The organism is Pseudomonas sp. CBZ-4 (genome assembly GCF_000346755.1).
In the GTDB taxonomy this organism is placed as follows: domain Bacteria; phylum Pseudomonadota; class Gammaproteobacteria; order Pseudomonadales; family Pseudomonadaceae; genus Aquipseudomonas.
This window is the reverse complement of record NZ_ANNV01000106.1, coordinates 57,672-106,645: the sequence shown is the minus strand read 5'-3', so window position 1 is coordinate 106,645 and position 48,974 is coordinate 57,672. Positions and strand designations below refer to the sequence as shown.

General features: G+C 60.5%; 46 protein-coding genes and 1 tRNA gene (1 of these 47 only partly in view). 38 read left to right on the top strand and 9 right to left on the bottom strand.

The genetic code is table 11. From position 1 onward, the window contains the following. Positions 1–421: 421 nt before the first annotated feature. Positions 422–506: transfer RNA gene (locus tag B348_RS0114700), tRNA-Leu, on the bottom strand. Between the two features lie 108 nt (positions 507–614). On the opposite strand from B348_RS0114700, the gene queA reads away from it, so the two are divergent. The 6 genes from queA to B348_RS0114670 all read left to right on the top strand — a co-directional run bounded on the left by queA (position 615) and on the right by B348_RS0114670 (position 6,688). Beyond that, a complete protein-coding gene (gene queA, locus B348_RS0114695; protein ID WP_017736834.1) occupies positions 615–1,664 on the top strand; it encodes a tRNA preQ1(34) S-adenosylmethionine ribosyltransferase-isomerase QueA in 1,050 nt (349 codons plus the stop codon). 5 nt (positions 1,665–1,669) lie between these two features. Beyond that, complete coding sequence (gene tgt / locus B348_RS0114690; protein WP_032858353.1) at positions 1,670–2,785, top strand: tRNA guanosine(34) transglycosylase Tgt; 1,116 nt, start codon at positions 1,670–1,672, stop codon at positions 2,783–2,785. 43 nt (positions 2,786–2,828) lie between these two features. Next, positions 2,829–3,167: a preprotein translocase subunit YajC gene (gene yajC / locus B348_RS0114685; protein WP_003175975.1), complete on the top strand. Its 339-nt coding sequence runs from the start codon at positions 2,829–2,831 to the stop codon at positions 3,165–3,167. A gap of 62 nt (positions 3,168–3,229) precedes the next feature. Next, entirely contained in the window at positions 3,230–5,098 is a 1,869-nt protein-coding gene (secD, locus tag B348_RS0114680) for a protein translocase subunit SecD (protein ID WP_017736832.1), read from the top strand. A gap of 9 nt (positions 5,099–5,107) precedes the next feature. Continuing rightward, the gene (gene secF / locus B348_RS0114675) at positions 5,108–6,022 is read left to right on the top strand and encodes a protein translocase subunit SecF (RefSeq protein ID WP_026136797.1); all 915 of its coding nucleotides are present in this window, start codon (positions 5,108–5,110) and stop codon (positions 6,020–6,022) included. A 123-nt stretch (positions 6,023–6,145) separates the two neighbouring features. Beyond that, entirely contained in the window at positions 6,146–6,688 is a 543-nt protein-coding gene (locus tag B348_RS0114670; RefSeq protein WP_017736830.1) for a glycine zipper 2TM domain-containing protein, read from the top strand. A gap of 189 nt (positions 6,689–6,877) precedes the next feature. Here B348_RS0114670 and suhB read toward each other — a convergent pair whose 3' ends face one another. Next, on the bottom strand, positions 6,878–7,693 hold the full coding sequence (gene suhB / locus B348_RS0114665) for an inositol-phosphate phosphatase (RefSeq protein WP_003175971.1): 816 nt from the start codon (positions 7,691–7,693) through the stop codon (positions 6,878–6,880). A gap of 145 nt (positions 7,694–7,838) precedes the next feature. Between suhB and trmJ the strand changes: the two genes are divergently transcribed. The 21 genes from trmJ to B348_RS0114560 all read left to right on the top strand — a co-directional run bounded on the left by trmJ (position 7,839) and on the right by B348_RS0114560 (position 26,676). Continuing rightward, positions 7,839–8,609: a tRNA (cytosine(32)/uridine(32)-2'-O)-methyltransferase TrmJ gene (trmJ, locus tag B348_RS0114660; RefSeq protein ID WP_026136796.1), complete on the top strand. Its 771-nt coding sequence runs from the start codon at positions 7,839–7,841 to the stop codon at positions 8,607–8,609. Positions 8,610–8,611: 2 nt separating this feature from the next. Continuing rightward, positions 8,612–9,394: a serine O-acetyltransferase gene (cysE, locus tag B348_RS0114655; protein WP_017736828.1), complete on the top strand. Its 783-nt coding sequence runs from the start codon at positions 8,612–8,614 to the stop codon at positions 9,392–9,394. Positions 9,395–9,693: 299 nt separating this feature from the next. Next, positions 9,694–10,185: a Fe-S cluster assembly transcriptional regulator IscR gene (gene iscR, locus B348_RS0114650; protein WP_003194020.1), complete on the top strand. Its 492-nt coding sequence runs from the start codon at positions 9,694–9,696 to the stop codon at positions 10,183–10,185. A 50-nt stretch (positions 10,186–10,235) separates the two neighbouring features. Beyond that, positions 10,236–11,450, top strand: coding sequence for an IscS subfamily cysteine desulfurase (locus B348_RS0114645; protein WP_017736827.1), 1,215 nt, complete (start codon positions 10,236–10,238; stop codon positions 11,448–11,450). Positions 11,451–11,549: 99 nt separating this feature from the next. Beyond that, complete coding sequence (gene iscU / locus B348_RS0114640) at positions 11,550–11,936, top strand: Fe-S cluster assembly scaffold IscU (protein ID WP_010565229.1); 387 nt, start codon at positions 11,550–11,552, stop codon at positions 11,934–11,936. A 28-nt stretch (positions 11,937–11,964) separates the two neighbouring features. After that, positions 11,965–12,288, top strand: a complete 324-nt coding sequence (gene iscA / locus B348_RS0114635; RefSeq protein ID WP_003175963.1) for an iron-sulfur cluster assembly protein IscA — start codon at positions 11,965–11,967, stop codon at positions 12,286–12,288. A gap of 8 nt (positions 12,289–12,296) precedes the next feature. Continuing rightward, a complete protein-coding gene (hscB, locus tag B348_RS0114630; protein ID WP_026136795.1) occupies positions 12,297–12,818 on the top strand; it encodes a co-chaperone HscB in 522 nt (173 codons plus the stop codon). A 53-nt stretch (positions 12,819–12,871) separates the two neighbouring features. Further along, complete coding sequence (hscA, locus tag B348_RS0114625) at positions 12,872–14,734, top strand: Fe-S protein assembly chaperone HscA (RefSeq protein WP_017736824.1); 1,863 nt, start codon at positions 12,872–12,874, stop codon at positions 14,732–14,734. Positions 14,735–14,737: 3 nt separating this feature from the next. Further along, positions 14,738–15,079, top strand: coding sequence for an ISC system 2Fe-2S type ferredoxin (gene fdx, locus B348_RS0114620; protein ID WP_017736823.1), 342 nt, complete (start codon positions 14,738–14,740; stop codon positions 15,077–15,079). Positions 15,080–15,093: 14 nt separating this feature from the next. Then, the gene (iscX, locus tag B348_RS0114615; protein WP_017736822.1) at positions 15,094–15,294 is read left to right on the top strand and encodes a Fe-S cluster assembly protein IscX; all 201 of its coding nucleotides are present in this window, start codon (positions 15,094–15,096) and stop codon (positions 15,292–15,294) included. 88 nt (positions 15,295–15,382) lie between these two features. Further along, complete coding sequence (gene ndk / locus B348_RS0114610) at positions 15,383–15,808, top strand: nucleoside-diphosphate kinase (RefSeq protein WP_003175956.1); 426 nt, start codon at positions 15,383–15,385, stop codon at positions 15,806–15,808. Between the two features lie 29 nt (positions 15,809–15,837). Next, positions 15,838–16,986, top strand: a complete 1,149-nt coding sequence (gene rlmN / locus B348_RS0114605) for a 23S rRNA (adenine(2503)-C(2))-methyltransferase RlmN (RefSeq protein ID WP_017736821.1) — start codon at positions 15,838–15,840, stop codon at positions 16,984–16,986. A gap of 12 nt (positions 16,987–16,998) precedes the next feature. After that, complete coding sequence (pilW, locus tag B348_RS0114600) at positions 16,999–17,757, top strand: type IV pilus biogenesis/stability protein PilW (protein ID WP_017736820.1); 759 nt, start codon at positions 16,999–17,001, stop codon at positions 17,755–17,757. Beyond that, complete coding sequence (locus tag B348_RS0114595; protein ID WP_017736819.1) at positions 17,757–18,755, top strand: RodZ family helix-turn-helix domain-containing protein; 999 nt, start codon at positions 17,757–17,759, stop codon at positions 18,753–18,755. The genes pilW and B348_RS0114595 overlap by 1 nt, the downstream gene beginning before the upstream one ends. 2 nt (positions 18,756–18,757) lie before the next feature. After that, positions 18,758–19,867 carry a flavodoxin-dependent (E)-4-hydroxy-3-methylbut-2-enyl-diphosphate synthase gene (gene ispG / locus B348_RS0114590; protein WP_017736818.1) on the top strand — a complete coding sequence of 370 codons (1,110 nt, stop codon included), beginning with the start codon at positions 18,758–18,760 and terminating at the stop codon, positions 19,865–19,867. Between the two features lie 23 nt (positions 19,868–19,890). Continuing rightward, positions 19,891–21,180: a histidine--tRNA ligase gene (gene hisS, locus B348_RS0114585; RefSeq protein WP_017736817.1), complete on the top strand. Its 1,290-nt coding sequence runs from the start codon at positions 19,891–19,893 to the stop codon at positions 21,178–21,180. Positions 21,181–21,221: 41 nt separating this feature from the next. Beyond that, the gene (locus tag B348_RS0114580) at positions 21,222–21,863 is read left to right on the top strand and encodes a tetratricopeptide repeat protein (RefSeq protein WP_017736816.1); all 642 of its coding nucleotides are present in this window, start codon (positions 21,222–21,224) and stop codon (positions 21,861–21,863) included. Continuing rightward, positions 21,856–23,007 (top strand): outer membrane protein assembly factor BamB, encoded by a 1,152-nt coding sequence (gene bamB / locus B348_RS0114575; protein ID WP_017736815.1) that lies wholly within the window; start codon positions 21,856–21,858, stop codon positions 23,005–23,007. Before B348_RS0114580 ends, bamB begins: the two co-directional genes overlap by 8 nt. A gap of 134 nt (positions 23,008–23,141) precedes the next feature. After that, the gene (gene der / locus B348_RS0114570; RefSeq protein ID WP_003194008.1) at positions 23,142–24,611 is read left to right on the top strand and encodes a ribosome biogenesis GTPase Der; all 1,470 of its coding nucleotides are present in this window, start codon (positions 23,142–23,144) and stop codon (positions 24,609–24,611) included. Positions 24,612–24,748: 137 nt separating this feature from the next. Continuing rightward, entirely contained in the window at positions 24,749–25,897 is a 1,149-nt protein-coding gene (locus B348_RS0114565; protein WP_017736814.1) for a pyridoxal phosphate-dependent aminotransferase, read from the top strand. Further along, positions 25,885–26,676 (top strand): amidohydrolase, encoded by a 792-nt coding sequence (locus B348_RS0114560; RefSeq protein ID WP_017736813.1) that lies wholly within the window; start codon positions 25,885–25,887, stop codon positions 26,674–26,676. Before B348_RS0114565 ends, B348_RS0114560 begins: the two co-directional genes overlap by 13 nt. A gap of 151 nt (positions 26,677–26,827) precedes the next feature. On the opposite strand, the gene leuA is transcribed toward B348_RS0114560, so the two are convergent. The 4 genes from leuA to B348_RS0114540 all read right to left on the bottom strand — a co-directional run bounded on the left by leuA (position 26,828) and on the right by B348_RS0114540 (position 31,955). Beyond that, positions 26,828–28,507: a 2-isopropylmalate synthase gene (gene leuA, locus B348_RS0114555; RefSeq protein ID WP_017736812.1), complete on the bottom strand. Its 1,680-nt coding sequence runs from the start codon at positions 28,505–28,507 to the stop codon at positions 26,828–26,830. Positions 28,508–28,829: 322 nt separating this feature from the next. Continuing rightward, a complete protein-coding gene (locus B348_RS0114550; protein WP_017736811.1) occupies positions 28,830–29,651 on the bottom strand; it encodes a M23 family metallopeptidase in 822 nt (273 codons plus the stop codon). Between the two features lie 3 nt (positions 29,652–29,654). Further along, positions 29,655–31,034 (bottom strand): exodeoxyribonuclease VII large subunit, encoded by a 1,380-nt coding sequence (xseA, locus tag B348_RS0114545; protein ID WP_017736810.1) that lies wholly within the window; start codon positions 31,032–31,034, stop codon positions 29,655–29,657. Between the two features lie 30 nt (positions 31,035–31,064). Then, positions 31,065–31,955: a LysR family transcriptional regulator gene (locus B348_RS0114540; RefSeq protein ID WP_017736809.1), complete on the bottom strand. Its 891-nt coding sequence runs from the start codon at positions 31,953–31,955 to the stop codon at positions 31,065–31,067. A gap of 99 nt (positions 31,956–32,054) precedes the next feature. On the opposite strand from B348_RS0114540, the gene B348_RS0114535 reads away from it, so the two are divergent. From B348_RS0114535 to guaA, 4 genes are all read left to right on the top strand, one after another. Beyond that, positions 32,055–32,822, top strand: coding sequence for a sulfite exporter TauE/SafE family protein (locus B348_RS0114535; RefSeq protein WP_017736808.1), 768 nt, complete (start codon positions 32,055–32,057; stop codon positions 32,820–32,822). A gap of 135 nt (positions 32,823–32,957) precedes the next feature. Further along, complete coding sequence (locus tag B348_RS0114530) at positions 32,958–33,506, top strand: hypothetical protein (protein ID WP_017736807.1); 549 nt, start codon at positions 32,958–32,960, stop codon at positions 33,504–33,506. A gap of 182 nt (positions 33,507–33,688) precedes the next feature. Further along, positions 33,689–35,158, top strand: a complete 1,470-nt coding sequence (gene guaB, locus B348_RS0114525) for an IMP dehydrogenase (protein WP_017478674.1) — start codon at positions 33,689–33,691, stop codon at positions 35,156–35,158. Between the two features lie 79 nt (positions 35,159–35,237). Further along, positions 35,238–36,815: a glutamine-hydrolyzing GMP synthase gene (guaA, locus tag B348_RS0114520; RefSeq protein ID WP_017736806.1), complete on the top strand. Its 1,578-nt coding sequence runs from the start codon at positions 35,238–35,240 to the stop codon at positions 36,813–36,815. A 68-nt stretch (positions 36,816–36,883) separates the two neighbouring features. Here the strand turns inward: guaA and B348_RS0114515 are convergent, their stop codons facing one another. Beyond that, a complete protein-coding gene (locus tag B348_RS0114515) occupies positions 36,884–37,654 on the bottom strand; it encodes an APH(3')-II family aminoglycoside O-phosphotransferase (protein WP_017736805.1) in 771 nt (256 codons plus the stop codon). A gap of 159 nt (positions 37,655–37,813) precedes the next feature. Between B348_RS0114515 and B348_RS0114510 the strand changes: the two genes are divergently transcribed. Together B348_RS0114510 and B348_RS0114505 are read left to right on the top strand one after the other, a co-directional pair. Next, positions 37,814–38,068 (top strand): helix-turn-helix transcriptional regulator, encoded by a 255-nt coding sequence (locus tag B348_RS0114510; RefSeq protein WP_017736804.1) that lies wholly within the window; start codon positions 37,814–37,816, stop codon positions 38,066–38,068. Beyond that, entirely contained in the window at positions 38,052–39,287 is a 1,236-nt protein-coding gene (locus B348_RS0114505; protein WP_017736803.1) for a type II toxin-antitoxin system HipA family toxin, read from the top strand. Before B348_RS0114510 ends, B348_RS0114505 begins: the two co-directional genes overlap by 17 nt. Before the next feature lie 16 nt (positions 39,288–39,303). Here the strand turns inward: B348_RS0114505 and treR are convergent, their stop codons facing one another. Beyond that, positions 39,304–40,008 carry a trehalose operon repressor gene (treR, locus tag B348_RS0114500; RefSeq protein WP_017736802.1) on the bottom strand — a complete coding sequence of 235 codons (705 nt, stop codon included), beginning with the start codon at positions 40,006–40,008 and terminating at the stop codon, positions 39,304–39,306. Positions 40,009–40,224: 216 nt separating this feature from the next. Between treR and treP the strand changes: the two genes are divergently transcribed. The 5 genes from treP to B348_RS0114475 all read left to right on the top strand — a co-directional run bounded on the left by treP (position 40,225) and on the right by B348_RS0114475 (position 47,706). Beyond that, complete coding sequence (treP, locus tag B348_RS0114495) at positions 40,225–41,667, top strand: PTS system trehalose-specific EIIBC component (protein WP_017736801.1); 1,443 nt, start codon at positions 40,225–40,227, stop codon at positions 41,665–41,667. Positions 41,668–41,792: 125 nt separating this feature from the next. Beyond that, complete coding sequence (gene treC, locus B348_RS0114490; RefSeq protein ID WP_017736800.1) at positions 41,793–43,439, top strand: alpha,alpha-phosphotrehalase; 1,647 nt, start codon at positions 41,793–41,795, stop codon at positions 43,437–43,439. 69 nt (positions 43,440–43,508) lie between these two features. After that, on the top strand, positions 43,509–44,729 hold the full coding sequence (locus B348_RS0114485) for a carbohydrate porin (protein WP_017736799.1): 1,221 nt from the start codon (positions 43,509–43,511) through the stop codon (positions 44,727–44,729). Positions 44,730–44,914: 185 nt separating this feature from the next. Beyond that, positions 44,915–47,431, top strand: coding sequence for a phosphoenolpyruvate--protein phosphotransferase (ptsP, locus tag B348_RS0114480; RefSeq protein WP_017736798.1), 2,517 nt, complete (start codon positions 44,915–44,917; stop codon positions 47,429–47,431). Positions 47,432–47,433: 2 nt separating this feature from the next. Then, a complete protein-coding gene (locus B348_RS0114475) occupies positions 47,434–47,706 on the top strand; it encodes a PTS transporter subunit EIIB (RefSeq protein WP_017736797.1) in 273 nt (90 codons plus the stop codon). Between the two features lie 125 nt (positions 47,707–47,831). Here the strand turns inward: B348_RS0114475 and mltF are convergent, their stop codons facing one another. Further along, positions 47,832–48,974, bottom strand: partial view of a membrane-bound lytic murein transglycosylase MltF gene (gene mltF, locus B348_RS0114470; RefSeq protein ID WP_026136794.1) — the 3' portion only. Its footprint extends 318 nt past the window's final position; 1,143 of the gene's 1,461 nt are visible here — the last part of the coding sequence; its start codon lies off the right edge, out of view; the stop codon is at positions 47,832–47,834.

The following is a 48,974-nucleotide window of genomic DNA, read 5'->3' as shown; positions in this document are numbered from 1 at the left end:
GAAACCCCATTTGCGAAAGCAGATGGGGTTTTGTTTTGGGCGCGAGAAAAGTGCTTGCTGCTTCGTTCGCGGCGGCTTTACGTGTTGCTTCGAGTGATCGCAGTATCAGCTGCGTGCGAGTGCAGGCCTTATGGTCACGGCCGGTCTGTGACTTCTCGTGTGGCTGTGTCGTTTCCCGCGTTACCGTTTCTTATCAAAACACCCGAGTGCTTCTGAGTGCTGGACGCGCTTCAGCGGTCGCTGGAGGCTTGTGAGCTTGCGATGAATGGTAGCGAGCGCCTTGCGCCAGTTGGGCGCGTAGAGCGACCCTGGAGGAGGGAGGGGCGCGCGTGGTGTAGCCCATGAATGATGGATTTAGCCGCTGGTGTACTTTTCTACAGGCGAAAAAAAAGACCTTGAATTTCAAGGTCTTTTTTTAAGATGGTGCCCCGAGGGAGACTCGAACTCCCACTCCTTTCGAAAACGGATTTTGAATCCGCCGCGTCTACCAATTCCGCCATCAGGGCTCAATGGCGGCGAAGTATAGAGATGAGATTACCGTTGGTCAATCACCTTTCATGGTCAATTTTCACTATTTCCGCTAGACTTCCCGGCCCTGCTAGACGAACTCCATCATGCGCGTTGCTGACTTTACTTTTGAGCTTCCTGATTCGCTGATCGCTCGCCACCCTTTGGCCGAGCGTCGCGCCAGTCGACTGCTGACCCTGGACGGGCCCAGCGGTGCCCTCGCACACCGTCAATTCACTGATTTGCTTGAGCATTTGCGCCCAGGCGATCTGATGGTGTTCAACAATACCCGGGTGATTCCGGCGCGCCTGTTTGGCCAGAAAGCTTCCGGCGGCAAGCTGGAAGTTCTGGTGGAGCGCGTACTGGACAGCCACCGCGTGCTGGCCCATGTGCGCTCCAGCAAATCGCCAAAACCGGGATCGAAGATCCTCATCGACGGTGGCGGTGAGGCTGAGATGGTTGCGCGTCATGACGCGTTGTTCGAGCTCAAGTTCGCCGAAGAGGTGCTGCCGCTGCTGGAGCGTGTCGGCCATATGCCGCTGCCGCCCTACATCGACCGTCCCGACGAAGACTCGGACCGCGAACGCTATCAGACGGTTTACTCCCAGCGCCTCGGTGCAGTCGCTGCACCGACGGCCGGCCTGCATTTCGACCAGCCGCTGCTGGATGCAATCGCCGCCAAGGGCGTCGAGACCGCCTATGTAACCCTGCACGTGGGGGCCGGCACGTTTCAGCCGGTGCGTGTGGATAACATCGAAGACCACCACATGCACAGCGAGTGGCTGGAAGTCAGCCAGGAAGTGGTTGACGCTGTGGCTGCGTGCAAGGCGCGTGGCGGGCGTGTAGTGGCCGTCGGGACCACCAGCGTGCGCTCCCTGGAAAGCGCAGCGCGTGATGGTGTGCTCAAGCCTTTCAGTGGCGACACCGATATCTTTATCTTCCCAGGCCGACCGTTCCATGTGGTCGATTGCCTGGTGACCAATTTCCATTTGCCCGAATCCACGCTATTGATGCTGGTCTCGGCATTTGCCGGCTACCCGGAAACCATGGCGGCTTACCAAGCGGCCATCGATAACGCGTACCGTTTTTTCAGCTACGGTGATGCGATGTTCATCACCCGTAACCCGGCGCCACGCGGCCCAGAGGAACAACTATGAGTCGTATGTCGTTTGAATTGCTCGCCACCGACGGCAAGGCCCGTCGCGGTCGCCTGACCTTCCCGCGCGGCACTGTGGAGACCCCTGCGTTCATGCCGGTTGGCACCTACGGCACCGTCAAGGGCATGCTGCCACGGGATATCGTCGCCACCGGCGCCGAAATCATCCTCGGCAACACCTTCCACCTGTGGCTGCGCCCGGGCACGGAAGTGATCAAGAAGCATGGCGACCTGCATGACTTCATGAAATGGCAAGGCCCGATCCTCACCGACTCCGGCGGTTTCCAGGTGTTCAGCCTGGGCGCCATGCGCAAGATCAAGGAAGAGGGCGTGACCTTCGCCTCGCCGGTGGATGGCTCCAAAGTGTTCATGGGCCCGGAAGAGTCGATGCAGGTGCAGCGTGACCTGGGTTCCGACATCGTGATGATTTTCGACGAGTGCACGCCGTACCCGGCCGATGAAGACGTGGCGCGGATCTCCATGGAGCTGTCCCTGCGTTGGGCCCAGCGCTCGAAGAACGCCCACGGCGACAACACCGCTGCGCTGTTCGGCATCGTCCAGGGCGGCATGCACGAAAGCCTGCGCAAACGCTCGCTGGAAGGCCTCGACAAAATCGGTTTTGACGGCCTGGCCATCGGCGGTCTGTCGGTGGGTGAGCCCAAGCACGAGATGATCAAGGTGCTGGATTATCTGCCGGGCCTGATGCCGTCTGACAAACCTCGTTACCTTATGGGCGTTGGCAAACCGGAGGATCTCGTAGAGGGTGTGCGCCGCGGTGTGGACATGTTCGATTGCGTGATGCCAACCCGTAATGCCCGCAATGGGCATCTGTTCATCGATACAGGCGTGCTGAAGATCCGTAACGCGTTCCATCGCCATGATGATTCGCCGCTGGATCCCACCTGTGATTGCTACACCTGCCAGAACTTCTCCCGTGCTTATCTGCACCATCTGGACAAGTGTGGGGAAATGCTGGGTAGCATGTTGAATACCATCCACAATTTGCGTCACTACCAAGTCCTGATGGCTGGTTTGCGCGAGGCTATTCAACAGGGTACATTGGCCGCCTTCGTCGATGCCTTCTATGCCAAGCGCGGGCTCCCTGTGCCGCCCTTGGACTGAGTTTTCCGACCCTAAGATTCACTATTTGCAACTGGAGTGCTAAATGAGCTTTTTTATCTCTAACGCCATGGCTGACGCCGCTGCGCCTGCTGCTGCCGGCCCTATGGGCGGTGGTTTCGAGTGGATTTTCCTGGTCGGCTTCCTGGTCATCTTCTACCTGATGATCTGGCGTCCACAGGCCAAGCGCGCCAAAGAGCAGAAAAACCTGCTGGGCAGCCTGCAGAAAGGTGACGAAGTCGTGACCACTGGCGGCATCGCCGGCAAGATCACCAAGGTTTCCGACGCTTTCGTGGTACTGGAAGTCTCCGACACCGTAGAAATGAAGTTCCAGAAGGGCGCCATCGCCGCCACGCTGCCAAAAGGCACGCTGAAAGCGATCTGAGTAACAACCTTTACCAATCGACGGGGCGCGCAAGGCGCCCCGCGTCATAAGCGGGCGGCGTGATGCTGAACAAATACCCTCTGTGGAAATACGTACTGATCCTGGCGGTGCTGGCGATCGGTTTTATTTATTCCGCTCCCAATCTCTATCCTGATGACCCGGCGATCCAGATCACTGGCGCCAGCACTTCGCTGCAGGTCAATCAGGCTGATCTGGAACGCGCGAGCAAAGCGCTCACCGACGCGGGTATCCAGGTCAAGGCAGCAACGTTGGCGGCTGATGCGAAGGGCGGCTTGTTGCGCCTGACCAAGCAAGAAGACCAATTGCCGGCCAAGGATGTCGTGCGCAAGGCCATGGGTGACGACTACGTTGTCGCGCTCAACCTGGCACAGACCACCCCAAAATGGCTGCGCAGCATTGGCGCGCACCCGATGAAGCTGGGTCTGGACTTGTCCGGTGGTGTGCACTTCCTGCTGGAAGTCGACATGGACAAAGCCCTCGACGCACGCCTGAAAGTCTACGAAGGCGACGTGAAGAGCCTGCTGCGCAAAGAGAAATTGCGTTATCGCAGCCTGCCGCAGCTCAACGGTGCCATTCAGCTGGGCTTCTCTGATGAAGCTTCCCGTGAACAGGCTCGTGCGCTGATCCGCAAGAACTTCACCGATTTCGACATCGTACCGGCCGACCTCAACGGTCAACCTGTACTGCGTCTGGCGATGACCCCGGCCAAGCTGGCGGAAATCCGCGAATACTCGATCAAGCAGAACTTGACCACGGTACGTAACCGCGTCAACGAGCTGGGTGTGGCCGAGCCGATCGTTCAGCGCCAGGGTGCCAACCGCATCGTGGTCGAACTGCCGGGTGTGCAGGACACTGCTGAAGCCAAGCGTATCCTGGGCAAGACCGCCAACCTCGAGTTCCGTCTGGCTGCTGAGCCGGGTGCTTCCAAAGCCACTTCGGAAGAGTTCGAGTTCCGCGAAGGCAACCGCCCACCTGCATTGATCGAGCGCAGCTTGATCATCACCGGTGACCAGGTGACCGATGCCAAGGCCGGTTTCGGCGAGCACGGTACCCCTGAAGTGAACATCCGCCTGGATGGCCATGGTGGCGAACTGATGAGCCGCGCCACGCGCAGCAACGTCGGTCGCAGCATGGCGGTGATCTTCATCGAGCAACGCCCGGTGACCACCTACGCCAAGCAGATCGTCAACGGCGTCGAGAAAGACGTGCCGGTGCAGTCCTTCAAGGAAGAGAAGAAGATCATCAGCCTGGCGACCATCCAGTCGCCGCTGGGTGCTCAATTCCGCATCACTGGCCTGAACGGCCAGGGCGAGTCGTCCGAGTTGGCACTGCTGCTGCGTGCCGGTGGCCTGGCGGCTCCGATGTACTTCGCTGAAGAACGCACCATCGGCCCGAGCCTGGGTGCCGACAACATCACCAAAGGTATCGACGCCGCCTTGTGGGGCATGCTGTTCGTGTCCCTGTTCATCATCGCCATCTACCGCTTCTTCGGTATCATCGCCACCGTGGCCCTCGCGGGCAACATGGTGATGCTGCTGGCCCTGATGTCGCTGCTGGGCGCTACGCTGACCTTGCCAGGTATCGCCGGTATCGTACTCACCATGGGTATGGCCGTAGACGCCAACGTACTGATCTTCTCGCGGATCCGCGAAGAGATCGCCAACGGCATGACCGTACAGCGTGCAATCAACGAAGGCTTCGGCCGGGCATTTACCGCGATTCTCGACTCCAACCTGACCACCTTGCTGGTCGGCGGGATTCTCTTCGCCATGGGTACCGGCCCGGTCAAGGGTTTTGCGGTAACCATGTCCCTCGGTATCTTTACCTCGATGTTCACGGCCATCATGGTGACCCGCGCAATGGTCAACCTGATTTATGGCGGGCGTGACTTCAAGAAGTTGTGGATTTAAGGGGCTGCCATGTTACGTACAATCAACTTCATGGGCGTTCGCAACGTTGCGTTCGGCGTCACTGTGCTCCTTACCGTTCTGGCGTTGTTCAGCTGGTTCCATAAGGGCCTGAACTACGGTCTGGACTTCACCGGCGGTACGCTCATCGAGCTGACCTACGAGAAGCCTGCCGACGTCACCCTGGTGCGCAACGAGCTGGTCAAGGCCGGCTATCACGAAGCCATCGTGCAGAGCTTCGGTGCAACCACCGACCTGCTGGTGCGTATGCCGGGCGAAGACCCGCAACTGGGTCACCAGGTGGCCGAGGCCTTGCAGAAGGTCGGCGGCGACAACCCGGCGTCGGTCAAGCGCGTCGAGTTCGTCGGCCCGCAAGTGGGTGAAGAACTGCGCGACCAGGGCGGCCTCGGCATGCTGATGGCGCTGGTCGGCATCATGATCTACCTGGCGTTCCGCTTTCAGTGGAAGTTCGGCGTCGGCGCGATTGTCTCGCTGATCCACGACGTGATCGTCACCGTGGGGATCCTGGCGTACTTCCAGATCACCTTCGACCTGACCGTACTGGCGGCCGTGCTGGCGATCATTGGTTACTCCCTCAACGACACCATCGTGGTATTCGACCGGGTTCGTGAGAACTTCCGTGTACTGCGCAAGGCGTCGTTGATCGAGAGCATCAACATCTCCACCACCCAGACCCTGCTGCGGACCATGGCAACGTCGATCTCCACCTTGCTGGCGATTGCTGCGCTGATGATCTTCGGTGGCGACAACCTGTGGGGCTTCTCCCTGGCGCTGTTCATCGGCGTTCTGGCGGGTACCTACTCGTCGATCTACATCGCCAACGTGGTACTGATCTGGCTGAACCTCAACAGCGAAGACCTGATCCCTCCTGCTGCTACCGGCAAGGAGGTCGACGACCGCCCTTGATGGGCAGTTGTTGATCCGCTGTTACAAGAAAGGCACGAGTATTGAACTCGTGCCTTTTTTTTTGCTCCAAGGCTGGGTATAGCGCGGACGTTTCCGTCCGTTTGTGATGGTCAGGAGGTTCATGTGAACAAGTCGTTGCTGGTGGGTGCGGTATTGGGTGCTGTCGGTGTGACTGCCGGGGGTGCTTTTGCCACCTATAGCCTGGTAAAAAGCGGCCCTGAGTATGCGCAAGTGCTGGCAGTACAGCCGGTGAAAACCCAGATCAAGACGCCACGGGAAGTCTGCAAGGACGTCGCCGTGACCCGGCAGAAGCCGGTGCAGGATCAACATCAAATCGTCGGCACCGTGGTCGGTGCGCTGGCCGGTGGCCTGCTCGGCAACCAGGTCGGTGGCGGTAATGGCAAGAAGCTGGCTACGGTAGCCGGTGCGGTGGGTGGCGGTTACGCCGGTAACAAGGTTCAGGAAGGCATGCAGAACCGTGATACCTACACCACCACGCAAACCCGTTGTAACACTGTGAACGACATCAGCGACAAAGTGGTCGGTTATGACGTGCGTTACAACCTGGATGGCAAGGAAGGCTCCGTGCGTATGGAGCGCGACCCTGGTAGCCAGATTCCGGTGGACAAAGAGGGTCGTCTGATTCTCGGTCAGAATCAGCAGTAATCCTTAAGCCTGATGCCGTTCAAAATGTGGGAGCGGGCTTGCCCGCGAAAGCGCAGTGTCAGTCGCCGGATGTATTGACTGGCCCACCGCATTCGCGGGCAAGCCCGCTCCCACAGTTGATGTGTGTCGTTGCCGAATCCCAGGCATAAAAAAAGCACCCCGAAGGGTGCTTTTTTTGTGCTCGCTCGCTTAGCGCTTCAGCGAAGCCGGCAGGTGCGGCTGGATCGCCGTCAGTACTGCCTTGAAGCATTTGGTGTTACCAGCAACTACGTGGCCTTTCTCAAGGAAGTCATGACCACCGGTGAAATCGCTCACCAAGCCGCCTGCTTCCTGGATCAGCAGGGCGCCTGCAGCCATGTCCCACTCGGACAGGCCCGATTCCCAGAACGCATCAAACCGACCGGCGGCCACATAAGCCAGGTCCAGGCTTGCTGCGCCAGCGCGACGGATGCCAGCGGTCTGGCCAACCAGGGCGCGGAACATGCCCAGGTAGTTTTCCAGGTTGTCCATCTGGTCGTCACGGAACGGGAAGCCGGTACCCAGCAGGGCGCCGTCCAGGCTGGTGCGGCCGCTGACACGCAGGCGACGACCATTCAGCTGGGCGCCACGGCCACGGCTGGCGGTAAATTCTTCCTGGCGAACCGGGTCGAGTACGACAGCGTGTTCCAGGCGGCCACGGTATTTGCACGCGATGCTCACGGCAAAGTGCGGGATGCCGCGCAGGAAGTTGGTGGTGCCATCCAGTGGGTCGATGATCCACAGGTAGTCTTCGCCTTCGCCGCTGCCTTTGTGCAGGCCGGTTTCCTCGCCGAGGATGCCGTGGGTCGGGTAGGCCTTGCGCAGCGCGTCGATGATTTTCTGTTCGGCGGCGCGGTCCACCTCGGATACATAATCCTTGGCGTCTTTTTCGTCGACCTTGATGGTATCCAGGCGCTCGATGGAGCGGAAGATCAATTCACTGGCGCTGCGGGCGGCGCGCAGCGCGATATTCAGCATGGGCTGCATGGATGTGTCACCTAAGGTTGTTAAAGAAAGCCGAGCATTCTAGCAGAAACTTTCTTCAGGTGAAGGACGACGTTAGCTTTCATGGCATAACCTTAGGCGGTTCTGTAAGATTTGCTCCCCTTTCCCGTGTCCGAGAGCGCCTCCCTTGCTGCAAAACATTCGTGTCGTCTTGGTCAATACCAGTCATCCCGGCAATATCGGTGGGGTGGCGCGAGCCATGAAAAACATGGGGCTGACGCGCCTGGTGCTGGTCGAACCGCGTGTGTTCCCGCATCACGAGGCCGATGCCCGCGCGTCCGGCGCTAATGACATCCTGGAAAAAGCCCAGGTTGTCGCCACCCTGGAAGATGCGTTGGTCGGTTGCAACCTGGTGCTGGGCACCAGTGCGCGCGACCGTCGTATCCCTTGGCCGCTGCTGGACCCGCGTGAGTGCGGCACCAAAGTGGTGGAGGAAGCCGCCGGCGGCGCTGAAATCGCCTTGGTATTCGGCCGTGAAGACTCCGGCCTCACCAACGACGAGCTGCAGCGATGTCATTACCACGTGCACATTCCATCAGACCCTGAATTCAGCTCGCTGAACCTCGGGGCAGCGGTGCAGGTGTTGACGTACGAAGTGCGCATGGCCTGGCTGGCCGCCGAAGGTCAGCCAAGCAAAGTGGAAAAGGACGAGGTGGCTTCGACCAAAAGTGGCGAGTTGGCCACCATGGATGAGCTGGAGCGGTTCTATGAGCACCTGGAACAAACCCTGGTGGCCATCGAATTCCTCGATCCGGAAAAACCACGGCACTTGATGGCGCGCCTGCGTCGTTTGTACGGGCGTAGCTCGGTCAGTCGAGCGGAAATGAATATATTGCGTGGCATCCTCACGGAAACCCAGAAAGCGGCCCGTGGCGAGCTTCTAAAGCGGAAGGATTAAAAATGTTCGAGCGTCTGCGAGAAGATATCCAGAGTGTTTTCCATCGTGACCCGGCGGCGCGCAACGCCTTTGAAGTGCTGACCTGCTATCCGGGCATGCACGCCATCTGGATTCATCGCTTGTCCGGCGCCCTGTGGGGCATGGGCTGGAAATGGCTGGCGCGGCTGGTGTCGAACTTTGGTCGCTGGATGACCGGGATCGAGATCCACCCAGGTGCCAAAGTGGGTCGCCGCTTCTTTATCGACCATGGCATGGGCATCGTGATCGGCGAGACCGCCGAAATTGGCGACGATGTGACGCTCTATCAGGGCGTAACCCTTGGCGGCACCAGCTGGAACAAAGGCAAGCGCCACCCGACACTGGGTGATGGCGTGGTGGTAGGGGCGGGCGCCAAGGTGCTCGGTCCATTCACGGTCGGTGCGGGCGCCAAGGTGGGTTCCAATGCCGTGGTGACCAAGGCCGTGCCACCTGGCGCAACGGTTGTCGGCATTCCTGGGCGGATTATCGTCAAGCCGGAAGTCGGCGACGAGCAGGAAGCCAAGCGCAAGGCCATGGCCGAGAAGATCGGTTTCGATGCCTATGGCGTCAGCGAAGACATGCCCGACCCTGTGGCGCGCGCCATTGGCCAGTTGCTCGATCATCTGCAAGCGGTCGACGGCAAGTTGGATGGCATGTGCGGCGCCCTGAAGGATCTGGGCAGTCCCTATTGCGCCAAGGATTTGCCTGAGTTGCGCGAAGAAGACTTCGCCGAAATCAAGGACGAAGCTGCCACCAAGGCTGGCTAGTTCCAAAAGCCAATACATAACCCTGTGGGAGCTGGCTTGCCTGCGATAGCGGTGGGTCAGTAACCCAAGAGGTGGCTGGCATACCGCTATCGCAGGCAAGCCAGCTCCCACATTTGATCTCCATTGGTCTTACGGTTCCCGCCCGGGCCTGATGCTGCTGGTCCTCCCCACCCCATCCTGCTATGATTCGCGCGCCCTTTTTACGGGTAATCCTGACTAAAGTACTAGGTCTTATAGTTGACTTAAATACTCGGGAATCGCATACTCGCTCCCATTCTGAAACACCTTGGTACTTGTCCATGAGACTGACTACAAAAGGCCGATACGCGGTGACTGCCATGCTCGACTTGGCTTTGCACGCGCAAACTGGGCCGGTGTCCCTGGCCGATATCTCCGAGCGTCAAGGCATTTCCCTGTCCTACCTTGAGCAACTGTTCGCCAAGCTGCGCCGCAGCAATCTGGTTTCCAGCGTGCGTGGGCCAGGGGGTGGCTATCAGCTTTCCCGCGATATGCAGGGCATCCAGGTCGCCCAGGTGATCGACGCGGTCAACGAATCCGTCGATGCCACCAAGTGCCAGGGCCTGGGTGATTGCCACGCCGGCGACACCTGCCTGACTCACCACCTGTGGTGTGACTTGAGCCTGCAGATCCATGAGTTTTTGAGTGGTATCAGCTTGGCTGATCTTGTGACTCGCCGTGAGGTGCAAGAAGTAGCCCAGCGTCAGGACCAGCGCCGTTGCAACACCAAGGCGCCGCGTCTGGACAAGATTGAAGCGTCCGCCGTCGAGTGACAGCCGAAGAGCTAACGGCACGCCAGCCAGCCTGATTTAGGAGAAAGTCCATGAAATTGCCGATTTACCTTGATTACTCTGCGACCACCCCGGTTGATCCGCGTGTCGCGCAAAAGATGAGCGAGTGCCTGCTGGTTGACGGAAACTTCGGCAACCCGGCCTCCCGTTCCCACGTGTTCGGCTGGAAAGCCGAGGAAGCGGTCGAGAACGCTCGTCGCCAGGTCGCTGACCTGGTCAACGCCGATCCGCGCGAAATCGTCTGGACCTCCGGTGCTACGGAATCCGACAACCTGGCAATCAAGGGCGCGGCGCATTTCTATGCGACCAAAGGCAAACACCTGATCACCACCAAGATTGAGCACAAGGCTGTCCTCGACACCATGCGCCAACTGGAGCGTGAAGGTTTCGAGGTCACCTACCTCGAGCCGACCACCGACGGTATCGTCACCCCGGCCATGATCGAAGCCGCGCTGCGTGAAGACACCATCCTGGTTTCCGTGATCCACGTGAACAACGAAATCGGCACCATCAACGACATCGCGGCCATCGGCGAGCTGACCCGTTCCAAGGGCATCCTGCTGCACGTCGACGCTGCTCAGTCCACCGGCAAGGTCGATATCGACCTGTCGAAGCTGAAAGTCGACCTGATGTCGTTCTCTGCCCACAAGACCTACGGCCCTAAAGGCATCGGCGCGCTGTACGTGAGCCGCAAGCCTCGCGTGCGCATCGAAGCCACCATGCACGGCGGCGGTCACGAGCGCGGCATGCGTTCGGGCACCCTGGCGACCCACCAGATCGTGGGCATGGGCGAAGCCTTCCGCGTAGCCAAGGAAGACATGGCTGCCGAAAACATTCGTATCAAGGCCCTCAGCGACCGCTTCTACAAGCAGGTCGAGAACCTTGAAGAGCTGTACATCAACGGCAGCATGACCGCCCGTGTACCGCACAACCTGAATTTGAGCTTCAACTACGTCGAAGGCGAGTCGCTGATCATGGCGCTCAAGGACCTGGCGGTTTCGTCCGGTTCGGCCTGCACCTCGGCGTCCCTTGAGCCGTCCTACGTGCTGCGCGCCCTGGGCCGCAACGACGAACTGGCACACAGCTCGATCCGCTTTACGTTCGGCCGTTTCACCACCGAAGAGCAAGTTGACTACGCCGCGCAGAAAGTCTGCGAAGCCGTGAACAAGCTGCGCGTCCTGTCGCCACTGTGGGACATGTACAAAGACGGTGTCGATATTTCCAAGATCGAGTGGGCGGCACACTAAATATAGAAGCCGCCACCCCAGCTCTGTAGGCACGTGGCGGAAAACGCAGGCGTGTCTACAGGGTCCCAGAGCGGCCCTGATGAGTGAGGATTCAGTACCATGGCTTACAGCGAAAAGGTCATCGACCACTACGAAAACCCGCGTAACGTCGGCAAGATGGACGCGGAAGACCCAGATGTCGGCACTGGCATGGTCGGCGCTCCGGCGTGCGGCGATGTGATGCGCCTGCAGATCAAGGTCAACGAAGCGGGCGTTATCGAAGACGCCAAGTTCAAGACCTACGGCTGCGGTTCGGCCATCGCCTCCAGCTCCCTGGCGACCGAATGGATGAAAGGCAAGACCCTGGATGAGGCTGTCACCATCAGCAACACCCAGCTGGCCGAAGAACTGGCCCTGCCGCCAGTGAAAATCCACTGCTCCGTACTCGCTGAAGACGCCATCAAGGCGGCCGTTCGCGACTACAAGCAGAAGAAAGGCTTGATCTAAGCATTTGGCGACGAGTAAGGAGTCAACGATGGCTATCAGCATGACAGAAGCGGCTGCGCAGCACATTCGCCGCTCCCTGAACGGGCGCGGTAAAGGTGAGGGGATTCGTCTGGGTGTACGCACCACGGGCTGTTCCGGCCTTGCCTATGTGCTGGAGTTCGTCGACGAGGTGGTTGCGGAAGACCAGGTGTTCGAAAGTCACGGCGAGAAAGTGATCATCGACCCTAAAAGCCTGACCTACCTGGACGGCACCGAGCTCGATTTCGTCAAGGAAGGGTTGAACGAAGGCTTCAAGTTCAACAACCCCAACGTGCGCGGTGAATGTGGCTGCGGCGAAAGCTTCAACATCTGAGGCTATTCGTGGGTACTCCTTGTCATTTCGCTTTATTCGAGCTGCAGCCGAGCTTTCGGCTGGACCTTGAGCAGCTTGCCACGCGCTACCGAGAGTTGGCGCGTGGGGTGCATCCAGACCGCTTTGCCGACGCCTCCGAGCGTGAGCAACGCGTTGCTCTGGAGAAGTCGGCCAGCCTCAACGAGGCTTATCAGACCCTGAAGAATCCCCCCAAGCGCGCGCGTTATCTGCTCGCGATGAATGGTGGAGAGTTGCCCCTGGAAGTCACGGTTCACGATCCCGACTTCCTGATGCAACAGATGCAGTGGCGCGAAGAACTCGAAGACTTGCAGGACGAAGCCGATCTGGCCGGTGTCGCAGTCTTCAAGCGTCGTCTGAAAACGGCCCAGGATGTGCTCAACGAAAGCTTCGCAGCCTGTTGGGATGATGCAGCGCAACGTGAGCAGGCCGAACGCCTGATGCGGCGCATGCAGTTCCTCGACAAGCTCACCTACGAAGTGCGCCAGCTAGAAGAGCGCCTCGACGATTAACCCCGTGTGCTGCCCGTGATGCACGCCTGATAGACAGATAAGACCTGATTACCATGGCCCTACTGCAAATCGCCGAACCCGGCCAAAGCCCACAACCGCACCAGCGTCGCCTGGCGGTCGGGATTGACCTGGGCACCACCAATTCCCTGGTTGCTGCCTTGCGCAGCGGCCTGTCCGAGCCGCTGCCCGACGCCGATGGCCAGGTGATCCTGCCGTCCGCCGTGCGTTATCACGCGGATCGCACCGAAGTCGGCGAGTCGGCCAAATTGGCCGCGTCTACCGATCCCTTGAATACCGTGCTGTCGGTCAAGCGCTTGATGGGTCGTGGGTTGTCCGACGTCAAGCAATTGGGTGAGCAGCTGCCGTACCGCTTTGTCGGCGGCGAATCCCACATGCCGTTCATTGACACCGTGCAGGGCCCGAAAAGCCCGGTGGAAGTGTCGGCCGATATCCTCAAGGTGCTGCGCCAGCGTGCGGAATCCACCTTGGGCGGCGAACTGGTGGGGGCGGTGATCACCGTTCCGGCGTATTTCGATGACGCCCAGCGCCAAGCCACCAAGGATGCGGCAAAACTCGCCGGCCTGAACGTGCTGCGCCTGCTCAACGAGCCGACGGCTGCTGCGGTGGCTTACGGCCTCGACCAGCATGCTGAAGGCCTGGTCGCGATCTACGATTTGGGCGGCGGTACCTTTGATATTTCGATCCTGCGCCTGACCGGCGGTGTGTTTGAAGTGCTGGCCACCGGCGGCGACAGCGCCCTGGGTGGCGACGATTTCGACCACGCCATTGCCGGCTGGATCATCAGCAGCGCCGGTCTGTCCGCCGACCTGGACCCGGGCGCGCAGCGCAACCTGCTGCAAACCGCCTGCGCCGCCAAAGAAGCGCTGACTGATGCTGCTTCCGTTGAAGTTTCCTACGGCAACTGGTCGGCCCAGCTGACCCGCGAAGCCTTCGATGCGTTGATCGAGCCGATGGTCGCCCGCAGCCTGAAAGCCTGCCGCCGCGCCGTGCGTGACTCCGGTATCGAGCTGGAAGATGTCGGCGCCGTGGTCATGGTTGGCGGTTCCACCCGCGTGCCGCGTGTTCGTGACGCTGTCGCCGAGGCCTTTGGCCGCCAGCCGTTGACTGAAATCGACCCGGATCAAGTGGTCGCCATCGGCGCCGCGATCCAGGCCGACACCCTGGCCGGCAACAAACGCGACGGTGGCGAACTGCTGTTGCTCGACGTGATTCCGTTGTCCCTGGGCCTGGAAACCATGGGCGGCCTGATGGAGAAGGTGATTCCACGCAACACCACCATCCCCGTCGCCCGCGCCCAGGACTTCACCACTTACAAAGATGGCCAGACGGCCATGATGATTCATGTGCTGCAGGGCGAGCGCGAGCTGATCAGCGACTGCCGCTCCCTGGCGCGCTTCGAATTGCGCGGCATCCCGGCGATGGTGGCCGGTGCGGCAAAGATTCGCGTGACCTTCCAGGTCGACGCCGATGGCCTGCTCAGCGTTGCGGCGCGTGAGCTGGGCTCGGGCGTTGAAGCCAGCATCCAGGTCAAGCCGTCCTACGGCCTCACCGACGGCGAAATCGCCAAGATGCTCAAGGATTCGTTCCAGTACGCCGGTGACGACAAGGTCGCCCGCGTATTGCGCGAGCAGCAAGTGGATGCCCAGCGCCTGCTCGAAGCCGTGCAGGGTGCCCTGGACGTCGATGGCGAGCGCCTGCTGGACGCGGAAGAACGCATGGTCATCGACCTGCAGATGCAGGAACTGGCCGAATTGATGAAAGGCACCGATGGTTATGCCATCGAGCAACAGACCAAGCGTCTGTCGCAAGTGACCGATGCCTTCGCTGCCCGCCGCATGGACCAGACGGTGAAAGCCGCCCTGGCGGGACGCAACCTGAATGAAATCGAGGAATAATTAATGCCGCAGGTCATTTTTCTGCCACACGCCGAGCATTGCCCGGACGGTATGGTCGTGGAGGCTGAGACCGGCAAGTCCATCCTCGAAGTCGCCCATGACAACCACATCGAGATCGAAAGTGCCTGCGGCGGCGTCTGCGCCTGCACCACCTGTCACTGCATCATCCGTGAGGGCTTCAACACCCTGGAAGAGGCTGACGAACTGGAAGAGGACTTTCTTGATCGCGCATGGGGCTTGGAAGCGCATTCGCGCCTGAGCTGTCAGGCCAAGGTCGGGACCGAAGACATCACTGTCGAAATTCCGAAATATTCGCTCAACCATGCGGCCGAAGCGCCGCACTGATTGGTAGAACTGTCATGAATTATGGTTGGAATGATGTACAGCGCATTGCTGAAGAGCTCGCTGAAGCCAAGCCGGATGTGAGCCCGCTGACGGTCAACTTCGTTGATCTGCAGCGCTGGATCATGGAGCTGCCTGATTTCGACAATACTTCTGGCCGTTGTGGCGAGAAGGTCTTGGAAGCGGTCCAGCAGCTCTGGATCGAAGAAATCGACTGATCGTCCCCGCAGGTTAGGCAATACCCAATAACCCGCGTATAATTCGCGGGTTTAATTTTTCGTAAATTACCGTTTCTGGAGTTACACCATGGCTGTTCAACGTACTTTCTCCATCATCAAGCCTGACGCTGTTGCAAAAAACGTCATCGGCGAGATCACCACTCGTTTCGAAAAAGCCGGCCTGAAGGTTGTAGCTTCGAAACTCAAGCAACTGTCCAAAGCCGAAGCTGAAGGCTTCTACGCTGAGCACAGCGCTCGTGGCTTCTTCGGCGACCTGGTTGCCTTCATGATCTCCGGTCCTGTTGTTGTTCAGGTTCTGGAAGGCGAAAACGCTATCGCTCTGAACCGTGAGCTGATGGGCGCTACCAACCCTAAAGAAGCAGCTGCCGGCACCATCCGTGCTGACTTCGCTGAATCCATCGACGCCAACGCTGTACACGGTTCGGACTCCGAAGCCGCCGCTGCTCGCGAAATCTCGTACTTTTTCGCTGCTACTGAAGTAACCGCTCGCTAAGCATTGGCTTAAAGAGTGAGGGTGAATCCATGACTACATCGACTGTTAAAACCAACCTGCTGGGTCTGACCCAGCCGGAAATGGAGAAATTCTTCGACTCAATCGGGGAGAAGCGTTTCCGTGCCGGTCAGGTAATGAAATGGATTCACCACTTTGGCGTCGACGATTTCGATGCCATGACGAACGTCAGCAAGGCCTTGCGCGACAAGCTCAAGGCCATTGCTGAGGTCCGTGGCCCCGAAGTGGTCAGCGAGGACATCTCCAGCGACGGCACCCGTAAATGGGTGGTGCGCGTGGCGTCCGGCAGCTGCGTCGAGACCGTGTACATTCCCCAGGGCAAACGCGGCACCTTGTGCGTTTCGTCCCAGGCAGGCTGTGCCCTGGATTGCAGTTTCTGCTCCACTGGCAAGCAAGGCTTCAATAGCAACCTCACCGCCGCCGAAGTCATCGGCCAGGTGTGGATTGCCAACAAATCCTTTGGCAGCGTCCCGGCAACCGTCGACCGTGCCATCACCAACGTGGTGATGATGGGCATGGGTGAGCCGCTGCTGAACTTCGACAACGTCATCGCGGCCATGCACCTGATGATGGACGACCTGGGCTACGGCATCTCCAAGCGCCGCGTGACCCTGTCGACCTCCGGCGTGGTACCGATGATCGATGAGCTGGCCAAGCACATCGACGTCTCCCTGGCGTTGTCGCTGCACGCACCCAATGACGCATTGCGTAACCAATTGGTGCCGATCAACAAGAAGTATCCGCTTAAGATGCTGCTCGAATCCTGCCAGCGTTACATGGCGACCTTGGGCGAGAAACGCGTGTTGACCATTGAGTACACCATGCTCAAGGACATCAACGACAAGGTCGAGCACGCTGTCGAGATGATCGAGTTGCTCAAGAACACCCCGTGCAAGATCAACCTGATCCCGTTCAACCCGTTTCCCCATTCTGGCTACGAGCGGCCGAGCAACAACGCCATCCGCCGTTTCCAGGATCAACTGCACCAGGCCGGCTACAACGTCACCGTGCGCACCACCCGTGGTGAAGACATCGACGCCGCCTGTGGCCAATTGGTCGGGCAGGTGATGGACCGCACCCGCCGCAGTGAGCGTTACATCGCCGGGCGTGAAGCGAATGCCGCCGACGATTTGCCGCTGATTGCTGTGAATCGAATCTGAGAGAGGATCTCTATGCCCTTGCGCCTTGCGCTGCTCTTGCTTGTTACCGGCCTCGCGGCCGGTTGTGTTTCATCGGGCCATGACAGCCCTTTGCAAACCGGTAAAGGCCGTGATGAGGCGCGAGTTGCCTATGTGCAACTGGGCTTGGGGTACCTGCAACAAGGCATGAGCGAGCAGGCCAAGGTGCCGCTGAAGAAGGCCCTTGAGCTGGACAGCGACGATGCCGACGCCAATGCGGCGCTTGCCCTGGTGTTCCAGGCCCAGGCCGAGCCTGACCTGGCCCACCACTATTTCCGCAAGGCGCTGGCCTCCCGACCTGCCGACCCGCGGCTGCTGAACAACTACGGCAGCTTCCTGTTCGAGCAGAAACGTTTTGACCAGGCCGCCCTTTATTTCCAGCAAGCCAGCGCCGATACCCTTTATCCTGAGCGTTCCCGTGTCTTCGAGAACCTCGGGGTGACCTCGATGCGCCTCGGCCAGCGCGACAGCGCTCGCCAGCAGTTGGCAAAAGCCCTGCATTTGAATGGTCGTCAGCCGCGGGCACTGCTCGAAATGGCTGAGTTATCCTTTGATGACAGGCATTATGTGCCGGCTCGTGACTATTACGAGCGTTTTAGCCTGCTCAGCGGGCAAAATGCACGTAGTCTATTGCTCGGCGTGCGCCTGGCGACGGTTCATGAAGAACACGACACGGCCGCACGTTTTGGCCAGCAACTCGAACGACTCTATCCCGGTACGCCGGAATATCAGCAATACCTGTCGGAGCAATGATGAAAGCGGCGCACCCGGAAGTTGTAGCAGCTAATCGCGTAAACCCAGGCGACACCTTGCGTCAGGCCCGCGAAAGCAATGGTTGGTCGCTGGCAGAAGTGGCCCTCAAGCTCAATTTGACCACTACGTCCCTGGGCAACCTGGAAGCCGGCGCGTTCGACAAGTTGCCTGGGCATACCTTCGCCCGTGGCTACATCCGCGCCTATGCCAAGTTGCTGGGCATCGACCAGGCGGTACTGGTCCAGGAGTTCGACCAGTTCACCGGCACCGACTCCCAGGGCAGCAATGTCCACGGCCTGGGCCGTATTGAAGAGCCTGTCCGGGTTTCCCACACGATTTTGCGCATTGTCAGCCTGTTGCTGCTGATCGCCGTGATTGGCGGCGGTTTTGTCTGGTGGCAAGACCAGACCTCCCAGCGCACCAAGGACCTGACCAGCAACGCCATGGAGCACGTCGAAGTCGAAAGCGCCGACGGCACCACGCAGATTCATCCGTTGGACGAGCCGGAAGACCAGGCGGTCGCCGAAGGCCAGGCTGCACCTGAAGCGCCGGTCACTGCCGAGCAACCGGCACCGGAAGTGGCACCTGCCGCAACCGCTGCCGTGCCAGCGCCAGTCACGCCGGCCGCAGCCGCTCACACCCCGGCTGCCCCCGTTGCCCAGGCCCACACGCCAGCCGCACCGGTACAAGCGCCTGCTCCAGCTACCCCGGCCGCTCCAGCCATTTCCCCGCCGACCACCCCAGCGCTGATCGCCGGCGATGGTCGCGTGCAGATTACCTTCGTCGCTGACTGCTGGACGCAAGTCACCGATGGCAATGGCAAAGTGCTGTTTAGCGGTCTGAAGCGTAAGGGAGATACGCTCGACCAAGGCGGCAAGCCTCCTTTGACGCTGCGTCTGGGCTTTGCCCGTGGCGCGCAAGTGGCCTACAACGGCCAGCCTGTGGACGTGGCGCCGTTCACCACTGGCGAGACCGCTCGCCTGAAGTTGGGACAATAGTCATGCACGGCGAATCTCCAATCAAACGTCGCGTATCGCGCAAAATCTGGGTCGGCTCCGTGCCGGTGGGTGGCGATGCTCCCATCGCCGTGCAGAGCATGACCAACAGCGACACCAATGACGTGGCCGCCACCGTTGCCCAGATCAACCGTCTGGAAGCGGCCGGCGTCGACATCGTGCGCGTCTCCGTGCCGGACATGGACGCCGCCGAAGCCTTCGGCCGCATCAAGCAGCTGGTCAAGGTGCCGTTGGTTGCCGACATCCACTTCGACTACAAGATCGCCTTGCGTGTAGCCGAGTTGGGCGTGGACTGCCTGCGGATCAACCCGGGCAACATCGGTCGCGAAGACCGTGTGCGCGCCGTGGTCGACGCTGCCCGTGATCGTGGCATTCCAATCCGCATCGGCGTCAACGCCGGTTCCCTGGAAAAAGACCTGCAAAAGAAATACGGCGAGCCTACCCCGGCGGCGCTGGTTGAATCCGCGCTGCGCCACGTTGAACACCTCGAACGCCTGAATTTCCAGGACTTCAAGGTCAGCGTAAAGGCCTCCGACGTGTTCATGGCGGTGGAGGCCTACCGCCTGCTGGCCAAGGAAATCGTGCAACCGCTGCACCTGGGTATCACCGAAGCCGGCGGTTTACGCTCAGGCACAGTGAAATCTGCGGTGGGTCTCGGTATGCTGCTCGCCGAAGGGATTGGCGATACTATCCGCATCTCGCTGGCAGCTGACCCGGTAGAGGAAGTGAAAGTCGGTTACGACATTCTCAAATCCCTGCGTTTGCGTTCCCGTGGTATCAATTTCATTGCCTGCCCGAGCTGCTCGCGGCAGAACTTCGACGTGGTGAAAACCATGAACGACCTGGAATTGCGCCTCGAAGACCTGCTGGTGCCACTGGATGTTGCGGTGATCGGTTGTGTGGTCAACGGGCCGGGTGAAGCCAAGGAAGCCCATGTGGGCTTGACCGGCGGTACACCGAACCTGATCTACATCGACGGCAAGCCGGCGCAGAAGTTAACGAATGACAATCTGGTGGATGAGCTCGAAAGACTGATCCGCCAGAAAGCGGCCGAAAAGGTCGCGGCTGACGCAGCGCTGATCGCGCGCGGCTGATTGAACGAATTTAAGGATTTGATGTGAGCAAGTCTCTGCAAGCCATTCGCGGCATGAACGACATCCTGCCGGAGCAGACGCCGCTGTGGCGCTACTTCGAAAGCACCGTCGCGCGCCTGCTGGATAACTACGGTTACAAGCAGATCCGCATGCCGATCGTCGAGTTCACCGAGCTGTTCAAACGCTCCATCGGTGAAGTGACCGACATCGTCGAAAAAGAAATGTACACCTTTGAAGATCGCAACGGCGACTCCCTGACCCTGCGTCCGGAAGGTACTGCCGCATGCGTGCGCGCCGTGCTTGAGCATGGTCTCACCGGTGCCGGCCAGCCGCAGAAGTTGTGGTACATCGGCCCGATGTTCCGCCACGAGCGTCCACAGAAAGGCCGTTATCGCCAGTTCCACCAGATCGGCCTGGAAGTGTTCAACATCGACGGTCCGGACATCGACGCCGAACTGATCGTGCTGACCTGGCGCCTGTGGGGCCTGCTGGGCATACGCGACGCCGTCAAGCTTGAACTCAACAGCCTGGGCACCAGCGAATCCCGCGGCCGCTACAAAGTGGCCCTGGTCGAGTACCTGTCGGCCCACCTGGACAAGTTGGACGAAGACAGCCAGCGCCGTCTGAAAACCAACCCGCTGCGTGTCCTCGATACCAAGAACGCCGATACCCAAGCCGTGCTGGTCGACGCGCCAAAAATGGCCGACTACCTGGACGACGAGTCGCGCATTCACTTCGAGGGTCTCAAGGCTCGCCTGGATGCGGCCGGTATTCCGTTCGTGATCAACACCAAGCTGGTGCGTGGCCTCGATTACTACAGCAAGACCGTGTTCGAGTGGGTCACCGACAAACTCGGCGCCCAGGGCACCGTGTGTGCCGGTGGTCGCTACGACGGCCTGGTCGAGCAGATGGGCGGCAAGCCGACCACTGGCGTTGGCTTTGCCATGGGCATCGAGCGGCTGATCCTGCTGCTGGAAACCCTGGAAAAAGTCCCGGAAGAAATCTCCCGTCAGGTGGATGTGTACCTCTGTGCCTTTGGCGAGGCCGCCGAGCTGGCTGCCCTGGCCTTGAGCGAAAAGGTCCGCGACCAACTGCCGAACCTGCGCCTGCAAGTCAATGCCGGCGCCGGCAGCTTCAAGAGCCAGTTCAAGAAGGCCGACAAGAGCGGTGCGCTGTATGCACTGATCCTCGGCGATGACGAACTGGCCCAGCAAGTGATAGGTTTCAAACCCCTGCGTGGCCAGGGCGAGCAACAGAACATTGCCTTTGATGCGCTCGCTGCGCACTTGGCCACCTGCGTCGTGCAGGGTTGAAGCTGTCGAACAGCCGAATTTAGCGATTAAGGAGTATTGGGGTGTCGAGTTCTGATGATGATCAACTGGCCGAGTTCAAGGACTGGTGGCAGCGTAACGGCAAGCCCCTGGTTACTGGCGGTCTGCTGGCTTTAGTGGTGGTGTTCGGCTGGCAAGCCTGGCACAAGTATCAGGCCAACCAATCCCAGGGCGCCTCGATCCTCTATCAGCAATTGCTGGAAACCACCCTGACGCCGGACGGCAAGCCCGACCCTGCGCAGGTTGCAGACCTGGCCGGCAAGCTGAAAAACGAATTTGGCGGTAGCACCTACGCCCAATACGGCAGCCTCTTCGTCGCGAAAGTCGCGGTCGATACCGGCAAGCTGGATGACGCCGCCTCCGAGCTGAAGGCCATCGCCGACAAGCCGAAGAACCCGACCCTGGGTGAAATCGCACGTCAGCGCCTGGCTCAGGTACTGGCGGCACAGAACAAGGCCGACGAAGCACTCAAACTGCTCGAAGGCGATGCTGACAAGGCATTTGTAGCCACTCGCGAAGAGCTCAAGGGCGACCTGTTGGTCCAATTGGGTCGTACCGACGAAGCTAATGCTGCGTACCAAAAAGCCAAGGCGGCGCTGTCTGATGAAGCGGCGGTCGGTGGCTTACAAATCAAGCTGGACGACTTGGCCAAAGGGGATGCGTGACGTGATCCGTTGGAAACATGCAGCATTGCTGGCTCTGGCCGTTCTGGCCGCGGGTTGCAGCAGCAACAGTAAAAAAGAACTGCCGCCTGCGGAGCTGACCAGCTTCAAGGAAGAAGTGGTCCTGCAGAAGCAGTGGAGCCGCTCCATCGGTGACGGCCAGGGTGACACCTACAACATGTTGGTACCGGCAATCGACGGTGACAACATTGTGGCCGCTGACGTGACCGGCGTTGTGATCTCGATGGATCGCATGAACGGTGACGTGAAGTGGAAGAAAGACCTTGAGTTGCCTGTATCCGGCGCCGTCGGCGTGGGTTACGGCATGGTCATGCTCGGCACGCTGAAAGGCGAAGTCGTGGCCCTGGATTCCAGCACCGGTGAAGAGAAATGGCGCGCTCGCGTGACCAGTGAAGTCCTCGCACCGCCTGCCACCAACGGCGATATCGTCGTGGTGCAAACCCAGGACGACCGTGTGATCGGCCTCGACGCCAGCACCGGCGAGCAGCGCTGGTTGTACGACAGCACCCCTGCGGTGCTGACCCTGCGCGGTACCAGTGGTCCGGTTGTGACCAACAATCTGGCCGTTGCAGGCTTGTCCACCGGTAAAGTAGTCGCCCTTGATACCCAGAACGGCGTGCCGGCCTGGGAAACCCGTGTGGCTATCCCGCAAGGTCGTTCCGAACTGGATCGCGTAGTGGACATTGACGGTGGCTTGCTGCTGTCGGGTGAAACCCTCTACGTCGCCACTTACCAGGGCCGTGTCGCGGCGCTGGACCTGCAGAGCGGTCGTGTGAACTGGCAGCGTGATGCTTCCAGCTACGCCGGTGTCGCCCAAGGGTTTGGCAGCGTCTACGTAAGCCTGGCGTCCGGCACCGTTGAAAGTGTCGACGAGCGTTCCACCACTGCACTGTGGAGCAACGACTCCCTGGCCCGCCGTCAACTGTCGGCACCGGAAGTCTTCTCCAGCTACGTCGCGGTTGGCGACTTCGAAGGCTACCTGCACCTGCTGAGCCAGGTGGACGGTCGCTTTGTCGGTCGCGAGCGTATCGACAGCGACGGCCTGCGTGCTCGTCCGCTGGTCGTGGGTAACATGCTTTATGTGTTTGGCAACAGCGGCAAGCTGGAAGCCCTGACCATCAAGTAAGAACTATGCTTGGGGTAACACCCAGGCGGCCCCGCTTCGGCGGGGCATGCGGCATCTGACGATGCTGCCCCGAGCACCAGCCGCTGCCTTGCAGCGGCTTTTGTATTTTCTGAAATAACGAAGTGGAGAGCCGCATGGTTCCCGTAATCGCCCTGGTGGGCCGACCTAACGTCGGCAAGTCCACCTTGTTCAACCGCCTGACCAGGACTCGTGACGCCATCGTTGGCGACTTGTCCGGTCTGACCCGTGATCGCCAATACGGTGAGGCAAAGTGGCAAGGGCGCTCCTACATTATTGTCGACACCGGTGGTATCTCCGGTGACGAACATGGCATGGACGAAAAAATGGCCGAGCAGTCGCTGCTCGCCATTGAAGAAGCCGATGTCGTGTTGTTCCTGGTGGACGCCCGTGCGGGCTACACCGCTGCTGACCAAATGATTGGCGAGCACCTGCGCAAGCGCAACAAGCGTTCCTACCTGGTCGCGAACAAGATCGACAACATCGATCCTGAAGCGGCCCGTGCCGAATTCAGCCCGATGGGCCTGGGCGATGCGATTCCGGTCGCCGGTGCCCACGGTCGTGGTATCACCCAGATGCTGGAAATCGCCCTGCGCGATTTCCCCAAGGATGATGTCGAGGAAGAAGAGGGTGAAGAAGAGATCGTCGCCGAAGGCGAGGAAGCCAAGCGCATTCCTGGTCCGAGCGAAAAAGACGGTATCAAGATCGCCATCATCGGCCGCCCTAACGTGGGCAAGTCGACCCTGGTCAACCGCATGCTCGGTGAAGACCGGGTAATCGTTTATGACCAACCCGGCACCACCCGCGACAGCATCTACATCCCGTTCGAACGCAACGAGGAAAAGTACACGCTGATCGACACCGCCGGTGTGCGCAAGCGCGGCAAGATCCACGAGGAAGTTGAAAAGTTCTCGGTGGTGAAAACCCTGCAAGCGATCAAAGACGCCAACGTGGTGATCTTTGTGATGGACGCCCGCGAAGGCGTGGTGGACCACGACCTGAACCTGCTGGGCTTTGCCCTGGAAGCCGGTCGCGCCCTGGTGATCGCGATCAACAAGTGGGACGGCATGACGCCGAGCGAGCGCGATTTCGTGAAGATCGAGCTGCAACGTCGCCTGTTCTTCGTCGAGTTCGCCGATATCCACTTTATCTCGGCACTGCACGGTACTGGCGTGGGCAACCTCTACGCATCCGTACAGAACTCGTTCAAGTCCGCGGTCACCCGCTGGCCGACCAACCGCCTCACCCAGATCCTGGAAGACGCGGTAGGCGAGCACGCGCCGCCGATGGTCAACAACCGCCGGATCAAACTGCGTTACGCCCACTTGGGTGGTGCCAACCCGCCGATTATCGTGATCCACGGTAACCAGATCGAGAAGGTGCCGAAGTCCTACGTGCGTTACCTGGAAAACACCTACCGTCGTGTCTTGAAACTGGTCGGTACGCCGATCCGTATCGAGTTCAAGGGTGGTGATAACCCGTACGAAGGCAACAAGAACACCTTGACCGACCGTCAGGTGAACAAGAAGCGTCGTTTGATGACTCACCACAAGAAGGCCGACAAGAAGCGCCGGGATAAGAAGTAACGGCAGCTTCAGGTTGTAAGCTACAAGCTGCAAGAGAGGGCTCCTTTGGAGCCCTTTTTTGTGCCTGATGGTTTGTCGCTTGACCTGCTTGCAGCTTGCAGCTTAAAACTTGCAGCCTCACCCGAAGGGGGGCTCCCATGATCACCAGCAAGCTGCCGAATGTCGGCACGACCATTTTCACCACCATGTCGCAACTCGCTGCCGAGACGGGCGCGCTCAACCTGTCCCAGGGCTTCCCCGACTTCAACGGCCCCCAAGGCTTGCTCGATGCAGTGGGCAAGCACGTTGCCAGCGGGCACAACCAATATTCGCCGATGACCGGCCTGCCGGCCCTGCGCCAGCAAGTGGCAGCCAAGATCGCCCGCAGCTATGGCGCCACCGTGAATGCCGACAGCGAAGTGACCATCACACCCGGCGCCACCGCCGCGATCTTCTGCGCCATCCAGGCGGTGATCCGCAGTGGTGATGAAGTCATCGTCTTCGACCCTTGCTACGACAGCTATGAGCCCTCGGTCGAGCTGGCCGGTGGTCGTTGTGTGCATGTGCAGTTGAGCCTGCAAGGCTTTGCGCTGGATTTTGAGCGGATCAAGGCGGCGCTGTCGCCGCGTACACGCATGATCATCCTCAACACCCCACACAACCCCACAGGCGCCCTGATCAGCCGCGCCGAGCTGGACCAGTTGGCCGAATTGATCCGCGACCGCGATATCTACCTGGTCAGCGATGAGGTCTACGAACACCTGGTGTTCGACGGTGTGCCTCACGTCAGCGTGCTGGCCCACGAAGAGTTGTACGCGCGCGCCTTCGTGGTCAGCTCCTTCGGCAAGACCTACCACGTCACCGGCTGGAAAACCGGCTACGTGGTTGCGCCACCGGCCCTTACGGCCGAACTGCGCAAGGTGCACCAGTACGTCAACTTTTGCGGCGTGACGCCGTTGCAGTTCGCCCTGGCTGACTTCATGGTCGAGCACCCGGAACATGTCGAGGAACTGCCGGCGTTCTACCAGGCCAAGCGTGACCTGTTCTGCGACTTGCTGGCGCCGTCGCGTTTCAGCTTTAGTCGCGTGGCCGGCACCTACTTCCAACTGGTGGATTACTCACAGATCCGCCCGGACCTGGATGACGTCGCCATGTCCCTGTGGATGACCCGCGAACACGGCGTGGCGACGATCCCGGTCTCGGTGTTCTACCAGAACCCACCGCAAGGCCAGCGCCTGGTGCGCCTGTGCTTTGCCAAACGCGAGGAGACGCTGCGCCAAGCAGCTGAAAAGCTATGCGTGATCTAAGTGCACTGCCGGACCTGAACATCGCCCTGATCCAGACCACCCTGGCCTGGCATGACCGCCAGGCCAACCTGGAACACTTCGAGCTGTTGCTGGAACAGGCCAGGGGCGCCGACCTGATCGTCTTGCCGGAGATGTTCACCACCGGTTTCTCCATGGAGTCCGCTGTCTTGGCCGAACCGGAGCACGGTCCGACCCATCACTGGCTCCAGGCCCAGGCGAAAAAATACAACGCCGTGATTACCGGCAGCGTGATTATCGAGGCCGCCGATGGCAGCCACCGCAACCGCTTGCTGTGGGCACGCCCGGACGGCGAGGTGTGGCACTACGACAAGCGCCACCTGTTCCGCATGGCCGGCGAGCACAATCACTACACGCCGGGCGAGCGTCAGGTGCAGTTCGAGTTGAAGGGCTGGCGCATTCGCCCGCTGATTTGCTACGACCTGCGCTTCCCGGTGTGGAGCCGCGATGCCCAGGACACGGACCTGCTGCTGTACACCGCCAACTGGCCCGGCGCACGGCGTTTGCATTGGAACCGCCTGTTGCCGGCGCGGGCCATCGAGAACCTGTGTTACGTGGCGGCGGTGAATCGGGTGGGCACGGATGGCAAGGGCTTTGCCTACACCGGGGACAGCCAGGTGTTGGATTTCCAGGGTGAGACCTTGCTCAGTGCGGGGGAAGCGGATGGCGTGTTCCAGGTGTGCCTGAATGCGGCGGAACTGGCGGCGTATCGCACCCGATTCCCGGCGAATCTGGATGCCGATACTTTTCAGTTTGTCTGACACACCGCTATCGCGGGCAAGCCCGCTCCCACATTTTGATTTGTGAACACGTTCAACTGTGGGAGCGGGCTTGCCCGCGATGAGGCCCTCACAGCCAACAAAAAAGGCCCCTGGATTCACACCCAGGGGCCTTTTCCATTCCAGCAGCCGCTTACGCCGCTTTCGCTTCCAACTGGCTCAACGAACGGTTCAGCGCACTGAACACCGCCTTGAAACTGGCCGTGGTGATGTTTTCATCAATGCCCACGCCATGCACCGGACGTTCACCGTTCACACGCAGTTCAATGTAGGCCGCCGCCTTGGCATTGGTGCCGGCGCCGATTGCGTGTTCGTTGTAGTCCATGATCTCGACCTTGATCGGCAAGGCAGCGACCAGCGCTTCCAGGGTGCCGTAGCCCTTGCCCTGCCAGCGCAGGTTGGTCTCGCCCTGGCCCTTGCCCGACACTTCCACTTCCACGCTGCTGTTGCCGTTCTCTTCCTGCAGACGATGGCTGACCAGCGCGTACGGGGTGTTGGCTTGCAGGTATTCACGCTGCAGCAAGGCGTAGATCTGTGGCGCGGTCATCTCCAGGCCCACGCGGTCGGTTTCGGCCTGGACCACCTGGCTGAACTCGATCTGCATGCGGCGCGGCAAGCTGATGTCGTATTCCTGCTCCAGCAGGTAGGCGATGCCGCCTTTGCCCGACTGGCTGTTCACACGGATCACCGCTTCGTAACTGCGGCCGATGTCGGCCGGGTCGATTGGCAAGTACGGCACTTCCCACAGGGCGTCGTCTTTCTGCTGGGCGAAGCCCTTGCGGATCGCGTCCTGGTGGGAGCCGGAGAAGGCGGTGTGCACCAGGTCGCCCACGTACGGGTGACGCGGGTGCACCTGGATCTGGTTGCACTCTTCGACGACTTTGCGCACGCCGTCGATATCGGAGAAGTCCAGCTGCGGGTCGAGGCCCTGGGTGTACATGTTCAGTGCCACGGTGACCAGGTCGACGTTACCGGTACGCTCGCCGTTGCCGAACAGGCAACCTTCGACACGGTCGGCGCCGGCCATCAGGCCCAGCTCGGTGGCGGCTACGCCGGTGCCACGGTCGTTGTGGGTGTGCAGGCTGATGATCACGCTGTCACGACGGTTGATATGGCGACCGAACCACTCGATCTGGTCGGCATAGATGTTCGGCGTGGCGCATTCAACCGTGGCTGGCAGGTTGAGGATCATCTTGTGCTCAGGCGTCGGGTTCCACACCTCGATCACCGCGTCACAGACTTCCTTGGCGAACTCCAGCTCAGTGGCGCTGAAGGTCTCCGGGGAATATTCGAAGGTCCACTGGGTCTCTGGCTGCTGGGCGGCATATTTGACGAACAGCTTGGCCGCGTTGACCGCGATGGCCTTGATGCCGTCCTTGTCCTGGTTGAACACGATGCGGCGGAACGACGGCGAAGTGGCGTTGTACAAGTGCACGATGGCCTTTTTCGCACCGCGCAGGGATTCAAAGGTGCGCGCGATCAAGTCTTCACGGCCCTGGGTCAGCACCTGGATGGTGGTGTCCGCGGGGATGTGGTTGTCTTCGATCAGGGTGCGCACGAAGTCAAAGTCGGTTTGCGACGCGGCCGGGAACGACGCTTCGATTTCCTTCACACCTACCGACACCAGGGTCTTCCAGAAACGCAGCTTCTTCGCGGCGTCCATCGGCTCGATCAGCGACTGGTTGCCATCACGCAGGTCGGAGCTGCACCAGATCGGCGCGGTGGTGATGGTTTTCGAAGGCCAGGTGCGATCCGGGATGTCGATGGTCGGGAACGCGCGGTACTTCGAAGACGGGTCTTTGAGCATGCTCATCGGGAAATCCTTTGTTTAGGGGCCGAAAAGAGGCGGCCTGCCGTGGAACTGTTATTGGGGACGAAGCTTGGGACGAGGCAGATCGATTCAGCCTGGCAGTCGTGCGCTGACAAGGCACAGGCTGCGGTGCTGGCGGAGCTGAATGAGGGTGTGAGAGGTTTTCATAAGCTCAACCCTAACCGCCGGGGTGAAAGATGGCAAGCAGTCGGGGAAAATTGAGATAAGTTCTGCTATTGGCGTAGAAAACAAGATTTTATGGTTGGAAATTGTCGCACGTCTCTTTTTTATTGCGCGCCATTTGGCTGGCGCGCAATCGAATCAATCAGGGTTGGAAGGCGCCGATAAAGATCGCCGGGTCGACCCGCGCATCGTTGAGGCTGACGTTCCAGTGCATATGCGGCCCCGTCGCACGGCCGGTCGCGCCGACTTTGCCCACCACGGCGCCGCGGGTCAGCTGATCACCGACTTTCACATCGATCTTCGACATATGGCAGAACATGCTGATAAAGCCCTGGCCGTGATCGACGAACACGGTGTTGCCGTTGAAGAAGTAGTTGCCCACCAGGATCACCTTGCCATTCGCCGGGGTCTTGATCGGCGTACCCGCCGGCACCGCGAAGTCCAGGCCGGAGTGGGGATTGCGCTCTTCACCGTTGAAGAACCGGCGCACACCGAACTTGCTCGACAGCGGCCCATTCACCGGTTTGTCCAGCACCAGGTTGCTGGGCAGGTTCGGGCTGAAACTGCGGTAAGCCTTGATCTGCACCGCCAGCTCCGCCTCGATGCGCTTGAGTTGCGCCGGCTCGGGGTTTACCTGGCTTTTGTTTTTCAAGGTGATGCGCTGTTCCGGGTACTTCTTGTAGCCGACGATAAACGGCAGGTTGCGCCCGCCACTGCTGAGGCGCTCGTTACCCGGCTTGACCGTCAGCGGGATGCCGACAATTGCCAGCCAGTTGTCCTGTTCCTTTACCACCAACACCGGTTTGCCTTGGTAGCTGGCCTTCGGTGCAGTTGCCGCCGGGCCCAGGTCGACGACGGCCACGCCACCCGGCACCGGCTTGTTCAAGGTGCGGGTGATGTAGCTGTCGGCGTGGGCGTTAACGGCAAGGCACAACAACATCAACAGGCTGAATAAACGTGGCATCAATCAATCCAATAACGAAAGGGTGACGGGCGTGAGGTGGTTGTCTTCCACCCGCACTTGCAGTTGGCCTTCACCGAGGCGTGCGGTCAGGCGCTGGCCGGTGTGGGTTTGCGCGGCATTGCGAATGGCCTGGCCGCGTTCGTCCAGCAGGATGCTGTAGCCGCGGCCGAGGGTCGCCAACGGGCTGACCACGTGCAGCGTCTGCACCTGGCTTTGCAGTTGCAGGCGGCGCGCCTTGAGGCCTTCGCGCATGGCGCGGGGCAGGCGTTCGGCAAGGCTGTCGAGGCGCTGGCGCAGCAGGGCCAGTTGGCGGCCGGGGTGTTGGCCGGCGAGGCGGGTTTCCAGGCGGATCAGGCGCTCGCGACGGGTATTGAGGCTGCGCTCGAAGGCGCGGCGCAGGCGCATGTCCAGGTCGTCCAGGCGCTGGGCTTGCTGGCGCAGGCGTTCGCCGGGATGGCGCAGGCGCCGGGACATGCCTTCCAGGCGCAGGCGGTCGTGGCTCAGGCGATTGCGCATCAGCATCACCAAGCGGCGATGCAGGTTCTCGACCTGGCGCACCAGATGGCTGGCGTCTGGCGCAAGCAGTTCGGCGGCGGCGGACGGGGTAGGGGCGCGCACGTCGGCGACAAAGTCGCTGATTGATACATCGGTTTCATGGCCGATGGCGCTGACGATGGGCGTAACGCACGCATCCACGGCACGGGCTACGGCTTCTTCGTTGAAGCACCAGAGGTCTTCCAGCGAACCGCCGCCACGGGCCAGGATCAAGGCGTCGAAACCCCGCGCGTCGGCCATTTTCAGCGCCCGCACGATCTGCGGGATCGCCTCGCGGCCTTGCACGGCCGTCGGGATCAGTGTCAGTTCAATGTTCGGCGCCCGGCGGCGGAACACGCTGATGATGTCGCGGATCACCGCGCCCGTCGGCGAACTGATAATGCCGATGCGCCGCGGATGGGCCGGCAGCGGCACCTTGCGTTCGGCGCTGAACAGGCCTTCGGCGCTGAGCTTTTCCTTCAACGCATCGAAGGCCAGGCGCAGCGCGCCATCACCGGCCGGTTCCACCGTATCGAGGATCAACTGGTAGTCGCCACGGCCCTCGAACAGCGAGACCTTGCCGCGCACCTTCACCGCCAGGCCGTCCTTCAAGGCTTGGCGCACCCGCGCGGCGTTATTGCGAAACAGTGCGCAACGCACTTGGGCGCCGCTGTCCTTGAGGGTGAAATACACGTGGCCGGAGGCCGGGCGGGCGAGGTTGGAGATCTCGCCTTCGACCCAGATATTGGTGAACACGTCTTCCAGCAACACCCGCGCGCGGCCGTTGAGCTGGCTGACAGTGAGGACTTCGCGGTCCAGGCCCAGGCGGGCGAACGGGTCTTTAATCATGAGCAGAGATCTTTAATCATGGGCGGCAGTTTATAGGCATTCCTGCAAGGTTTGGCAGAATTGCTCCACCAGTGCGCTGGGCGCTTGCGCACAGGCCAGGGCCACGGTGCTCAGGCAGTCGGGGTCGGCCAGCGGTAAAAAACACAGGTTGGCGGGGGCGATGTCCTGCATGGATTTTGGTAACAAGGCAATACCGAAGCCGGCCTGGATCAGCTGCAACTGGGTGGTCTTGCGTGACATCACCCGTGCGGCCTTGGGGAAAAATCCCGCACGCATGCACAACTCGGCCGACAGATAACTCAGGCCGCCGCGCTGAGGGTGGGGGATCGAGATAAACGCTTCGTCCTTGAGCTGTTCCAGTTCAATCGGCGCACTGCTGCTTGCCAGCGCATGGCTCGGCGGCACGGCCAGCAACACTTGCTCGCTATATAAAGGCGTTACACGCACGCCTTCGCGCTGGCGCAGCACCGGCAGGCGCAACAAGCCTACGTCCAGGCGGCCGTCGGCGATTTCTTCCAGTTGCGCTTCCGAGGACAGCTTGGCGATGTCCATCGACACGCCGGGGCAGCGTTCCAGCCAGGTGCTGATTCCTTGCAGCAACGCGCCGCTCATCGGCACGGTGCTCGAATGACTCAAGCGCAGTGTGCCGAGTTGGCCGTTGCCGACCTGCGTCGTCATCTCACTGGCTTTGATCAGCTCACTCAACAGATTGCGCGCCCGCGGGTAGAACGCTTCGCCCGCCGCTGTCAGCCGGGGCTGGCGCGCGGTGCGTTCGAACAGTGGGGTTTGCAGTTGGGTTTCCAGTTCCTTGATCTGCCGGCTCAGCGCCGATTGGGCGACAAACAAACGCTCGGCGGCGGCGCTGAAGCTGCCACTGTCGGCGATTTCGACGAAGTAGCGCAGTTGGCGGGTGGAGATCACGCGTCATGCCTTTTCGAGATAGGTGGAGGGCTTTGAAGATATTAGTCGCAACCCTCGCCGATGGCTAAAGTGAAGGTCATCTTTTTCAAGGAATAACCCATGGGCGCGGTTGAGCTATTGAGCCAGTGGTCGTTTGGCGGTGTGGATTGGCTGGTGATTGCCGTGGGCGTGGTGGTGGCCTACATCGTGTTTGGCATTGCGGGCTTTGGCACGGCGCTGGTGGCAGGGCCGATCCTGATTCTGTTCATGCCGCTGTCAAAAATCATCCCGTTGCTGGTGCTGCTGGATTTTGTCGCGGCCTTTGGCAACCTCCTGCAATCGCGGCGCGACGTGAACAAGCCCGAGCTGCTGAGGTTGCTGCCGTGCATGGCGATCGGTTGCAGCCTTGGCGTGGTGTTTTTGCTTAACCTGCATTCGGATGTGTTGTTGCTGCTGATGGGGCTGTTTATCAGTGCTTATGCGCTCTACAGCCTGCTGGTAAAAGCAAGGCCGGCGCAGTTGGCGGCGGGTTGGTCGATTCCCATGGGCACCGTGGGCGGGCTGTTTGGCGCACTGTTTGGCAGCGGCGGCTTTTTATATGCGATCTACCTGAACAGCCGTTTGCCCAAGGACGCGGCGCGGGCCACCCAAAGTGGGTTGATCAGTTGCAGCACGGTGGTGCGCTTGAGCCTGTTCCTGATGGCCGGGGTGTATGCGGATTTACCGTTGCTGATGTTGGCGTTGTGCCTGTTGCCAGCGATGGCTTTGGGGTTGTGGTTTGGGCGCAGGCTGACGATGCGCCTGTCGCGGGAGGCGTTTGTGCGGTTGGTGACGTGGTTGGTGCTGGCCAGTGGGCTAGCGTTGATTGGGCGGTATTTGAGTACTTGACCTGTGTGGGGCAGGGATTAAGCTGCCAGCCTTTAGGGCCTCATCGCGGGCAAGCCCGCTCCCACAGGGATTGCATTGCAACTGTGGGAGCGGGCTTGCCCGCGATGGCGCCAGTGGCCACACCGCAGGACTCCCATGAACTCCCAAAGCATCCTTGTCCCGAAAATCTCCACCTTGCCCGTCCACGAACCCCGCGCCCGGGCGATCGTGCGCTGGCTGGTGCGCAAGAACATCATCAAGGAAGAACTCACCACGTGCGGGCGCACCGGCAACCGCATGGGCTATGCCCTGGCCGACGGCGCCCGCGCCGTGGTGCTGCACCCGCAGGCGCTGCCGTTCAATGAGCCGATCAACGGCCTCGAGATCATCTACAAACGCTGCATCTACACGCCGGCCAAGGGCTTCCTTGAAGAAGCCGGCTGCCCGGAATGCCGCAAGGAAGTCGGCGAGGCGCTGTTCGACAGCCTGGAAGACTGGATGCCTGGCCACACCGACAACTTCACCTGCCCGCTGTGTGGGCATGAAGACGACATCAACGGTTTCCTGTTCCTGCAGGAGTGCGGCTTTTCCAACCTGGGCTTCATCTTCAACAACTGGGCGGAGGCGGGGTTCAAGCAGAGCTTTATCGACGAATTCGCCGATTGGCTGGACCAGAAGATGAGTTGGGTCAAAGTCGAACTCTAATCCTGATCGTTCCCACGCTCCGCGTGGGAATGCCGCTCTGGACGCTCCGCGTCCCGCCGCTCACAGGGCGAACTTTAATCCATCTATCAGTATTACCAAGTTTGTCAGAGTTTTACATTGAGCCCGGCAGGGCGCATGTATATAATGGCGCGCTTCCATTTTCCCGCTCGGGAGCCCCCGCGATGCTGCGTATCAGCCAAGAAGCTCTGACATTCGACGACATTCTCCTAGTGCCCGGTTATTCCGAGGTGCTTCCTAACGAAGTCAGTCTCAAGACCCGCCTAACCCGTGGCATCGAGCTGAATATTCCTCTGGTTTCCGCTGCCATGGACACCGTCACCGAAGCCCGTTTGGCAATCGCCATGGCTCAGGAAGGCGGCATTGGCATCATCCACAAGAACATGACCATCGAGCAGCAAGCTGCCGAAGTGCGCAAGGTCAAGCGTTACGAAGCCGGTGTGGTCAAAGATCCCATCACTATCGAAGCCGACGCCACCGTGCGTGACCTGTTCGACCTGACCCGCCTGCACAACATCTCCGGTGTTCCGGTGCTGCATGATGGCGACCTGGTCGGCATCGTCACTTCCCGTGACGTGCGTTTCGAAAACCGTCTTGAAGTCACCGTCCGTGAAGTGATGACGCCGAAAGAGCGTCTGGTCACTGTCAAGGAAGGCGCCGACAAGAACGACGTGCGCGAACTGCTGCACAAGCACCGCATCGAGCGCGTGCTGATCGTCGACGACAAATTCGCCCTTAAAGGCATGATGACCGTCAACGACATTGAAAAAGCCAAGGCTTACCCGCTGGCCAGCAAGGATGACCAAGGTCGTCTGCGCGTTGGCGCTGCGGTCGGCACCGGTAAAGACACCGGCGACCGCGTTGCCGCCCTGGTCGCTGCCGGCGTTGACGTGGTGGTGGTCGACACCGCCCACGGTCACTCCAAAGGCGTGATCGACCGCGTGCGTTGGGTCAAGCAGAACTTCCCTGAAGTGCAAGTGATCGGCGGCAACATTGCCACCGGCGCTGCCGCCAAGGCCCTGGCCGAAGCGGGCGCGGATGCGGTCAAGGTCGGTATCGGCCCTGGCTCGATCTGCACCACCCGTATCGTTGCCGGTGTGGGCGTGCCGCAAATCAGCGCCATCGCCAACGTGGCGGCTGCCCTTGAAGGCACCGGCGTACCATTGATCGCCGACGGCGGCATCCGTTTCTCCGGTGACCTGTCCAAGGCCATCGTTGCCGGTGCTTCCTGCGTGATGATGGGCTCGATGTTCGCCGGTACTGAAGAAGCACCAGGCGAGATCGAACTGTTCCAGGGCCGTTCGTACAAGGCTTACCGTGGCATGGGTTCGCTGGGCGCCATGTCCCAGGCGCAAGGTTCCTCCGACCGTTACTTCCAGGACTCCTCGGCAGGCGCCGAGAAACTCGTCCCGGAAGGCATCGAAGGCCGCGTGCCGTACAAAGGCACCCTGAGCGCGATCATCCACCAACTGATGGGCGGCCTGCGTTCCTCGATGGGTTACACCGGCAGCGCCGACATCGAAGAAATGCGCACCAAGCCAGAGTTCGTGCGGATCACCGGCGCCGGCATGGCTGAATCCCATGTCCACGACGTGCAGATCACCAAGGAAGCGCCAAACTACCGCGTAGGTTGATGCTTTCTGCATACGTTAAGTAACCGGGGCTGTTTTCAGCCCCGAGTTGTTTCTGAATTACATAGACGAGACTGACTCCATGGCCCTCGACATTCACGCCCACCGCATCCTGATCCTCGACTTCGGTTCCCAGTACACCCAGCTGATCGCCCGCCGCGTGCGTGAAATCGGCGTGTACTGCGAACTGCATCCGTTCGACATGGACGACGAAGCGATCCGCGAATTCGCACCCAAAGGCGTCATCCTCGCCGGTGGCCCCGAGTCCGTGCACGAAGCCAACAGCCCGCGTTGCCCGCAAGCCGTATTCGACCTGGGCGTGCCCGTCTTCGGTATCTGCTACGGCATGCAGACCATGGCCGAGCAACTGGGCGGCAAGGTTGAAGGTTCCGAGCTGCGTGAGTTCGGTTATGCCCGTGTCGACGTGGTCGGCAAGAGCCGCCTGCTGGACGGCATCGAAGACCACGTTGACGCCGACGGCCTGTTCGGCCTCGACGTGTGGATGAGCCACGGTGACAAGGTCACCAGGATGCCGGAAGACTTCCACATCCTGGCCAGCACCCCGAGCTGCCCGATCGCCGGCATGTTCAGCGACGAGCGTCGCTACTACGGCGTGCAGTTCCACCCGGAAGTGACCCACACCAAGCAAGGCGGGCGCATCCTGTCGCGCTTCATCCTCGACATCTGCGAGTGTGAAGCCCTGTGGACCCCGTCGAAAATCGCTGAAGATGCCATCGCCCAGGTGCGCGCCCAGGTCGGCACCGACAACGTACTGCTGGGCCTGTCCGGCGGCGTTGACTCCTCGGTAGTGGCTGCCCTGCTGCACAAAGCCATTGGCGACCAACTGACCTGCGTCTTCGTCGACAACGGCCTGCTGCGCCTGCACGAAGGCGAGCAAGTGATGGCCATGTTCGCCGAGAACATGGGCGTCAAGGTGATCCGCGCCAACGCCGAGGACCAGTTCCTCAACAACCTGGCCGGCGAGTCCGACCCAGAGAAGAAGCGCAAGATCATCGGTCGCACCTTCATCGACGTATTCGATGCCCAGTCCAACAGCCTGGACAACATCAAGTACCTCGCCCAGGGCACCATCTACCCTGACGTGATCGAGTCGGCTGGCGCCAAGAGCGGCAAGGCCCACGTGATCAAGTCCCACCACAACGTGGGTGGCCTGCCTGAGGAAATGAACCTCAAGCTGGTAGAACCGCTGCGCGAACTGTTCAAGGACGAAGTCCGCCGTCTGGGCCTGGAACTGGGCTTGCCGTACGACATGGTCTACCGCCACCCATTCCCGGGCCCGGGCCTGGGCGTGCGCATCCTGGGTGAAGTGAAGAAGGAATACGCCGACCTGCTGCGTCGCGCCGACCACATCTTCATCGAAGAACTGCGCAAGGCCGACTGGTACCACAAGGTCAGCCAGGCATTCGTGGTGTTCCAGCCAGTGAAATCCGTTGGCGTTGTCGGCGATGGCCGTCGTTACGCATGGGTCGTGGCCCTGCGTGCCGTAGAAACCATCGACTTCATGACCGCTCGTTGGGCACACCTGCCGTACGAACTGCTGGAAACGGTCAGCGGCCGTATCATCAATGAGATCGAAGGCATTTCGCGCGTGACGTATGACGTGTCGAGCAAGCCGCCGGCGACGATTGAGTGGGAATGATCCTGCGTTAGCAGGTGATTGCTGAATGACAAAACCCCGGCCTGGTGCCGGGGTTTTGTCATTTGTGGCTAGAAGAACTCGTCGAGCAGGCAGTAGAACTTCATGCGCTGCTCGTCGGGCTCGACACCGTAGCGCTCAAAGAAGGGTTTCACCCACGCCTGGCCAAGCTCGCGTTCGATGCTCTGGGCGGCTAGGGCCAAGTCTTGATGGCGGTCACTGACGCCCAGCCGTGCACAGTCGATGAAACCGCTGAAGCGCCCGTCTGCCGCCATGAAGTTCGGCAAGTAGGCATCGCCGTGGGTTACCACCCGATCATGGGTGGTGGGCTGAGTCGCCAACAGTTCTGCAAACACTTCCTCCGCGCTTTGCCCCAATCGCTCGTCGTCGAAGTCGCTGCCGTCCACCAACCCTGCACGAATATTCTCCTGGGCACGTGGGATACGTACTTTAAGGGAATGATCGAATGGGCAAAGCGCAACGGGCACTTGGTGCAAGGTACGCAGGGCCGTTGCCAGGATGTCGATGATCTGCGCGGCAGAAAGCTCGCTGGCGCTGGCCAGGTCCTGTCCGGGTACGGCAGTCATCAGCAGCCAATGGCGATGGTCTTCTGTCACTTCATCGATAACCACGGGCGCAGGCAGATTCATTTGCCGCAGCCAGCGAAGGCGCTCGATTTCGTCTGCCAGCTCACCCAGTTCGTCAACGGGCTCGGACTTCAGGAACAGATCCGTGTTGTCGTCCAGGCGCAGGCGGAAGACGTCGGCGCGCGACTCGCCGATGGTCTGCTGCTCGATGAGTGCATGGGGGTGTTGGTCACGCCATTTTTTCGGAATGTTCACGATGCTTCTTTCCTATTGATACCCATACAAGCTCTACTTCAAGCCGAAACCCTGAGCCTGGCGTCGTATGCAAATAAAAGACTATTCAAGTTTAAATGCATTGTATATGGTGCATAAGTTGATCTTTATCTATTTTGCATTGTATAGGATGCATTTTGCATGGGCGATTTGGGAGCATTGATCAAGGGACTGCGCAAGGCTGCCGGTCTTACTCAGAGCCAGCTCGCGCAACGGCATGGCATGAGTCGCGCGACCATCTCGGGGATTGAGAACAATACCATTCCAGAAGTGGGTATTCGAAAAGTCGCAGCGATTCTTGAGGGCTTGGGGTATGAGTTGACTGCCATTCCCATGCGTCGGCGCAAGACCCTTGATGAGCTGAAATCGGGAAACATCCATGACGAGTCAAAGTGAACGGCTGTATATCGGTGCAGGCGGTGTTCCGGCTGGAATACTCGGACGCAGTGAGGCCGACCGGCGCGATTCGGTTTTCTCGTACAACGACACGGTCGGCGAAGAGAATGCTGTTTCCCTGACCATGCCGGTGCGCCTGGAGAGTTACAACTGGGAGTATGGGGTTCATCCTCTGTTCGAGATGCACATCCCTGAGGGGCATCTCAAGGACGAGCTTGTGCGGCGCTTTAGCAAGTCTGTGCGCGGCTTTGACGACTTCGCACTGCTGGGCATTGTGGGCCCGCATCAACTGGGTCGTATCAGTGTTGCCCATGACGCGGGGGGCGAGTCATTGCCAGAGGTCAAACTCTCCGAGCTGTTGGTGTATGACGGCGCCAAAGACCTGTTCGACGACCTTCTGAAAACCTACGCCGCCTACTCGGGGGTGTCGGGTGTTCAACCCAAGGTGTTGGTACGCGACCTTGACGACATGGGCGCTGGCATTGAGCATCTCACCCATCGAGGCGCGACGCACTTGGTGAAGGCGTTCAACGAAGCTGACTTTCCACAATTGGCGGCCAATGAGTTTTTCTGCATGCGGGCTGCATTCCATTGTGGCCTTGAGGTGCCTGAGTTCCAGCTCAGCCAGCAGGGGAAATTTCTGGTGGTGAAGCGGTTCGATATCGGTGAAGACGCCTACCTCGGATTTGAGGATATGTGTGTTTTATCTGGATGGGGAACCGCAAAGAAATACGACGGCAGCTACCAGGGATGCGCGAAGCTGATCAGGTCATTTGTCACGCCCAGCCGTATCGCCGGAACGCTGGAAGACTTCTTCCTGATGGTGGCGCTGTCTGCGGGCATCCAGAACGGTGACGCCCACCTGAAAAACTACGGCCTGTTGTACGAGAATTGCGCCGAGGACGCGGACGTTTGGCTAGCACCGGCTTACGATCTGGTGACCACCACCGTGTACAGCAGCAACGACATCATGGGCTTGCTGCTCGGCGGTTCGAAGGCTTGGCCCAAGCGCAAGATGCTGGTCCAGTTCGGGCGCAGTTCGTGCAGTTTGTCTGAGGCGCGCTGCAATGAACTGCTGGCCAGAGTGCAAGAGGGCATGACTCACGCGATGGCAGAGCTTTCAGCGTATCAACTTACTCACCCAGCGTTCGCGGTGGTCGGGGAGAAGATGACTGCTGCGTGGACGGCAGGGCTGGCCAAGAGTATCGCAGTGCAATGATCCTCCCGGTTTATGCTTATCGCCGCGCAATATCCGAAAAGTAAAACTTATCCAACGTATGCCGCGACTCGGTGTACTCGAACTGCCGCCCATCCTGCAAAAACGTCTGGTTACTCACCACGATCACATGGCTTTGCCCTTCAAGGTCGAGGTGCGCCTGGTCGTCCTTGCTGCGGGGCAGGGCTTCGATGGTGCGTTGGGCGTAGGCAATTTGCAGTTGCAGGGTCTGTTCGATAAACGCGTAGATCGACTGCTCGGCAATCTCGCGGTCCAGCCCCGGAATCAGCTCGGCGACGAAGTGGTTGATGTCGAGGATCACCCGTTTGCCACCAATGCGCCGCACCCGCTTGATACGGGTAATCAGGGTGCCCGGCTCGGCTTCGATATGTTGCTGCAGTGAGCCTTCCAGTGGGAACTGGGTAAATTCCACCACTTCGGTACGTACGTCATCGCCCAGGTCGGCGTGGGTTTCGTAGAAGCTGACGATGCCGCCCAGTTGAAACTCGATGGGGTTGGGCGACAACACGAACGTGCCCTTGCCGTGGATCTTTTGCGCGAACCCACGCTCCTGCAATTGCTCGATGGCCCGACGCACGGTGCCGCGGCTGGCCTGGTAGCTGTGCATCAGTTCGGTTTCGGAGGGAAGGCGCGTGCCGCGTTGCAGGCGTTCGGTAGTGATGCTGGCAAGCAGATCCGTGTAGATCTGGTTGTATTTGCTCATGGGGATGGCTCTGTGCCTTTGCGTTCAGGCAGGAACCTTAGTGGCATGGCTAGGGTTTGTCCATTCGACCTACAGTCAGTCAGGTCCTACACGGAATAAACTTTTTCAAACTCGTCTGTACGAGTTGTTGCTTTAACTCGTACAGACGAGTACTTTTGCCCTCGGCGTGCTGCCAATGACTGCCCCCAAATAAAAAAATCAAAGTGGAAACCAAGCATGAGCCACGACTATCCGAATATTGCCCGCGAGATCCTCGAACACCTCGGCGGCAGCGACAACCTTGAGCAAGCCGCCCACTGCGTGACGCGCCTGCGCCTGGCGCTCAAGGACCCGAGTCTGGTCAACAGCAGCGCGCTGAACCAGGTCGATCTGGTCAAGGGCTCGTTCTTTACCGGTGGCCTGTTCCAGGTGGTCATCGGCCCGGGCGAAGTGGAAAAGGTCTACGCCGCCCTGCGCGAACAGACCGGCCTCGCCGCTGCCACCATCGCCGATGTAAAGAAGAAGGGCGCCGACAAGACCAACGCCATGCAGCGTCTGGTGCGGGTCTTTTCCGATGTGTTCATGCCGATCCTGCCCGCGCTGATCATCGCCGGCCTGTTGATGGGCGTGAACAACCTGATGGGCGCCAAGGGCATGTTCATCGAGGGCCAGACGCTGCTGGAGGCGTACCCGAACCTCGACGGCCTGTGGAGCCTGATCAACCTGATGGCCAACACCTCGTTTGTGTTCCTGCCGGCGCTGGTGGGCTGGTCGGCGGCCAAGCGGTTTGGCGGCAGTGAAATCCTCGGCATCGTGCTCGGCCTGATGCTGGTGCACCCGGACCTGCTCAACGCCTGGAACTACGGCAAGGCGGTCGCCGGCCTCGACGGCCAGAGCCTGCCGTACTTCGATATCTTCGGCTGGTTCAAGATCGAAAAAGTCGGCTACCAGGGGCAGATCCTGCCGATCCTGATGGCCGCCTATGTGATGAGCGTCATCGAGAAATGGCTGCGGGCGCGGGTGCCCAATGCGATCCAGCTGCTGGTCGTGCCCATCACCACCATCGTGGTTACCGGTGTGCTGGCGCTGGCGATCATCGGCCCGGTGACCCGTCACCTCGGCATCCTGATCACCGAAGGCGTGGTCACCCTGTTCGACCTGGCGCCGATGGTCGGCGGGGCGATTTTCGGCCTGCTGTATGCACCGCTGGTGATCACCGGCATGCACCACATGTTCCTCGCCGTGGACCTGCAACTGATCTCCACCCAGGGCGGCACCTTTATCTGGCCGATGATCGTCATGTCCAACCTGGCCCAGGGCAGCGCCGCGCTCGGCGTGTTCTACATGACCCGCAATGCACGGGACAAAAGCATGGCGTCCACCTCGGCGATTTCCGCGTATTTCGGCATCACCGAGCCGGCGATGTTCGGCGTGAACCTGCGCTTCAAGTTTCCGTTCTATGCCGCGCTGCTGGGCTCGGCGCTGGGCAGTATCTTCCTGTCGCTGAACAAGGTGCAGGCGTCGGCCATCGGGGTCGGTGGCTTGCCTGGGTTTATCTCGATCATCCCGCAGTACATCCCGAGCTTTGTGATCGGGATGGTGATTGCGATCGTGGTGCCGTTTGTTTTGACCTGTGGGTTGAGCATGAAGATTGTTCGGCCTGGGTACAGGGTTGCCTGATCTATCGCTATCGCAGGCAAGCCAGCTCCCACATTTTTGATTTGTGAATACATTCAAAGGTGGGAGCTGGCTTGCCTGCGATGAGGCCCGCAAAGCCAGCACAAAACTCTACTGAAGGAATCCCCATGCAAAACTGGCAACACTCGGTGATCTACCAGATCTACCCCAAAAGCTTCCACAGCCACGCGGGTAACGCCACCGGTGACTTGCTGGGCATCGTGGACAAACTCGACTACCTGCAATGGCTGGGCGTGGATTGCCTGTGGATCACCCCGTTCCTGCGCTCGCCGCAGCGCGACAACGGCTACGACATCAGCGACTACTACGCCATCGACCCCAGCTACGGCACCATGGCCGACTGCGATTTGCTGATCAGCGAAGCCGCCAAGCGCGGTATCAAGCTGATGCTCGACATCGTGGTCAACCACACCTCCATCGAACACGAGTGGTTCCAGCAGGCGCGCAGCAGCCTCGACAACCCGTATCGCGACTTCTACATCTGGCGCGACCAGCCGAACAACTGGGAATCCAAGTTCGGCGGCTCGGCCTGGGAATACGAGGCGCAAACCGGCCAGTACTTCCTGCACCTGTTCGACCACACCCAGGCCGACCTCAATTGGGACAACCCCAAGGTCCGCGCCGAGGTGTTCAAGCTGATGCGCTTCTGGCGCGACAAGGGCGTTGGCGGTTTCCGCCTGGACGTGATCAACCTGATCTCCAAGCCCGCGGATTTCCCCGAAGACAACACTGACGGCCGGCGCTTCTACACCGACGGCCCCAACGTGCATGAGTACCTGCAGGAAATGCACCGCGAAGTCTTCGAAGGCCACGACCTGATCAACGTCGGCGAGATGTCGTCCACCAGCCTGGAACATTGCATTCGCTATTCGAATCCAGCGTCGAAAGAACTGTCGATGACCTTCAACTTTCATCACCTGAAAGTCGATTACCCGAACCTGCAAAAGTGGGTGAAAGCCGACTTCGATTTCCTCCAGCTCAAGCAGATCTTTTCCGACTGGCAACTGGGCATGCAGGCCGGCGGCGGCTGGAACGCGTTGTTCTGGTGCAACCACGACCAGCCGCGCGTGGTCTCGCGCTTTGGTGACGACGGCGAGTACCGCGTGGTCTCGGCCAAGATGCTCGCCACCGCGCTGCACTTCCTCCAGGGCACGCCGTATGTGTACCAGGGCGAAGAGTTGGGCATGACCAATCCGGGCTTCGACCGCATCGAGCAGTACCGCGATGTGGAGACCCTGAATATCTTCCGCCTCAAGCGCGATGCCGGTGAGTCCGAGGCGTCGAGCATGGCCGCGATCATGCAGAAATCGCGGGATAACGGGCGTACGCCGATGCAGTGGAATGCGGGGACCAATGCGGGTTTCAGCAGTGGCGAGCCGTGGATTGGTATCCCGGCGAACGCCTCGACCATCAACGTCGAAAGCCAGCTGGATGAGCCGGATTCGGTGCTGCATCACTACCGCGCGCTGATCGCCTTGCGTCGTCATGAACCGCTGATCCAGCACGGTGTTTACCGCCAACTCCTGCCGGACCATCTTCAGGTCTGGGCCTACCTGCGCGAAGGCGACGGCGAGCGCCTGCTGGTGCTGAACAACTTCTACGGCACGCCGTGCGAAATCCAACTGCCCGCTGACGTGATCAACCCGACGAGCGAGCAACGCCTGTTGATCAGCAACTACCCCGATTGCCCACCGCGTACGCGCACGGTTGCGCTGCGCCCGTACGAATCGTTTGTGCTGCACCTCAAGGATTGAGGCCCGTTGTACCCCCGTGTGGGAGCACGGGGCGCTGCAAAAACCATAATAAAAAGACTGGAGTGCTTCATGAAAACAACAATAAAGCTGGGCCTCGTTGCATCCTGCCTGAGCCTGCCGCTCGGTGCTCAAGCCCTGGAGTTTGCCGGTTACTTGCGCAGTGGCGCGGGGACGTCAACGGGCAGCGGCCCGCAGCAATGTTTCCAGTTGCCGGGGGCGCAATCCAAATACCGCCTGGGCAACGAATGCGAGCAATACGCCGAGCTGGAACTGCGCCAGGACCTGCTGACCCTCGACGACGGCTCGGTGCTCAGCGTCGATGCGATGGCGTCGCTGTACAACAAGTACGACCGCGAGCTGAAATTCCAGGGCGAGAACAACGGCTCGGCGCGCATGCCGCAGATGTATGCGCAGTGGTCCAACCTGCCCAGCCTCAACGGCGGCTCGATCTGGGCCGGGCGGCGTTACTACAAGCGTAACGACATCCATATCTCCGACTTCTACTACTGGAACCAGAGCGCCACGGGCGGCGGTATCGAGGACGTGCTGATCGGCGACCTCAAGTACAGCTACGCGATCTCGCGCAAGGACAACCTGTACCAGAAGGAATACGCCACCCGTCACGACTTCAACGTCGCCGGCTTCAAGACCAACCCCGGCGGCGAGCTGGAACTGGGTTTGAGCTACATCGAAAAAGCCGGCGGGCGCGACACCAACAGCGGTTGGGCGATCACCGCGCAGCACGTGCAAAAGCCCTTCCTTGGTGGCAAGAACAAGTTCGCCTTGCAGTACGGCGAAGGCCCCGGCACCGGGCTCGGTTACACCGGCAATACCTTCCTGGACAACAGCAGCAAGAGTTACCGCGCCGTGGAGTTTTTCGACTGGCAGGTGACCCCGCGTTTTGGCGGGCAGATCGAGGCGGTGTACCAGAAGGATATTCGCCCCGGTAGCCAGGACCAGACCTGGATGTCGGTCGGCGTGCGCCCGGCGTATGCCATCAGCGAGCAGTTCAAGCTGGTTACCGAGCTGGGCCATGATCAGGTGGATGCCACGGGCGGCACGCGCAAGCTGAGCAAATTTACCTTTGCGCCGACCTGGTCGCCCAAAGGCCCGGATTTCTGGGCGCGCCCGGAAGTGCGTTTGTACTACACCTATGCAACCTGGAACGAAGCGGCCAAGCGCGCGGCGAATGAGCTGGCGGCGGGGTCGGCGTTGTCCGATACGGGTTCGTACGGCACGGCGCGGCATGGGTCGAATTTTGGTGTGCAAGTCGAGTATTGGTGGAAGTAACGCGGACTCAAGTGGATGAGCTTTATGTGGGAGCGGGCTTGCCCGCGATGGCGGTGTGTCAGCCAGCAGTGTTTTGTCTGATGTACCGCTATCGCGGGCAAGCCCGGCTCCCACAGGGGCCCTCGCTGAATCTGAAATATGTTTCCACCCAATGATGTTTACAGAACAAAACAACAGGTGAAGTCATGACCACAACTCAACCCCTGGAACTGCTGGCACCGCTGTCCGGTGTGCTGCTGGCGCTGGACTCGGTGCCCGACCCGGTATTCTCCAGCCGCCTGATCGGCGACGGCCTGTGCCTCGACCCGACCTCGCAGACGCTTTGCGCGCCGTTGGCCGGGGTGATCAGCAATATCCAGGACAGTGGGCATGCCGTCAGCATCACCAACGAGCACGGTGTGCAGGTGCTGCTGCATATCGGCCTGGACACCGTGACCCTCGCCGGCAAAGGCTTCACCCGCTTGGTGCAGGAAGGCCAGCAGGTGGAAGCCGGGCAGGCGTTGATCGAATTCGATGCCGACTACGTGGCGCTGCATGCCCGCAGTTTGCTGACGCTGATGCTGGTGGTCAGCGGCGAGCCGTTTACCTTGCTGGCGAACGGTCTGGTCGAAGTGGGCCAGCCGCTGATGCACTTATCCCCAGGCGCGCCGGTTGACGCAGGGGATGAGGAGGAGGGCGATGCGCTGTTCTCCAAGCCGCTGACCTTGCCCAACGCCAACGGCCTGCACGCACGTCCGGCCGCGGTGCTGGCCCAGGCGGCCAAGGGGTTCAACGCGAGCATCTACCTGCACAAGCAAACCCAGAGTGCCAATGCCAAGTCGCTGGTGGCGATCATGGCGCTGCAGACCGTGCACGGCGACACCTTGCAAGTGAGCGCAGCGGGGGCGGACGCCGAGGCTGCGATCAAGGCATTGGTGGCGTTGTTGGCTGAAGGTTGCGGCGAGACGGTCGCGGCACCGGCTGAAGTGATTGAACCTGTGTTGTCGTCGACGTTATTGCGCGGCGTGTGTGCATCGCCGGGCTCGGCGTTTGGCCAAGTGGTGCAAGTGACCGAGCCCGCGTTGAACATCACGGAGCTGGGCAGCGGTGAAGCGGCCGAGCGTGGCGCTTTACAGCGCGGTTTGCTGGCGGCAAGCGAAGCGCTGCAAACCTTGCAAGACAAGGCCAGCGGCAGCGCCCAGGCGCAGATTTTCCGCGCCCACCAGGAATTGCTCGAAGACCCGACCCTGCTGGAACACGCCCACAACCTGCTGGCGCAAGGCAAGAGCGCCGCCTTTGCCTGGAACAGCGCCACCCTCGCCACCGTCAAGCTGTTCCAGGGCCTGGGCAATGCGCTGATCGCCGAACGTGCGGCGGACTTGGCCGATATCGGCCAGCGCGTGCTCAAACTGATCCTCGGCATTCAGGACCGCGCCTGGGACTTGCCGGAGCGGGCGATCCTGATCGCCGAACAACTCACGCCGTCGCAAACTGCCAGCCTCGATACGCGCAAGGTGTTGGGGTTTGTCACCGTTGGTGGCGGGGCGACCAGCCATGTTGCGATCCTCGCCCGCGCCCTGGGCTTGCCGGCGATTTGCGGCGTGCCGGTGCAGGTGTTGGCACTGGTCAATGGCAAGCAAGTGCTGCTGGATGCCGACAAAGGCGAATTGCACCTGGACCCGGACCTGGCCGAAATCGAACAACTGGACGCGGCACGCAAACAGCAGGTGCTGCGCCGACAAACAGAAGTAGCGCAGGCTGCTTTGCCGGCGACGACCCGCGATGGTCATCACGTCGACGTCAGCGCCAACGTCGCCTCGCTGCAAGAGGTCGAGCAGTCGTTGACGTTGGGCGGCGAGGGCGTCGGCCTGCTGCGGTCCGAATTCCTCTACCTGGACCGCAACCGCGCGCCAAGCCCCGAAGAACAAGCGGCCACCTACACCGATATCGCCCGTGCCTTGGGCAGCGAACGCAACTTGGTGGTGCGCACCCTGGACGTCGGCGGCGACAAGCCGCTGGCCTATGTGCCGATGGACGCCGAGACCAACCCCTTCCTTGGCCTGCGCGGCATTCGCCTGTGCCTGGAGCGCCCGCAACTGTTGCGCGAACAGTTCCGCGCGATCCTCGCCAGCGCCGGTTTTGCGCGCCTGCACATCATGTTGCCGATGGTCAGCCTGCTGTCCGAGCTGCACCAGGCCCGCGCTATTCTTCAGGAGGAAGCGCTGGCGCTCGGGCTCACCGAGCTGCCCAAGCTGGGCATCATGATCGAAGTCCCGTCCGCCGCCCTGATGGCGGATGTGTTCGCGCCCCATGTGGATTTCTTCTCCATCGGCACCAATGACCTGACCCAATACACCCTGGCGATGGACCGCGACCATCCGCGCCTGGCCAGCCAGGCCGACAGCTTTCACCCGGCGGTGCTGCGCCTGATCGCCACCACGGTCAAGGCCGCCCATGCCCATGGCAAGTGGGTCGGTGTGTGTGGCGCGTTGGCCTCCGAAGCGCTGGCGGTGCCGGTGTTGCTCGGGCTGGGGGTGGATGAGTTGTCGGTCAGCGTGCCGTTGATCCCCACCATCAAGGCCACCGTGCGCGAGCTGGACCTGGCCGACTGCCAGATCATCGCCCGCCAGGTGCTGGGCCTGGAAGAAGCCGCGCACGTGCGTGAAGCATTGCGCCAGTATCACGCGGCTACCGTTGAAACCTCACCTGTCGTGGAGCTTTGAGCATGTTCGAGAAATTGCAGCGGGCGTTCTGGAAGGCCCTGACCCCGGATCTGGTGGCCGAGACGGTGGCAGCGCCGGGGTTGTTGTCGGCTGAGGTGGTGAAGGCATTGGGTGGCGCGGAGAACCTCAAGTCGCAGCAGCGCGTGGCGCTGACGCGGGTGAGGGTGCAGTTGCAGGATGCAACTCGATTGGACGAGCAGGCTTTGAAGGCGGCCGGTGTGCCGGGGGTGATGGTGTTGACGGGCGGCGTGTTGCATCTGCTCACCGGCCTCTAAACCAAATGCAGATCAAACTGTGGGAGCGGGCTTGCCCGCGATAGCGGTGGATCAGACAGCTCATGTGGCGACTGCCCCACCGCTATCGCAGGCAAGCCAGCTCCCACACGGGTTTTGTGGTGTTCTTACAGTTTCGGGTTGTCTTCGGGCGGCTTGGTCTTGTCCACACCCGGCACATGCAAGTTGCCTTCGACCACCTGATTGCCTTCCAGCTGCGGCTGGGTCACCCAGGTCAAAATGTCGTAGTAGCGCCGGATGTTCGCGACAAAGTGCACCGGCTCACCACCACGGGCATAGCCGTAGCGGGTCTTGCTGTACCACTGCTTCTGCGACAGGCGCGGCAGCATCTTCTTCACGTCCAGCCACTTGTTCGGGTTCAGGCCTTCGCGCTTGGCCAGGGTGCGTGCATCGTCCAGGTGGCCGCCGCCGACGTTGTAGGCGGCGAGGGCGAACCAGGTGCGATCCGGCTCGGCGATGCTGTCGTCCAGTTCGTCCTTGATCTTGGCCAGGTACTTGGCACCCCCCATGATGCTTTGCTTGGGGTCCAGGCGGTTGGACACGCCCATGGCCTGGGCGGTGTTCTGGGTCAGCATCATCAGGCCACGCACGCCGGTCTTGGAGGTGACCGCCGGTTGCCACAGCGATTCCTGATAGCCGATGGCCGCCAGTAGGCGCCAATCGACCTTTTCTTCCTTGGCATAGGCGCGGAAGTGCTTCTCGTATTTGGGCAAACGTTGCTGCAAATGCTGGGCGAAGGTGTAGGCGCCTACATAACCGAGGACATCGACGTGCCCGTAATAGCGATCTTTCAGACGCTGCAGGGTGCCGTTCTTCTCGACCTTGTCCAGGTAACTGTTGATTTCGTTGAGCAGGCTGTTGTCTTCACCGGCGGCCACGGCCCAGCTCTGGTTGCTGGCGTTGCCGAGGTCGAACGCCACGCGGACGTTGGGGAAGTACACCTGGTTCATCGCCACTTCGTTGGAGTCCACCAGGGTCAGGTCGATTTGCCCTTCGTCCACCATGCGCAGCAGGTCGACTACCTCAACGGCATCGGATTCTTCGTATTCAATCGCAGGATTCTGCTGTTTAAGCGCCGCCAATTGTTCGGCGTGGGTGCTGCCCTTGAGCACCATGATCTTCTTGCCCACCAGATCCGCCGCATTCGTCGGGCGGGACTGGCCATTGCGGTAGATGATCTGCGGGGTCACTTCAAGGTAAGGATGGGAGAAACGTACCTGCTGCTGGCGCTGCTCGCTGCTGACCAGGCC

What these genes read in the sequence shown, in the direction of transcription:
- bamB (WP_017736815.1), top strand. Translation starts at nt 21,856, where the DNA reads ATGCGTGACGTGATCCGTTGGAAACATGCAGCATTGCTGGCTCTGGCC.
- der (WP_003194008.1), top strand. Translation starts at nt 23,142, where the DNA reads ATGGTTCCCGTAATCGCCCTGGTGGGCCGACCTAACGTCGGCAAGTCC.
- B348_RS0114560 (WP_017736813.1), top strand. Translation starts at nt 25,885, where the DNA reads ATGCGTGATCTAAGTGCACTGCCGGACCTGAACATCGCCCTGATCCAG.
- iscR (WP_003194020.1), top strand. Translation starts at nt 9,694, where the DNA reads ATGAGACTGACTACAAAAGGCCGATACGCGGTGACTGCCATGCTCGAC.
- hscA (WP_017736824.1), top strand. Translation starts at nt 12,872, where the DNA reads ATGGCCCTACTGCAAATCGCCGAACCCGGCCAAAGCCCACAACCGCAC.
- treR (WP_017736802.1), bottom strand. Translation starts at nt 40,008, where the DNA reads ATGAGCAAATACAACCAGATCTACACGGATCTGCTTGCCAGCATCACT.
- queA (WP_017736834.1), top strand. Translation starts at nt 615, where the DNA reads ATGCGCGTTGCTGACTTTACTTTTGAGCTTCCTGATTCGCTGATCGCT.
- guaA (WP_017736806.1), top strand. Translation starts at nt 35,238, where the DNA reads ATGGCCCTCGACATTCACGCCCACCGCATCCTGATCCTCGACTTCGGT.
- guaB (WP_017478674.1), top strand. Translation starts at nt 33,689, where the DNA reads ATGCTGCGTATCAGCCAAGAAGCTCTGACATTCGACGACATTCTCCTA.
- cysE (WP_017736828.1), top strand. Translation starts at nt 8,612, where the DNA reads ATGTTCGAGCGTCTGCGAGAAGATATCCAGAGTGTTTTCCATCGTGAC.
- B348_RS0114565 (WP_017736814.1), top strand. Translation starts at nt 24,749, where the DNA reads ATGATCACCAGCAAGCTGCCGAATGTCGGCACGACCATTTTCACCACC.
- ndk (WP_003175956.1), top strand. Translation starts at nt 15,383, where the DNA reads ATGGCTGTTCAACGTACTTTCTCCATCATCAAGCCTGACGCTGTTGCA.
- ispG (WP_017736818.1), top strand. Translation starts at nt 18,758, where the DNA reads ATGCACGGCGAATCTCCAATCAAACGTCGCGTATCGCGCAAAATCTGG.
- secF (WP_026136797.1), top strand. Translation starts at nt 5,108, where the DNA reads ATGTTACGTACAATCAACTTCATGGGCGTTCGCAACGTTGCGTTCGGC.
- xseA (WP_017736810.1), bottom strand. Translation starts at nt 31,034, where the DNA reads ATGATTAAAGACCCGTTCGCCCGCCTGGGCCTGGACCGCGAAGTCCTC.
- B348_RS0114535 (WP_017736808.1), top strand. Translation starts at nt 32,055, where the DNA reads ATGGGCGCGGTTGAGCTATTGAGCCAGTGGTCGTTTGGCGGTGTGGAT.
- B348_RS0114645 (WP_017736827.1), top strand. Translation starts at nt 10,236, where the DNA reads ATGAAATTGCCGATTTACCTTGATTACTCTGCGACCACCCCGGTTGAT.
- leuA (WP_017736812.1), bottom strand. Translation starts at nt 28,507, where the DNA reads ATGAGCATGCTCAAAGACCCGTCTTCGAAGTACCGCGCGTTCCCGACC.
- B348_RS0114595 (WP_017736819.1), top strand. Translation starts at nt 17,757, where the DNA reads ATGAAAGCGGCGCACCCGGAAGTTGTAGCAGCTAATCGCGTAAACCCA.
- iscU (WP_010565229.1), top strand. Translation starts at nt 11,550, where the DNA reads ATGGCTTACAGCGAAAAGGTCATCGACCACTACGAAAACCCGCGTAAC.
- yajC (WP_003175975.1), top strand. Translation starts at nt 2,829, where the DNA reads ATGAGCTTTTTTATCTCTAACGCCATGGCTGACGCCGCTGCGCCTGCT.
- ptsP (WP_017736798.1), top strand. Translation starts at nt 44,915, where the DNA reads ATGACCACAACTCAACCCCTGGAACTGCTGGCACCGCTGTCCGGTGTG.
- secD (WP_017736832.1), top strand. Translation starts at nt 3,230, where the DNA reads ATGCTGAACAAATACCCTCTGTGGAAATACGTACTGATCCTGGCGGTG.
- B348_RS0114485 (WP_017736799.1), top strand. Translation starts at nt 43,509, where the DNA reads ATGAAAACAACAATAAAGCTGGGCCTCGTTGCATCCTGCCTGAGCCTG.
- B348_RS0114475 (WP_017736797.1), top strand. Translation starts at nt 47,434, where the DNA reads ATGTTCGAGAAATTGCAGCGGGCGTTCTGGAAGGCCCTGACCCCGGAT.
- suhB (WP_003175971.1), bottom strand. Translation starts at nt 7,693, where the DNA reads ATGCAGCCCATGCTGAATATCGCGCTGCGCGCCGCCCGCAGCGCCAGT.
- tgt (WP_032858353.1), top strand. Translation starts at nt 1,670, where the DNA reads ATGTCGTTTGAATTGCTCGCCACCGACGGCAAGGCCCGTCGCGGTCGC.
- B348_RS0114530 (WP_017736807.1), top strand. Translation starts at nt 32,958, where the DNA reads ATGAACTCCCAAAGCATCCTTGTCCCGAAAATCTCCACCTTGCCCGTC.
- pilW (WP_017736820.1), top strand. Translation starts at nt 16,999, where the DNA reads ATGCCCTTGCGCCTTGCGCTGCTCTTGCTTGTTACCGGCCTCGCGGCC.
- iscA (WP_003175963.1), top strand. Translation starts at nt 11,965, where the DNA reads ATGGCTATCAGCATGACAGAAGCGGCTGCGCAGCACATTCGCCGCTCC.
- treC (WP_017736800.1), top strand. Translation starts at nt 41,793, where the DNA reads ATGCAAAACTGGCAACACTCGGTGATCTACCAGATCTACCCCAAAAGC.
- iscX (WP_017736822.1), top strand. Translation starts at nt 15,094, where the DNA reads ATGAATTATGGTTGGAATGATGTACAGCGCATTGCTGAAGAGCTCGCT.
- rlmN (WP_017736821.1), top strand. Translation starts at nt 15,838, where the DNA reads ATGACTACATCGACTGTTAAAACCAACCTGCTGGGTCTGACCCAGCCG.
- treP (WP_017736801.1), top strand. Translation starts at nt 40,225, where the DNA reads ATGAGCCACGACTATCCGAATATTGCCCGCGAGATCCTCGAACACCTC.
- B348_RS0114510 (WP_017736804.1), top strand. Translation starts at nt 37,814, where the DNA reads ATGGGCGATTTGGGAGCATTGATCAAGGGACTGCGCAAGGCTGCCGGT.
- B348_RS0114550 (WP_017736811.1), bottom strand. Translation starts at nt 29,651, where the DNA reads ATGCCACGTTTATTCAGCCTGTTGATGTTGTTGTGCCTTGCCGTTAAC.
- B348_RS0114505 (WP_017736803.1), top strand. Translation starts at nt 38,052, where the DNA reads ATGACGAGTCAAAGTGAACGGCTGTATATCGGTGCAGGCGGTGTTCCG.
- fdx (WP_017736823.1), top strand. Translation starts at nt 14,738, where the DNA reads ATGCCGCAGGTCATTTTTCTGCCACACGCCGAGCATTGCCCGGACGGT.